This is a genomic window from Flavobacterium sp. UBA7663, from assembly GCF_002483315.1.
Lineage (GTDB): Bacteria > Bacteroidota > Bacteroidia > Flavobacteriales > Flavobacteriaceae > Flavobacterium.
On the sequence record NZ_DLHR01000006.1, the window covers coordinates 46,308 to 103,978 of the forward strand.

The window sequence follows — 57,671 nt, forward strand, 5'->3', positions numbered from 1 at the left end:
CGAATCTGCGGTTTAATTTTACTACTCTTTTCTATACTTCTTCGTTTCCTCAAAAACGTGTTCTAAAATTTTAGCATCTTCTTCTGTGAATTCTACATGACGGCGACTCATTACAATTTTAGCGGTTTCGAAAGCTTTTTTAGTGATGTAAGTTGTAAATCCTGAAGCGCCACCCCATGAGAAACTTGGTACAAAATTTCTTGGAAATCCAGAACCAAAAATATTAGTAGAAACTCCAACAACTGTTCCAGTATTGAACATCGTGTTGATGCCACATTTACTGTGATCGCCCATCATTAATCCGCAGAATTGCAAACCTGTGCGTGCAAAACCTTCTGTTTCGTAACTCCACAAGCGTACTTCTTCGTAATTGTTTTTTAGATTGGAATTATTCGAATCGGCACCAATGTTACACCATTCACCTAAAACGGAATTTCCTAAAAACCCATCGTGTCCTTTATTAGAATAGCCAAATAAAACCGAATTATTCACTTCGCCACCAATGCGACAATGTGGTCCAACAGTTGTTGCTCCGTACACTTTTGTTGCTAATTTCACTTGCGCTTCTTCACATAATGCAAATGGTCCACGAATAACAGAACCTTCCATGATTTCTGCATTTTTTCCGATGTAAATTGGACCGGTTGAAGCGTTTAACGTTACAAATTCTAACTTTGCTCCTTCTTCAATGAAAATGTTTTCAGGTGCGATTACGTTCACGCTTTTTGGAATAGGTTGAGAAAATCTATCTTCAGTAAGTAATTCAAAATCTTCACGAATGGCAGCATCATTTTTAGCAAAAATATCCCAAGTGTTCTCAATTCTTAAAACGTCACCTTCGTATTCTATTAATTCATATTCATCAAAATCGATATCTTCTTGCGTATCATGCGTATGAAAAGCAATGATTTCTTCTCCAAAAAGAATCGCTTCTTTAGGATTCAAATTTTGAACCATATCAATTAAAATCGGATTGGGTAAAAACGAAGCATTAATCATAATGTTTTCTTCCATTTCCACCATTGGATATTTCTCCATTAAATATTCCTCGGTAAGCGTTGTGGTAGTATATCCTAAATATTTTTCCCACTTTTCACGAATCGTTAAAATCCCGATACGAATATCAGCAACTGGACGAGTAAAAGTAAAAGGAAGTAACGCATTGCGAACGGTTCCGTCAAAAAGTATATAGTTCATATTTTATTATTTTGTTGAGACAAGTCATTGACTTGTCTGTACGATAGTTCTAATTAAATTATAAAATCAAAAATACAATTTATTCCATAAAAAAAGCCTCACAAAATGTGAAGCTTTCTTATTATTTTGAAAAAGCGAAAAATTATTTAGCTTTTTTAGCGTATTTGCTGTTGAATTTATCGATACGACCTGCAGTATCAATAAGTTTAGATTTACCTGTGTAAAAAGGGTGAGACGTTCTAGAAATCTCCATTTTGAAAACTGGATACTCAACACCTTCGTGAGTAATAGTTTCTTTAGTTTCTACTGTAGATTTAGTGATAAAAACATCTTCATTTGACATGTCTTTAAATGCAACTAATCTGTAATTTTCTGGGTGAATACCTTTTTTCATTTTGTAAATCTTTTTATTAAGCGATTATAACTTGTTTCGCGGCTCTACATTAAAAGAGGTGTAAACATTTTATAACCTTTTGGTTTATAAACTTTTTATTTCAGAGTGCAAAATTACATTTATTTTTTAATCTAACAATCTTTATGTAACTTTTTTTTATTTTTTATCACTCATATAGAACGATTAGAATTCTTATATTTGTAAATTAATTAAACCAAAACAAACTATGAACGAAATTATTAAAAAGAACGGAATTAAATTTGGAGTAATCAGTGGATTATTTAGCATTTTTTATTTTATGGCTTTGTATATTGTTGATTACAAGCTTTTCATCAATATTTGGTTGGGCATTGCAGTTTTATTAGCTTTCCTTGTTATTGGAATTTTTCAGTTATCCGAATTAAGAAAAAATTTAGGTGGATTTATGACATTTAAAGAAGGATTTACTGGATATTTTATTTCGGCTTTAATTGGAATATTAATTTCTACTGCATTTTCAATACTTTTATTTAATTTTATTGACACAGAAACAAGGGATTTAATTCATGAAGAACTTATAACTTTTCAAGTTGAAAATCTTCAAAAATGGAATGTTCCAGCGGGAGAAATTAAAAAAGTTGTTGAAGGCATGAAAGAAACACCCCAATTTTCTATTACAGGTCTTCTATATGGTATATTAAAATCATTATTAGGTTCAATAGTTTTTGGATTAATTTTAGCCGCTATCTTTAAAAAAGACAAACCTGTATTCTAAATAAATGAATTTATCTATAGTTATCCCATTATTAAACGAACAAGAATCGTTACCCGAATTACACAATTGGATTGTGAAAGTGATGCAAACGCATAACTATTCCTACGAAATCCTATTTATTGATGATGGTAGTACTGACGCTTCTTGGAATGTTATTTCACAGCTTTCTCATGAAAATCCGAATGTAAAAGGAATCCGTTTTCTTAGAAATTACGGAAAATCGCAAGCATTACACGCTGGTTTTGCCAAAGCACAAGGTGATGTAGTTATTACCATGGATGCCGATTTACAGGATAGTCCAGATGAAATTCCAGAATTATTCCGTTTAATTACTGAAGATAATTATGATTTGATTTCAGGTTGGAAGAAAAAACGTTACGACTCAGTTGTGGCGAAAAACATTCCATCTAAATTATTCAATTGGGCAGCTAGAAAAACATCAGGGGTTCATTTGAATGATTTTAACTGTGGATTAAAAGCTTACAAAAATATTGTCATCAAAAACATAGAAGTTTCAGGTGAAATGCACCGTTATATTCCAGTTTTAGCAAAAAATGCTGGATTTGGAAAAATTGGTGAAAAAGTCGTAATTCATCAAGCCAGAAAATACGGAAGTTCAAAATTTGGAATGAGTCGTTTTATCAATGGATTTTTGGATTTGATTACGATTTGGTTTCTTTCTACTTTCGGAAAACGACCAATGCACCTTTTCGGATTATTAGGATCTATTATGTTTGTGATTGGATTTTTATTTGCTTTCTATTTAGGAATCGATAAATTATTCATCAACACTTCAGGAAGATTAATCACCGAAAGACCGCAATTTTATTTGTCGTTAACCGCAATGTTAATTGGAACACAATTATTCTTAGCTGGATTTCTAGGCGAAATTATCCTAAGAACCAAAAACAACGAAGAACGTTATAAGATTTCAGAAGTATTATAGTTTTAAACTACTATCACAATTTGTGATACCATAAAAACAAATTAAAAAATCATTTTTAGATTTTAAAAATATCAAGATTAAAAATGCATATCGAACAAAGTATTTTAAACAAAGTAAACGAGTGGTTAACACCAACATTTGACGAAGCAACTCGAAACGCTATCGAAGAAATGATGACTTCAGCTCCAAAAGAGCTAGAAGAAAGTTTCTATAAAAATTTAGAGTTTGGAACAGGCGGAATGCGTGGTGTTATGGGTGTTGGAACCAATCGTATCAACAAATATACATTAGGCAAAAACACGCAAGGTTTATCCGATTATTTACATAAATCGTTTCCAAATGAGCAATTAAAAGTAGCCATTGCTTACGATTGCCGTCATAACAGTGATACATTAGCTAAAGTAGTAGCTGATGTGTTTTCTGCAAACGGAATTAAAGTGTATTTGTTTTCCGATATGCGTCCAACTCCTGAATTATCATTTGCTGTTCGTTATTTGAATTGTCATGCAGGAATTGTATTAACTGCTTCTCACAATCCACCAGAATACAATGGTTACAAAGTATATTGGCAAGATGGCGGACAATTGGTTCCACCTCAAGATGCCGAAATTATTAAGGTAATCGAAGATTTAAAATACAGCGAAATTAAGTTCGAGGCCAACAACGATTTAATTGAATATATAGATACAGAAGTGGACGAAGCTTTTGCGAAATCAACGGTTGAAAATGCAAGTTTTAACACACCAACTGAAGCTAAAGCGAATTTAAAAATCGTTTATACTTCGTTGCACGGAACTTCGATAAAAGCGATTCCAAATGTGTTGGCAAAAGCAGGTTACACTGATGTAAATATCGTTCCAGAACAAGCGGAACCTAATGGTGATTTCCCAACCGTAGTTTCTCCAAATCCAGAAGAACCTGAAGCGTTGTCAATGGCAATTGCTTTAGCTGAGAAAATAGGTGCTGATATAGTTGTGGGAACTGATCCAGATTCTGACCGTTTAGGTGTTGCTGTTCGTGATTTAGATGGAAAAATCAAATTATTGAATGGAAACCAAACAATGGTTATCATGACCGCTTTCTTGTTAGAACAATGGAAACGCGCCGATAAATTCAAAGGAAATGAGTTCATTGGTTCAACTATTGTTTCTACTCCAATGATGTTGGAATTAGCAGCAGCTTATGATGTAGAATGTAAAGTTGGTCTAACAGGTTTCAAATGGATTGCAAAATTCATTAAAGATTTCCCAAATCAAAAATTTGTTGGTGGCGGTGAAGAAAGTTTTGGTTATATGGTGGGCGATGCAGTTCGTGATAAAGACGCAGTTGCTGCTATTTTATTAGTGAGTGAAATTGCTGCTCAAGCAAAAGCTTCTGGAAGTTCATTATATCAAGAATTATTGAATTTATATATTGATTTCGGATTTTACAAAGAATCTTTAATTTCGATTACCAAAAAAGGAATTGAAGGCGCAAACGAAATCAAACAAATGATGATTGATTTACGCGAAAATCCGCCAAAGGAAATCAACGGACAGCGTGTAATTTGCATCGAAGATTATCAAGCTTCTAAAGGAAAAGATTTTATGAATAACGAAGAATTTGAAATCCATATTCCAAAATCAAACGTATTAATTTACTATTTAGAAGACGGAAGTAAAATCTGCGCTAGACCAAGTGGAACAGAACCTAAAATTAAATTCTATTTCAGCGTAAATGGAGTTTTAGATAGCATTGAAAACGCTGAATCAGTAGAAAAAGAATTAGATAACAAAATTGCAGGAATTATTTCGGCAATGAAATTAAACTAAATGGACGAAAATTTAAAGAAAATAATTCCGTTTGCAAAAAAATTCAAAAGCCATATTTTTTGGAATGTGTTTTTTAATGTTTTATACGCCTTATTCAGCACACTTTCGTTTGTAGCGCTTTTTCCATTAATGGAAGTTTTGTTTAAAATGAATGAAGCTGTTACAGAATTACCCAAATATAATGGAATTTGGGAATTGGGTTCATACGGAAAACAATATCTACAATTTTACATTACAAAATTATCTGCAGAAAACGGACCACAATATGCACTATTACTTACAGTTGCATTAGTAATTTCAACCTTTCTATTCAAAAACATTTTTAACTATTTTGCATCGCAACATTTAACAAAAGTAAAAAACGGAGTACTTCGTGATTTACGTGAAAAAATGTATGACAAAATCATTTCTTTACCTATTTCTTATTATTCTGAAAAAAGAAAAGGTGATGTTATGGCAAGAATGTTAGGTGATGTTAATGAAGTCCAAAATTCGTTTTTTATGGTTTTAGAACTTATTGTAAAAGAACCATTAACTATTGTTTTTGCCATTATCGCAATGATGAGAATAAGTATCGAATTAACTCTGTTTGTATTCATTTTTATTCCTATTTCAGGATTTATAATTTCAAAAATTGGTAAAAGTTTAAAATCGAAATCACAAAATGCTCAAAAAGAAAATGGCTTTTTAATTTCGATTGTAGAAGAAAGTTTAGGTGGATTAAAAGTGGTGAAAAGTTATAATTCAGAAGGCTATTTCAAAACTATATTCAATGATTCAATTGATAGATTACTTCGTTTGAATAATAGCATCGGGAAGAAAAACAATTTAGCATCTCCAATGAGCGAATTCATGGGAATTGTAACAATTGCAGTACTTTTGTGGTATGGTGGAAACTTAGTTTTAATAGACAAAACATTAAATGGCGCTTTATTTATTGTTTATCTTGGATTAGCTTACAACATCTTAACTCCTGCAAAAGCAATCTCTAAAGCATCTTACGCAGTAAAAAATGGTTTAGCGGCTGCCGAACGCGTATTCGAAATTTTAGAAGTTGAAAATACAATTACCAACAAACCAAATGCAATTGTAAAAGAATCTTTCAACGAAAAAATCAGTATTGAAAACATCAATTTTAGATATGCTGATGAAAATGTGTTGAAAAACTTCTCTTTGGAAATTCCGAAAGGAAAAACGGTGGCATTGGTTGGGCAATCAGGTTCTGGAAAAAGTACGATTGCGAATTTATTGACTCGTTTTTACGACGTACAAGAAGGAACCGTAAATATTGATGGCGTCGATATCAAAGACATGACATTAGAATCGCTTCGTGATTTAATGGGATTAGTTACTCAGGATTCGATTTTATTTAATGATACTATTAAAAACAATATTCGTTTAGGAAAAGAAGACGCTACAGATGAAGAAATTATTGCAGCTTTAAAAATAGCTAATGCATACGAATTCGTAAAAGATTTACCTAACGGAATTGAAACCAATATTGGTGATGCTGGCGGAAAACTTTCTGGCGGACAAAAACAACGTTTATCAATTGCGAGAGCCGTTTTGAAAAATCCACCGATTATGATTTTAGATGAAGCAACTTCTGCTTTAGATACCGAAAGTGAAAAATTTGTTCAAGTGGCATTAGAAAATATGATGCAAAATAGAACTTCGATAGTGATTGCGCACCGTTTATCAACCATTCAAAAAGCAGATAAAATTGTGGTAATGCACAAAGGTGAAATCGTGGAACAAGGAACGCATGACGAATTATTAGCTTTAAACGGAACGTATTCGAAGTTAGTGATGATGCAGAGTTTCGAGTAAAAGTTAGAAGTTGGGAGATGGAAGTTAGGAGTTTAGAAATGTGAATAAAACTAATTGCAGCTTTAAACAGATTTTTAAATTTTAAACATATAAGTCACATAAGTTTTTGAAGTTGAGTATCTTTATGAATTAAGTTCATTTAAGTCTTACACAAACTTGTCATTCCGACAGGAATCTCTTTCATTATTGAATTTTGAACTTGAATTTTGAATTTTGAACTTGAATAATTATGTACATAAATAGTTCCAATATTACGTTACCCGATGACAATGACACCATTGTTTGGAAGTATTTGGACTTGTCTAAATTTTTAGACATGTTGTTGTCGCGTCAGTTATTTATGTCGCGTTCTGATAAGTTTGAAGATCAGTATGAAGGCACATTTTCGGAACCCACTTTTGAGGAAATCAAGAAAATTGCTGCTAATAATCCAAAGTTTTTAGACAATTATAAATCGCATCGTGAAAAAGTAGTGATTAGCAGCTGGCACATTAACGAATACGAATCGTTTGCCATGTGGCAGATTTTTACTCAAAATACGGAAGGTTTAGCTATTCAAACTACTATTGGCAGACTAAAAGAAGCCTTACTTACTGAGAAAAAAACGGAGCAATACATTGGAGCCGTAAATTATATCGATTACAAAAAAGAGTTCATTCCGTTTGATGATACGTTTTTCCCGTTCTTGTTTAAACGTAAAAGTTTTCAATACGAAAGAGAAATTCGCATTATTTCTGACGTTACAAACAGCGGAATGAAAATCGACAACGGATTAAAAGTAGATGTAAACCTAAACCAACTAATTGAAAAAATCTACATTCACCCAAAAAGTGAAAACTGGTATAAAAATTTGGTAATTGAATTGGTTTCTAAACTAGGATTTGATTTCGAAATTGAAAAGTCTGATTTAGAAAGTGACATTTTGATTTAGAGTTGGAACGCTGATGACACTGATGCTTTGCAACGCAGATTGAACCGGATTCTTTACTACTTAATGATGTCGTCTATACGGGACTTTTTCTCTCTCATCACTTATTGGTTACCAAAATATCGTTCCTACGGAACTTTATCTAAACTCAAACTAACTTTGGAATTTAAAAATGCTGTTAGGTATGAAATACTGGTAAAAAAAGATAATCAATTGTAACTAAAATCTCGTAGTGCTGACATATACTAATTTGGAGTATAAACTTCAACTTTCCATTCGTTATCCAAAAGATTTACATAGTGATAATGTACTTTATCATTTTTGTCAAATGCGCCATTTTTGTTGATGTCTTCGATACATCTAAAGTATAAACGATTTTGAGCTTCGATGATATTCCAATCGATTAATTCTTGAAATTCTTCTGAAAGTTTTGTGAAATTTTCGCCACTTGCCGTACTCAAATACAATGATTTAATGTCGTTTTGATTGATTTTTCCGTCTTTATTGGTATCAGCATCAACCAAAGTATATGCAATAATTTGCTTCTTGGTTTTTGAAGCAATTCCGTCTAAAAAAGTAGCAGTTTGAATTTGAATTTTTTTATCTGTTAAAGGTTTTACATTAGTAGAATCAATGTGTTGAAAATTCAAATTATCAAAATATCCAGTAATTTCAAATCGGTTATAATTTGAAATTGCATAACTTACTTGGTTCGTTTTACTACTTCCGTATGCTCTACTATCGGTATCATAAACACGAATATCACCCACTGGATGAATCAAATATTTCGTTCCTTCCATCAAAATAGGCAAATCGGCAACTTTAAAAGACGTAGTATCTCTTGCGGTATTTTCTACCTTAGATTTTCCATCTTCGTAAATTACTTTTGGTGTTTCCTTCTCTTGCTTGCAACTGATAAGTGCGGTTAGCAAAACTATTGATGTGATAATTCGTTTCATGGAAAAGTATTTATAGTCAAATATACTAAAAAACATTGATTACAGCCTTGCAACCAATTTAATATTAAAAACTCGAGTGGTCATATAATTTGGAATTCCGTATTGCGATTTCGTATACACATCGCGCACCCAAGTATTCGTAATTGCATTTTGATTGTTGAATAAATTGAAAATTTCTAATCCCAATGAAAATTCATTAAACGGTTTTAACCAAACTTTACTTGATTTGATTTTTTCATCTTTAAACACAAAAGAGAATCCAACATCAGCTCTGCGGTAATCGTTCAAACGCAATTGATAGGCGTATGGATCAGCATAAGCAGGTGAACCACCCGGCAATCCTGTATTATAAACTAAATTCAGATATAATCTCAAATTTGGAATATTTGGCATATAATCTTGAAACAAAACGCCAAATTTTAATCGTTGATCGGTTGGGCGAGCAATAAAACCTTTTCCATCTTGATTTTCTTCGGTTTTTAAATAACCAAAAGTAAACCATGATTCTGTTCCTGGCACAAATTCTCCGTTTAAACGAGCATCAAACCCATAAGCGTAAGCTTCGGCATCGTTGTTAGCTCTGTAACGAATACGAACGTTATCAATTGTATACGTATTTACATCGGTAATATTTTTATAATACGCTTCAGAAACCAATTTAAACGGTCGCTTCCACATTTTAAAACTATAATCATTGCTCAAAACTACATGAACCGATTGCTGTGCTTTTACATTAGTTTGCACTACACCATCATAATCTCGTAATTCTCTATAAAACGGCGGTTGATGATATAATCCTCCTGATAATCGGAACAACATATCTTTATCCCAATTGGGCTTAAATGCAAACTGAACTCTTGGAGAAAACGTAATTTGGCTATCGCCTTTTGGTCTTCCATCAGCATCAACTTGCCATTGATGTGCACGAACTCCAGCATTTACCCAATAGTCGTGTTCGCCTATATTTCCTCTGTAATTCCATTGCGCATAACCAGATAATCTATTGATTCTGGTGAAATTTGTAGCTCTTACATTTTGATAAGGTGCTAATGGTCCAACATACGGATTATAAGGTTGGTCGTTTTGATAATCTAAAAGTGGGTTAGGTAATGAAAACCCAGCCGAATCTACAACTTCCCATTCTACAATTCTATCGCGAATATCTTCAAGCGTGAATTTTGCACCCCATTCAAATTGTGATTTTTCATTTAATTCGTGAAAACCTTTTACTTCAGCATTTACGATTAAAGCGTCTAAATCGTTACGAGCGTGATTTAATTGCGAACCAATTCCACGCGTAAAAACAACATCTCCAAAGGTTTCTGAACCAATATTAGCATCTACTTCGCCTAAACGATATTGAGCCAAAATATCATAATATTCTTGTTCTTGTGTGTGATATCCTGAAAGGATAAACTTCAATTTATTTTTTTCGTTGTATTGATAAACTGCTTTCCCAGCACCAAAAAACGTTAGGTATTTATCTTTTTCTTGACCTTCATAAAAAACCAAAAGCGCAATTGGTTCATCGATAGTTCCAAAATTGGTTTGACGTGTTAAAGGTTCGTAATTGTATCTATTTTGCGAAATATTACCTAAAAAACTAAAATTCCATTTGGTTGAAGCATTGAAATTCAACAAAGTTTGCACATCAAAAAATGTGGGTCTAAAATTAGTTTCAGTTTCCTGACTGTTTACTAAAAGACTGTTATCTCTGTATCGAACACCGGTGATATTAGTCCATTTTTGATTTTTAGAAATCCCTTCAACTGTTAAACTTCCGCCTAACAAACTTGCTTCTAAACTTGCTGCAAATTGTTTTGGATTTCGATACGTGATATCTAAAACAGAAGACAATTTATCTCCGTATTTCGACTGAAATCCTCCTGCTGAGAAATCCACATTTTGAACCAGATCAGTATTCGTGAAACTCAAACCTTCTTGTTGACCTGAACGAATTAAAAACGGACGATAGACTTCGATTTCGTTGACATATACTAAGTTTTCATCGTAATTTCCTCCACGTACTGCATACGAAGTACTCAATTCGTTATTGGAATAAACACCTGGAAGTGTTTTGATAATATTTTCGATTCCGGCATTGGCACCAGGAATTTTTCTAATGACTACAGGATCAATTGTGGTGACACCTTCGATACGTTTTTTACTATTTCCTGTTACAAAAACTTCTCCAAACTCTTCTACTTTTGAATTCATAACTGGATTTAGCTCAAAATCTTCATTTGGCTTAAGATTTAATTCTAAAGTAATTTTTTTCAATGAAACGTGTGAAAAAGTTATGGTTACTTTTGTGTTGGCTTCTACTTCCAGAAGGTAAAAACCATTTTCGTTAGAAACAGTTCCCTTGTCACCTACTTTTACCGTTACATTTTCAACAGGATTATTAAACTCGTCTAAAATAACACCTTTAACTCTGGCTTTTTGAGCCGAAACAGTCAAAGAAAACAAACCAATAATGAATACTAAAATTATATTTTTCAAAAGAATGGATTTTAATTATCTAAAAAAGTAAGATTCAAAGGTAGTAGAATTTTGTAAATTATCGGTAACAACAATCTTTAAATCGTTTCTTCCTTCAACGTAAATTTTATCATCTAAATTGTGTACCAACTTTTTTGTTTTATAATCGTATTCTAACAAAATCCATTTTCCGTTCAAATAACCGTTATAAGTATTTATATCAGATTGTAAATCGGTAACCGAAACACTTATTGTTTTTTGTGTTGACAACGTTTTACCTTCTACAAAATTTACGTTGTAAATTCTTGGTGGCGTTACATCTTGAGCCAGTTTATATTTTCCTAATGTTTTGGTTTTTATAGAAAATGTATTCCCTTTTCGATATGTTTTATTGTAATCTAACTTATAACCATCTAATGTTGCGATATAGGTTTTTGCCAATTGTTCTTCCGATAACCCTTGTACATCATTAAAAGTAATTGTAATGTTTTTGTGAACCGGAACACTATCATCATGCAACGTTAGGATATCGTTACTAACATCAAAATTCAAATAGAAATTAGAATAAAATGCATTTTCTGGAATTTGAACTGAAACATTATTTTTCTCAAAAATAGCTTCATTTTTAGCTTTTACGAAGTAAGGTGTTTTTTGGAAAGTTTTTTCAATTTTAGCCTCTTGATAAGCAAACTCTATTGGAATTACTAATTCTACTTTATTACCATGAAAGTCGAACAACTCTACTCGATACGTATAATTTGTTCCAGGTTGCACTTTTATAATTCCATCTTTTTTATTTCCAGCTACGATAGAAAGTGGATAATCTGATATTTGAAATAATTTTTGAACGCGTTGTCCCATCAAATGAAAACGTTCGTAATCGATAAAATTATTAATGTATCTCGATTCATCAAACGCAAAACCATCAAAACCATATTGGTACTGCAAAACTCCGTTTAAATACGCTTTTACTTTGTACAATCCGTTTTTATTGTAAGCATTGGTACAAAAATCGTAGGCATTAATTCCAAAAGCCACTTTTCCATCGGCCTTTACTTTTACTCCTAAATAACTTCCATCGGCTTGTTTAGAAAATGAAATATTAATAGGTTTTTGAGAATTATTAACTGTTGTAGAATCTAAAGGATAAGCTACAAGTCCTTGAATAACAGGTTTTCTCTCATCTTTAATTATTTTTTTGAATCCAAAATGCATCGGATTTAAAATTTCTTCCGATTTGGTGTTTCTAAATTCAAAATGTAAATGAGGACCACCACTTCCACCAGAATTTCCTGTAAAAGCAATTACGTCTCCTTTTTTTACTGGTAATTCTGTTGGGTACAAATACATTTCAACTTCATAGGATTGTTCTTTGTACTGTCTTGCTTTAATAAAAGATTCGATAGCACCATTGGCTTTTTGCAAATGTCCGTAAACCGATGTGTAGCCATTTGGATGTGTAACATAAATCGCTTTTCCGTATCCGAAGGTTGAAATTTTTATTCTAGAAACGTAACCATCACCCGCGGCATAAACGGGTAAGCCTTCAACACCTTTGGTTTTAAAATCTAAACCGGAATGAAAATGATTACTTCGTAATTCTCCAAAAGAACCCGATACATCAAGTGGTACATCTAAAGGAGATTGGAAGTAATCTTGAGGATAATCCTGACTAAAAATAAAGAGTGGGGCGAATAAAATGGCTAATACTAATCTCATAGTGCTTGTGTTTAGTGCTAAAATACTAAAATAATTTTATATAAAGTAAACAAAAACCATACCTATAATAATTATTTAATAATCAAATAGTTACAAATAATAAAAATTAATTCACAAAATTTAGTAAAAAGTATTGTTATTTTTGAATACTAATGCTAACTTTGTGAAATATTGAAATGAATTCTATCATTAATGAATGGATTATCTGAATTAATTGATTCTCTCGAAGTTAAATTTTTTAAGCTCAACCAGAAAGTGGCACAGCTTGAAATGAAAAACCAAGAGTTGCAAGACGAATTGTTGCTTTCTAAAAAAAATCAACAACAGCAATCAGGTGAAATTGAAACCCTGAAGAACCAATTAGATACTCTAAAAATGGTAAACTCATTACTAGGCAGTGAAGAAAATAAACGAGAAACAAAACTCAAAATAAATTCATTAATCAGAGAAATCGATTATTGTATAGCCCAACTTTCAGATTAGAAAGCTCATGAGTGAAAAACTGAAAATTAAAATATCAATAGCAGATCGTGTGTATCCCTTAACTGTGGAACCATCACAAGAAGAAGGACTAAGAAGTGCTTCAAAAAAAATAGATGCTATGATTAAACAGTTTGAACAAAGCTATGCTGTAAGAGACAAACAAGATGTTTTAGCCATGTGTGCTTTGCAATTTGCAGCACAAGTAGAGCAAAAACAAATTAGCAAATCTCAAGACAATGAAACCAACATAACCAGATTGCAAAATTTGGATAAAAAATTGAGCGAGTTACTCTCAAAATAAATACGTTCTTACATCATAAATACGATACTGCCTACATTAGTATATATTTGATAAACTCAACACTAACAAATTAAACGAGTGAATCTTTGCAACTATAACAGGCCCTTAAGTGGGAAGTTTGAACTGCAGGTTAGCTCAAATCTTGTATAACAGAGTTTATACAAACACCTAATGTAGGCTTTTTTTATATAATTTTTTAACACACATATGGACATACTAAGTATAATAATTGGAATTGTTGTTGGTCTTGCTGGAGGTTTTGGAATCGCTAAATTTTTAGAGAAAAGCAATGTTTCAAACCTTATTAAAAACGCAAAAAAAGAAGCAGGTTCAATTTTAAAAGACGCTAAAGCTGAAGCTGAAGCAACCAAAAAAGAGAAAATCCTACAAGCTAAAGAAAAGTTTTTAGAACTAAAAGCAGAACACGAACAAGTAATTTTAGCTAGAGATAAAAAAACAGCAGAAGCTGAAAAAAGAACAAGAGACAAAGAATCTCAAATTTCTAATGAATTAGCTAAAGCGAAAAAAGTAAATGATGAAGCTGAAGCTAAAATTGCTGAATATTCAACTAAAATTGAACTTTTAGACAAAAAACAACAAGAAATAGACAAACTTCACAAAAGTCAGGTAGAACAATTAGAAGTAATTTCTGGTTTATCGGCTGAAGAGGCTAAAGAACAATTGGTAGAAAGCTTAAAAGCAGAAGCCAAAACAAATGCAATGTCATTCATCCAAGACACGGTTGAAGAAGCAAAAATGACAGCGCATCAAGAAGCTAAGAAAATCATCATTAGCACTATTCAACGTGTAGGTACTGAAGAAGCAGTAGAAAACTGTGTATCGGTATTTAATATTGAATCTGATGATGTTAAAGGTAGAATCATTGGTCGCGAAGGTCGTAACATTAGAGCCTTAGAAGCTGCAACTGGAGTTGAAATCATTGTTGATGACACACCAGAAGCTATCATCTTATCTTGTTTTGATCCTGTAAGAAGAGAAATAGCTCGTTTAGCACTTCACAAATTAGTAACTGACGGACGTATTCACCCAGCTCGTATTGAAGAAGTGGTAGCTAAAACAGCTAAACAAATTGACGAAGAGATTATCGAAACTGGAAAACGTACGGTTATTGATTTAGGAATCCACGGATTACACCCTGAATTAATTAAAGTAGTAGGAAGAATGAAATACCGTTCATCATACGGACAAAACTTATTACAACACTCAAGAGAAGTTGCTAAGTTATGTGGTATCATGGCGGCTGAATTAGGATTAAACGTTAAATTAGCTAAAAGAGCTGGTTTATTACACGATATTGGAAAAGTACCTGATACAGAAAGTGAATTACCTCACGCAATCTTAGGTATGCAATGGGCTGAGAAATATGGCGAAAAAGAAGAAGTTTGTAACGCTATTGGAGCTCACCACGACGAAATCGAAATGAAATCATTGATTTCTCCAATTATCCAAGTTTGTGATGCTATTTCTGGAGCACGCCCTGGAGCAAGAAGACAAGTATTAGATTCTTATATCCAACGTTTAAAAGATTTAGAAGATATCGCTTTCGGATTCAACGGAGTGAAAAACGCTTATGCAATTCAGGCAGGTAGAGAATTACGTGTTATTGTAGAAAGTGAAAAAGTATCTGATGATGCTGCAGTAAACTTATCGTTCGATATTTCTCAAAAAATTCAAACTGAAATGACATATCCTGGTCAAGTGAAAATTACGGTTATTCGTGAAACTAGAGCAGTGAATATTGCAAAATAATATTTTAGTCGCAGTTGACAGATAAAAAAAAGATGTTTCAATTTTGAAACATCTTTTTTTTGCATGTTATAGTACTGTGACTGAAAACTGAGACTGTTAACTATTTACGTGGATGATAATTATTCAAAACTTCCGACAAGAATTTTCTATCCAAATGCATATACACTTCGGTAGTAGTAATCGATTCGTGACCGAGCATTAATTGTATAGAGCGTAAATCGGCACCATTTTCTAATAAATGAGTTGCAAAGGAATGTCTGAATGTATGTGGACTTATTGTTTTATTTAAGTTGATTTTTACCGCTAAATCTTTTATAATCGTAAAAACCATCGCACGCGTTAATTGCCTTCCTCTCCTATTTAGAAAAAGCGTATCCTCATGCCCTTTTTGCACCGGATAATGCACTCGTATCAGATTTAAATAAGAAGTAATATATTTAATTGTAGAGCTCCCTACAGGCACAAAACGTTGTTTATTTCCTTTTCCTGTAATTTTAATAAACCCTTCTTCAAAAAATAAATCTGAAATCTTTAAACCCACCAATTCCGAAACACGCAAACCACAACTGTATAACGTTTCCAGCATAGCTCTGTTGCGCTCGCCTTCTGGAGTAGATAAATCTATTGCCGAGATTAACGCATCAATTTCCTCAGTAGCTAAAGTATCAGGTAATTTTCTGCCAGTTTTTGGCACTTCTATTAATTCTAATGGAGTGTCTTTCCTATAATCTTCGAAAACTAAGTAATTAAAAAAACTCTTTAATCCAGAAATGACGCGTGATTGACTACGAGCATTGACTTTTGATGAAATTTCGTAAATGAATTGCTGAATAGTTTCTTCAGAAATTTGAATTGGAGAAACGGTAATCTCGTGCTGATGTAAGAACAACACTAATTTTTCGATATCAAACGTATAATTTTCAATGGTATTCTTTGAAAGACCACGTTCTAATCGCAGATAATTTTGATATTCTTTAATGTATGATTGCCAAGTGCTCATATTTCAAATGTAAGCAATTTAACACAATAAAAAAATCCCGAATAATCGGGATTAAAATAATTTTTATACTGAAACTACAATTTAAAAACTCCACCAATATTAAATGCACTATAAGCATTTTTAATTGTAAAATCACTATCCTTAGGAACTTCAGAAAGACCTGTCATTCCTTGAAAATCAATCAATATACTTATTTTTTCACTAACTTCAATCTTATATCCAATACCGTAAGCTAAACCAAATTGAAAAATATTCGCTAAATCTTTAATATCTTCACCATCACCTTTTGCAGACATTAAAAATCCAAAACTTGGCCCGAAATTTAAATTCCATTTTCTTGTAGAACCAAAATGCCAATTCGCATTTACCGGAACAGATAAATAATTCAACTTTTCCTCATAACTTGAACTAAGTTTTGACCCCATTGTTTGATAATGCAATCCCGAACGTAAACTCCATCTATCATTGAAAAAATAATCTGCACCCACACCAAATGTAACACTTGATATTGAAGAATTATTTAAATTTTCTTCACCATAGTAGTTAGCACTTGAATAACCAATTTGAGGAATTAACTCGATTGCACCTTTTTCTCTATTTTGTGCATTTGTAAATCCGAAAACCATTACTCCTAATGCAGCAAATACCATTTTTTTCATTATACTATTTTTAAAGTTTGTGCAAATGTAAGAAAACTTACTCATTAAAGAAATATATCCGACGAAATAAACAAAAAATAGATAAACAAAAAAATCCCGCCGAAGCGGGATTTTTGACTTATTTGTTTTACAAATTAGAATTTGTAGTTAACTCCGAAAGTAACTGCTCTCCAGTCTCCACCGAAAGAGAAATTGTTAGTTTTGTCAACTCCACTTCCACCACCGTTATCGTTAGAAGAGTAACCTAATACAGCTACACCAGCTTCGATAGAGAAGTTAGAAGATACGAAGTAGTTTAAACCAGCTCCTAAACCTAAACCTAATTCAGCTTCAGTATAATCAGTAGCTAATTTATCTTCCATAGAAGAATAATCTAAACCTAACTGAGCGAATAAAGAAAATTTAGACGCAGGAGTAAAATAGTAACGACCAAAAGCACCAACTGTGAAACCAGCATCATCTTGAGTATCACCACCAGCATTTTCAGCTTTGTCAGCTTTGTAACCTAATTTACCACCAATTGCGATGTTTTCAGTTAAGAAATAACCAACTTGTGGAGCGATTTCGAAAGAACTAGATTTCACATCACCTGTTTTTTCAGATCCTAATGTAAAAGCACCAGTTACAAAAACATCACCTTTAGCAAAACCTTCGTTTGCTTTTTCTTCTTGTGCGTTAGCAAAACCAAAAGCTAATAATGCTACAGCAGATAATAAAACTTTTTTCATGTTTAGTTTAAATTTAAAGTTAATAGGGCAAATTTATAGCATTTTTCTACACAAAATAACAAATTTTGTTATGTTATTAACAAATTTATTAACAAGTAAAACAAAAAATACTCATAATCAAGCACTTGAGAATTAAAAAAAAATAAAATTTAAAGTTTTTTTAATAAAAAAACCATCCTAAATAAAATTCAAAAAAAACATAAATAGCTGACAATCAATTAAATCCAAAAAACGTTAAAATATGCATTTCGTCGGTAATTATACTAAAAAGCGCTAGCAAGCGTTACTTAAGAAAACTATTCAATATGAAAAGAACAATTGCAACATTGATTTTACTGGTTCTAGGAACTGGTTTTTCACAGGCTCAAATGCTGAAATTTGGATTAAAAGGTGGTGTTAATTTTGCTAACTATACCGGTGGAGACATATCAGGTGTAGATTTTAAAACCATAACAAGTTATCATGTTGGTGCTGTTATGGAGTTAAAAGTGTTTGAAAACTTTGCCATTCAACCTGAGCTTCTTTATTCTACACAAGGTTCGGAATTAGAAGGTTTTGGCGAGCAAGTTAAAAATGAGTTGGGCTACTTATCATTGCCCGTGCTTGCAAAATTTTATTTAACTTCAAACAAACTAAGTTTAGAACTGGGCCCACAAGCCTCTGTATTAGTAAGTGAAAGAAACGAAGTAGATACAAATGACACCAATTCATTTGATTTTGGACTAGCTGGCGGATTGAGTTATAAAATAACTGATGGTTTATTTGTTTCTGGACGCTATGTTGCAGGTTTAACCGAAGCCAAACAAGATGCTGATGTAAAAAACTCGGTAATACAATTTTCAGTAGGTTATATGTTTTAATACGAAAGTTCATAATATTTTACTAAAACCATTCTCAAAAGGAATGGTTTTTTTATTTTTACAAAAACAATCCACATGAAAATTATCATTATAAACGGTCCAAATCTTAATTTATTAGGAAAAAGAGAACCCGAAGTATATGGAAATGAAACTTTTGAATCATATTTTGAAAAATTACAAATTCAGTTTCCAACGCTAACATTAGATTATTTTCAAAGTAATATTGAAGGAGAAATTATTTCTAAATTACAAGAAGTTGGTTTTTCCTATAATGGCATTGTTTTAAATGCAGGTGCTTACACGCATACATCTATAGGAATTGGCGATGCTGTTAAAGCCATTACTACACCTGTTGTTGAAGTTCATATTTCCAACACATTTTCTAGAGAATCTTTTCGTCATCAATCTTATATTTCCCCAAACGCAAAAGGAGTCATTATTGGTTTCGGATTACAGAGTTATGAATTAGCTTTAAAATCTTTTGTTTAATACAACCTTTCTTTAGAAATAAACGTCTATTAAAATAAACACCTCCATGAATAAAATTTTATTTGCTTTATTTTTCGCTTTTACAACTCTTTCTTTTTCTCAAATAAAAGGAACTATAAAAGATAAAGATGGAAATCCGCTTCCGTTTGTAAACATATATATAGAGAACACCTATATAGGCACCACTTCAAATGAATTAGGTAAATACGAATTGAACACGAATGAGAAAGGTAATGTACATTTGATATTTCAGTATTTGGGATTTAAAACTCAGAAACATATTCTTGCTATTTCTCAATTTCCTTACGAATTTGATGTCATATTAATGGAAGAAGATTTTCAGCTGAAAGAAGTTGTAGTTACAAATGGTGAAAATCCAGCCAATGAAATTATCCGAAACGCTATTAAAAGCAAAAAGAAGAATGCTGCTAAAACCGATAAGTTTGAAGCCGATTTTTATTCGAGAGGCGTTTTTAAAGCCAAAGACATTCCTAAAAAATTCATGGGTGTTGAAATTGGTGATTTAGAAGGCAACTTGGATTCTACCCGAAGTGGTATTATTTACCAATCGGAAACGGTTTCAAAAATTAAATTTCAAAAGCCAGATAATTTAAAGGAAGAAATTATTGCTTCTAAAATTGCTGGTGATGATAACGGATTTAGCTACAACACCGCACTAAATACCAATTATGATTTCTACGAAAATTATGTAGATTTCGGAATCAATATGGTTTCTCCTATTGCTGATAATGCTTTCAATTATTACAAATACAAATTGGAAAGCACCTTTTACGACGATAAAAACCAGTTAATCAACAAAATACAAGTAACACCAAAGCGTGACAAAGAACCTGTTTTTGAAGGTTACATTTATATAGTAGAAGATACTTGGGCAATTTACGGAATTGATTTAGACATTAAAGGGTATCGTATGCAACAGCCTATTTTAGAAACTATGAAACTGACACAAAATTTCAGTTACAATAGCGAAAATAAAATTTGGGCAAAAAACATTCAAACGTTAGATTTTAATGCCGGGATATTCGGAATGAAATTCGCTGGAAAATTTACCCATGTTTTTACCAATTATGTTTTTAAAGATGCTTTTGAAAAGAAAACCTTTGGAAAAGAAGTAGTAACGTTTGCAGAAAATGCTAATAAAAAAGAAGAAACGTATTGGAATGAATACAGACCTGTGCCATTAACAGATGAAGAAACTACCAATTACGTTAAAAAAGACAGCATACAAACCATAAGAAAATCGCAAGTATATTTAGATTCTATTGATGCCAAAGGAAACAAATTTAAATTCCATAAAATTATTACGGGTTATAGCTATAAAAACACGTATAAAAATTGGAATTTCAATTATCAAGGACTTACTAATATAGGCTCGATGAGTTTTAATACAGTACAAGGTTATAATTTGAATAGCGGATTCTCTTTTAGAAAATGGAATGAAGAAACAGGAAAATTTACTTCTATCTCTTCTACATTTAATTATGGATTTTCAGAAGATAGATTGCGTGTTAATGGAAGATATTACCACCGATTTAACAACCGCAATAACGCTTACATCAGTTTAAGTGGTGGAAGTGCTATTAGTCAGTTTAACCCAAATGAACCTATTAGTAATTTGGTAAATTCGGTAGCTACTTTATTCTTTAAAAACAATTACATGAAATTGTACAATAAAGAATTTGCAGAAATTAACTACGGAAAAGAAGTTACCAATGGTGTTTTTGCTTCAGGTAAATTGTTGTACGAAAACCGAAGAGCGTTATTCAACAACACCGATTATACTATTATTAAAAATGATGATTTGTATTTTTCGAATGATCCGTTACAGCCTGATAATTATACTTCGGTTCCGTTTGAAAAGCATCATATCATGAAAGCTAGTTTAGGAACGCGTATTCGTTTTGGTCAAAAATACATTTCGCGCCCAGATGGAAAAATCAACATTCAAAATGATGATTATCCAATATTGAGTCTTTACTATGAGAAAGCATTTGGTGCTTCGAACAGTAATTATCATTATGATTTAATCAGCGGAACAGTTGATTACAACAAAACCATAGGAAACAAAGGAGATTTTGGCTTACGCATTAAAACAGGGAAATTCTTTAATGCTGATAATATCTCATTCGTAGATTACAAACATTTCAATGGTAATCAAACACATATAAACTTGTTGAACAATTCCTTGAACTCATTTAATTTGCTTCCATACTATACACATTCTACGAATGATGCGTATTTGGAAACGCATATTGAGCACAATTTTAAAGGCTACATTATGAATAAGATTCCGTTGCTAAACAAACTACAATGGAATTTAATTGGAGGTTTTCATCAGTTGAACATTCCAAACATGAAACCGTATCAAGAATTTACTGTTGGATTTGATAATATTGGTTTTGGAAAATTTAGGTTCTTACGAGTTGATTATGTAAGAAGTTACCAAAACGGTTTTCAAGGCGATGGCGTGATGTTTGGGGTGAAATTCTAAAATAACAAGAAGCACTTCAATTAAAGGAGTGCTTTTTTATTTAAAAAACACATCATATCCAAAACGAAGTAACGCTAATCCTACCACAATTAAGAAGAAGATTCTAATAAATCCGTTTCCTTTTGAAATGGCTAATCTTGCTCCTAACCACGAACCGGTAACATTGCAAATTGCCATAGGAATAGCAATTGTCCAAATGATTTTTCCTTTTAAGACGAATAAAGTAATGGAACCAATGTTGGTAGCCAAGTTAACTAATTTCGCATAAATATTAGCTTTTAAAAAATCGAAACCTAATATTGCGATAAAAGCCATAATTAACAAACTTCCCGTTCCAGGTCCGATGAAGCCATCGTAAAAACCTAAAAAAACAGCAATTATAATTCCGTAGAGGTAAGTTTGCTTTTGGGTAAGTTTATCGATTTGAAATTGTCCGAAATCTTTCTTGAAATAAGTATAAAGCAAGAGCAAAATCAAAACCACAAAAAGTAAGGGTTTCATGAAATCGTTTTGCATTACGTTGAGTAAACTCGAACCTAAATAAGCAAATGTAAAAGAAACAATTGCTAATACTATAAATAACTTCCAATTCACTTTTGCCGATTTCAAATAGTGATAGGTTGCCATACTTGTTCCACTGAAACCTGGAATTTTCAATGTTCCTATAATAGACGCAACGGGTACATTAGGTAATAAAATTAAAGCTGCTGGTGTTTGAATTAGTCCACCACCACCTACAATAGCATCGATAAAACCAGCTACGAAGGAAGCTATGCAGAGAAAAATGATGATGTAGGTTTCCATTTTTTAGTAGTCAGTCACAGTTTTCAGTCACAATAAAACTGCTTACTGTGACTGAAAACTGAGAACTGAATTTATACTCTTACGATATTAGCTCCAATAGCACGAAGTCTTTCGTCTATGCGCTCGTAACCTCTGTCGATTTGTTCGATATTTTGAATGGTTGACGTTCCTTTTGCAGTTAAAGCGGCAATTAATAATGAAATCCCGGCTCTAATATCGGGTGAACTCATTGTAGTTGCTTTTAATTGCGATTGGAAATTATGCCCCATAACCACCGCTCTGTGTGGATCACACAACATAATTTTTGCTCCCATATCAATTAATTTATCCACGAAGAACAAACGGCTTTCAAACATTTTTTGGTGAATTAAAACATCGCCTTTTGCTTGTGTACAAACTACCAAAACGATACTTAACAAGTCAGGTGTAAATCCTGGCCATGGCGCATCAGAAACCGTTAAGATAGAACCGTCGATATCGGTTTTAATTTCGTATCCATCTTTATGAGCTGGAATGTAAATATCTTCTCCTCTTCTTTCTAAAGTAATTCCTAATTTTCTAAACACGTTTGGAATTTGTCCTAAATTATCCCAACTCACATTTTTAATCGTAATTTCACTTCTTGTCATAGCAGCAAGACCAATCCAAGAACCAATTTCTACCATGTCTGGTAAAATTCTGTGCTCACATCCGCCTAACGTTTCAACTCCTTCAATCGTTAATAAGTTAGACCCTACTCCAGAAATTTTAGCTCCCATAGAGTTTAACATTTTACACAATTGTTGTAAGTAAGGTTCACAAGCAGCATTATAAATAGTTGTTGTTCCTTCAGCTAAAACCGCTGCCATTACAATATTGGCAGTACCCGTTACAGAAGCTTCGTCTAATAACATGTAAGAACCTTGTAATCTTCCATCGATTTCCACTCCATAGAAATGGTCTTCTCTTTCGTATCTGAATTTAGCTCCTAGGTTAATAAAACCCTCAAAATGTGTATCTAAACGACGACGTCCAATTTTATCACCTCCTGGCTTTGGAATGTATCCACAACCAAAACGCGCTAATAAAGGTCCAACAATCATAATAGAACCTCTCAAACTTCCACCTTCTTTTTTGAATGCTTCGGTTTTTAAGTAGTTTACATTTACCTCATCGGCTTGAAACGTGTAATCACCAGGTCCATTTTTTTGAATTTTAACGCCTAAATTACCTAAAAGTGTAATCAATTTGTTAACATCAATGATATCTGGAATATTTGTTACTCTTACTTTTTCAGAAGTTAGCAAAACAGGACATAAAACTTGTAGTGCTTCATTTTTTGCACCTTGAGGTGTAATTTCTCCTTTTAACGCTTTTCCTCCTTCGATTTTAAATGTTCCCATGCAACTGCCTATTTTTTAAATGTATTTTTATTTTGATTGTTCTTGTTCAAATGCCCTTTTGGGTTGTTATTTTTCTTGATAATCCCAACTTTACTTGGACCAAATTGTGTTTTATTCGAAACTTTCTTATTCACTTTCATTAAATCGTGTGTATTTGAAAGTTCTTCATTGGATTTAGAAAGATTTAATTTTCCTCCAGAAAGTTCTAATAAATGTTCGAAAATCACTTCATCGGTTACCGTGTCTTTGTTCCAACTCAAGTAACATTTTTTCATGTGATTAGCGATTACTAGGACTAAAGCATTTTTCAATTCGCTTTCTTCCCAGCTGTTTGCTACATCAATCATGTATTTGATGTTATTTCCGTAAAAACGATATTTTGGGAAATTTTGAGGATATTTTAAACGATCTGGTTTCTGAGTTAAAATATCTTTTGATGGAATTGGATAAGGCGAATCTACATCCAATTTAAAATCGGACATAATAAACAACTGATCCCAAAGTTTATGTTGAAAATCTAAAACATCTCTTAAATGCGGATTCAAAGATCCCATTACCGAAATAATGTATCGAGCCGCTTTGTTTCGTTCTTCACGATCTTCTATTTCGGTGGCTTGGTCAATCAATTTCTGCAAATGTCTTCCATATTCTGGAATAATCAAATGCGGACGTTCTGAATTATATTCTAAATAACTTACTTCTTCTTGCATGTTTTTTTTATAATGAAATGATGCCTTCGATATCTGAGACTTCAATGTATTTATCTATCACATTTTGAGGACTTGCCATAGTTACACTAATAGAAACACTGGTAAATTTCCCTGTTTTAGATTGTTGTGTAGTAATAACCGCGCCCATATCATTAAATGCCGCTTCTACCTTAGCAATACTATGCACATCTGAAGGCATAATAAACTTATACAAATACTCTGAAGGCCAAAGTGTTGAATTGGTTAACTCTTCTTTTAATCTTGCGTAAAAATCTTCTGTTTTCTTATCCATCATCATTTCGTATTGGAAAAGCAAATATACTTTTTTATGTTCAGAATTATATTGTAGTAAGTTATAAATTTTTAAGTTGATTAGATTTTTAAAAAAACTTACTTTTGCGCCTTAGTATTTCCAATATGAATAAAGAAATTGTGGTTTTAATTGGTGGACCAAGCTCTGGAAAAACCACCTTAATAGAGGCTTTAAAAGAAAAAGGACACACTTGTTATCCTGAAGTTTCGCGTGAAGTTATACGTGAAGCACAAGAACAAGGAATAGAACAATTGTTCTTAGAAAAACCACTTTTATTCAGTGAATTACTATTGGAAGGCAGAAAAAGACAATTCAAAGAAGCTTTAAATGAAGAAGCGAACATTATTTTTTTAGACAGAGGTATTCCAGATGTTTTAGCGTACATGCATTACATTGGGGATTCATATCCTGCGTTTTTTGATAAAGCATGTCAAGACCACAAATATTCAGCAATTTTTGTTTTACCACCATGGAAAGAAATTTATGTAAGTGATGCCGAGCGTTATGAAAATTACGAACAAGCGGTTTTAATTCACGAACATTTGATGGAAACCTACAAAAAATATGGTTATTCGATTACAGAAGTTCCAAAAGACACTGTAGAAAATCGTGTGGATTTTATTATGAAACATCTTGTTAAATAATTTTTTTTGTAACTTAGTGTTTCTAAAAGCCAATTCACATGTCTGAAGCCTTACAAATTCTTCAAAAATATTGGAAACACGATAGCTTTAGAGAACCTCAAGAAGAAATCATTCAATCGGTTTTAAGTGGTAATGATACGTTTGCCCTTTTACCTACTGGAGGAGGAAAATCGGTATGTTTTCAGATTCCGGCTATTCAATTAAACGGAATTTGTTTAGTGATTTCTCCTTTGATTGCTTTAATGAAAGACCAAGTGCAAAATTTACAAAGCAAAAACATTAAGGCAATTGCTTTAACTGGTGGCATTTCTCAAGATGATGTTATAGATATTTTAGACAATTGCCAATTCGGAAATTACAAATTCTTATACCTTTCTCCCGAACGCTTACAACATGACTGGATAGTTGAGCGCTTAAAACAATTACTCATAAACCTTATTGCTATTGACGAAGCGCATTGTGTGAGCCAATGGGGACATGATTTTAGACCGGCGTATTTGAAAATTTCGGCTTTAAAAGAACACTTCCCTACTACTCCGTTTTTAGCGCTTACGGCTACGGCCAATAAAAGAGTTCAAGAAGACATTTGTAGGAATTTAGCTTTGGTTAACCCGAAAGTATTTATAAAGTCATTTACTAGAGAAAATTTAGCTTATCATGTGATTAAAACCGAAGATAAGCTTTTCAAAATACAGCAGATTTTAACTAAAAATCCGCAATCTTCTATTATTTATGTTCGTAATCGTAAATCGTGTATTGAAACTTCACAACAGTTGAATCAATTGGGATTTACTTCAACAATTTACCACGGTGGATTGCCTGCAAAAGAGAAAGAGAAAAACATGCAATCGTGGTTGGAGAATAAATCTCAAGTCATTGTTGCAACGAATGCTTTTGGAATGGGAATTGACAAACCCGATGTAAAAACGGTTATTCACATTCAACTACCTGAAAACCTTGAAAATTATTATCAAGAAGCGGGAAGAGCAGGAAGAAATGGTGAAAAAGCATTCGGAATTATCTTAACTAATGCTACTGATATTGGTTATACCAAAACCCAATTTATTGATATTTTACCCGATAAAAAATTTATTAGAGATGTTTATGTTAAACTAAACAATTACTTTCAAATTGCTTACGGAGAAGGATATAATGAAAGTTTTGCTTTCAATTTGAACCAATTTTGTGCGCATTATCAATTTCCTATAATTGCAACTTTTAATAGCTTACAATTTTTAGATCGACAAGGAATTCTGACGTTCCAAAGCGAATCTACAGAAAGAATAAGCTTACAGTTTATCATTCCGAGCAAAGAAGTGATTCGTTACATTAGTTTACATCCACACGATGAACCTGTTATTACTACGATTTTAAGAACCTATTCTGGAATTTTTGAGGTAGAAACCACAATTAATCCGCATTTAGTAGCCAAAAAAGCAAACACTACAGATGTACATGTGGAAGAAGTAATTGATAAATTAGCAGCAAGTCAATGTATAATTTTACATGCAAAAAATAACGATAGTAGCATCACTTTCAATGAAGTAAGAGAAGACGATTTGACAATTAACCGTGTTGCGAAATTTTTAGAACATCAAAATAAATTAAAACAAGACCAATTTCAAAATGTCGTTTATTACATTTCTGATGAAGCTACTTGTAAAAACAAAATGCTTCTGGCCTATTTTGATGAAATCACCAAAGAAGATTGTGGCATTTGTTCGTACTGTACGTCTAAAAAAAAAGCTAATCCTGTTGAAATAACAAAATCCGTTATTCAATTATTAGAAAAAAGTCCTTTAACCTCGAGAGAAATTGAAAACCAACTTCACATTTCTTCAGAAGCCACTATCTTTGCGATTCAATTATTATTAGAAAATAATCGAATCAAAATCAATTCAAACAATCAATATTACCTTATATAATGGAAAAACTTAGAATTGTATTCATGGGAACGCCCGATTTTGCCGTTGGGATTCTGGATACTATTTACAAAAACAACTATAATGTTGTAGGCGTTATCACTGCTCCTGACAAACCAGCAGGTCGTGGACAAAAAGTAAGCATGAGTGCGGTTAAAGAGTATGCACTAGAAAAAAACTTACGTTTGTTACAACCAACCAATTTAAAATCGGAAGAATTTTTAGCCGAATTAAAAAGTTTAGATGCCAATTTACAAGTCGTTGTTGCTTTTAGAATGTTGCCTGAAGTAGTTTGGAAAATGCCAAAATTAGGAACATTTAATCTTCATGCTTCTTTATTACCAGAATACCGTGGTGCTGCACCTATTAATTGGGCAATTATCAATGGAGAAACCAAGACAGGAGTTACTTCATTCTTTATTGACGATAAAATTGATACAGGCGCGATGATTTTAAGTAAAGAAACGGAAATCGGTGCAAGCGAAACTGCTGGTGAGTTACACGACCGCTTGATGCACTTAGGAAGTGATACTGTTTTAGAAACACTTCAATTAATTGAATCAGGAAAAGCGACTACTACATTACAAGAAAACAATCCTGATGTTAAAACGGCTTACAAATTAAATAAAGACAATTGCAAAATTGATTGGTCGCAATCAGGACAAACCATTTTTAATTTAATTAGAGGTTTATCTCCTTATCCTGCGGCTTGGACTTATATTAAAGATGGCGAGCAAGAATGGAATGTTAAAATCTATTCGGCAAGTTTTGAAGAAAAAGCACATTCGGAAAGTATTGGAAAGATTACTACTACTAAAAAAGAGATTTTTATTGTTACAAAAGATGGTATTTTAAAAATCGAAAGTTTACAATTTCCTGGAAAGAAAAGAATGTTAGCTCACGAATTATTAAATGGAATTTCGTTTTCAGAAAATGCAATAGTGCTTTAAGCCTTGAAAACACTATATTTAAAGGTGAAAATTAAAAAAACAAACAATGTTATTAACATTTAATCTATTTTATTAACATTTTAGTCGAAAAATAGCGCGAATACTTGCGTAGTTCAACAATACCGCTAAATTTGTGATAAATAATTAAGTTTAACCAATTATAAATAACTTTAATCATGAACAAATCAGAATTAATCGATGCAATGGCAGCTTCTGCTGGTATTACAAAAGCAGCTGCTAAATTAGCTTTAGAATCATTTTTAAGCAATGTTGAAGGAACTTTAAACAAAGGTGGAAGAGTATCTTTAGTAGGTTTCGGTTCTTGGTCAGTATCTAAAAGAGCTGCAAGAGATGGTAGAAACCCTCAAACTGGTAAAACTATCAAAATTGCTGCTAAAAACGTAGTAAAATTCAAAGCTGGTGCAGAATTAGAAGGTGCAGTAAACAAAAAATAATTTTGTTACATAAAATAAGAGAGTCCCGATGCAAATCGGGACTCTTTTTTTGCAATTCATCGAGAATATTTTGAATTTGTAATTTTTTTTTGATAACTTTAATTAATTAACTACAGAAATATGATATCAACTTTACCAAAAAAAGGTCATCTGCTAATTGCGGAACCTTCGATTTTAGGCGATGTTTCTTTCAATCGCTCTGTGGTCTTATTAGCCGAGCATAACAATGAAGGCTCAATTGGTTTTATCTTAAACAAGCCCTTGAACTACACTATCAATGACTTGCTTCCCGAAATTGAAGCTTCTTTTAAAATATATAATGGTGGTCCTGTTGAACAGGACAATTTATATTTCATCCACAATATTCCAGATATTATTCCAAATAGCGTTGAAATTTCAAATGGAATTTATTGGGGTGGCGACTTTGAAACCACCAAACAATTGATAAACGAAGGAAGAATTACGAAAAACCACATTCGTTTTTTCCTTGGCTATAGTGGTTGGAGTGTGAACCAACTAGAAATGGAGATGCAAGAAAACTCTTGGATTGTAACTGAAAACACCTTGAAAAATAAACTACTTTCAAAAGCTAGCACTTTATTCTGGAAAGAAAAGATAATTGAGCAAGGTGGCGAATACGTGTTATTTTCAAACGCACCAGAAAACCCAATGCTTAACTAAGTCGGATTTTAGCATTCAATCTTTTAAGTACATCTGAAGTAAATTCAGTAGTGTATTCTTTTTTACGATATTTAGTTATAGGTTGAATTCCCGAAATTACATTAGTTAAAAATAACTCATCCGCTTTTTGCAAATCAAAGGGAGAAATTGAAGCTTCTTTAACTTCGATTCCTTCTATTTTTTTCAAAATTTCAAGTACTTGTTTGCGCATAATTCCGTTTAAACAACCATCAGAAACTGGAGGAGTTAGCACTACATTACCCGTTTTCATAAACAAGTTGCTTTGTAAAGCTTCCACCACATTCTTTTCGTCATTTAAAACTAAGCAGTTATCATAACCATTTTCGTCTGCAAAAATACTTCCAGTAATTTGAAGCATTTTATTATTGGTTTTTAAAGTGGAAAGCAATTGTTTTGAAACATAGAAATCTTTATATAATTCGACTTCATAAGTTTCTTTACCGATAACATATAAGTCAGAATTTAATGAAGAAGCAGTTACTATAAATTGCACGTTTCTATTTTTTGGCAAATAAAAACCATCCGAATCTCTGTAAACAGAAAAGCGAACACGATATGAATTAGAATCTAAAAATGTAGCAATTAGATTTAAAATTTGCGATTCAAAATATTCCATGGTAAAATTCATAGGAATTTCCATGCGGCAAATACGCATTGAAGCCATCAATCTAAAATAATGATCTTCCAGAAAAAGCACTTTATTATCCAGCACTTTAATGGTTTCAAAAACACTATCTCCAAATAAAAAACCTCTGTTAGAATCAATAAGAATTGCGCTATTTTCCTGAATATTCCCGTTACAATTTACCATAAAAAATCCCGATTTTTAAATCGGGACAAATATAACTTATATAATTGATTTTTTAAACGGAACCTAATACATGTTTTAGGTCAGAAATTTGATTTTCCCACAATAATTTAGATTCATCTAATTCATCTTCGTGAGCAAAATCAGAAATTACGATAGAAACGTCTTTAGTAATTTCATCTTCCATAATTTTTAATTCAAAAAAGTAATCGGTTTCAGTATTATCTTCTTCTAACCATCTGAACTTAATACGCTCACCTGTTTTCTTAGAGGCTAATTTTGCTTTCTCTTCCGAGTCATTCCAAATAAAAGTAAAAAACTCACCTCTTGAATTTACGTTATCGGCAAACCATTCCGACAAACCAGATGGTGTAGAAATGTATTGATATAGCAACTGTGGCGAAGATTGAATGGGGAATTCTAATTCATATTTTACTTTTGCACTCATTATTGTAATATTTAAGTTGGAAATATATATAGAATTAATTGAATATACAAAAAAACATTTTATTTATTTTTTTACAAAATTATATTTGCAAAGAATATAAATAGTTTTATATTTGCACCCGCATTCAACAAGGATGTCACACCGACCTTTGGCGAGGTAGCTCAGTTGGTTAGAGCGCAGGATTCATAACCCTGAGGTCACGGGTTCAACTCCCGTCCTCGCTACAAGTTTTTTAAAAATCAAAAAGTTAGATTTTACGCAGGATTAGAGCAATTTAATCCTGCTTTTTTTATGTCTAATTTTTTACGATATTTGCAAAGTGAACACGTTTTTGAACACGATTTTGAACACGTTTTGAAAGAAAAAAAGAAATATTCGGAACCAAAAATCTATGATGCTGATGGTGATTTATCAAAGCGTTGGTATGTTTATTTTTCTTTTCGTAAAAAGGCTGATGGTCCTCTTGAAAGGTTTCCAAACAATATTTACGCTCCTCAACACTTAGAAAAGAGAGAACGATTGTTGTGGTTGAAAACTATGCAACGAAATTTATCACTTCTTTTAAAAGATGGATTTAATCCATACAATCCAGAAAACAAATTTAACTTTGAAGAAGAATCTGAAAGTAAATCTATAAAAGAAGCTTTTACATTTGCCTTAAATATCAAAAAAAGTACTTTAGCTGAAACTTCATATAAAGGTTTAGAAGGAAGAATTCTTCGTTTTGAAAAATGGCTAAACGAAAATGGTTTTAAAAATAGATTGATTACTTCTGTCAATAAAAAAGTAATTACTACCTATCTAAATGAAATTTTAATTGCTACCTCAGCAAAAAATAGAAATAATACTCGTACCGATATTAGCACAATTCTTACCGTTTTAGCAGATAATGAAATCATTCCGGAAAATTTTATTCATAAAATTCCTGTTTTAAAAAGTAATCCTGAAAAGAATAAATCATATACCAGTTCTGAGGAAACTAAAATATTTGATTATTTAGATCAAAATAATAAGCTTCTTTCCTTATATGTTAAATTCATTTCTTACAACTTTTTAAGACCTGTAGAAGTAAATCGTATTACAATTGGAGATATCGATTTAAATGATAAAATTTTAAAAATTAAAACCAAAACAGGATTCAAATTAAAAAGAATCCCACAAGTTTTAATTGATGAACTGCCTAATATTACAGAATATCCAAAAGATGCTTATTTATTTGGAAGAAAAGATTTTGGACAATACTGGGAAGCAACGGAAACCAGTCGAAGAAATGACTTCTCTGATTATTTTTTAGAAGTTAAAAAGAAATTCAAATTAGGTAAAGATTACGGATTGTACAGTTTTAGACATACCTTCATAACTAAGCTCTACAACACCTTTATCAAAGAAATGACACCAGAAGAAGCTGAATCTAATATCATGGCTATAACGGGACATACAAGCAAAACTGCGTTAAGAAAATACTTAAGGGAAATTAATGCTTATATTCCTGAGGATTATTCGAGGTATTTGTAAAGTTAAAATGTTTTTTTGATATGATTTTAAATATTAGATAAGCTAAATTTTATTGAAAAATTTCAGTAAAAAATATTCAAACACCTCCATTTTTAATCACCACAGGTCACAGGTTTGAATCCTGAATGGACTTAATACTATACAAGGAAAGTTTGCGGCACGCTAAAATTAATGAGAAAAAAAAAAGGTGTCTAAAAAGTAAAATTAAAGGCGTATCATTTTTAGCAGCTACTAAAATTGTTGCTACATTTGCTAGGATTGCTATGATACTTTCTAAGTTGACTTTAAAAAACACTAAAAAAATGTAATCAATTTTAATTTTTTTTCTTCGGGCTGATAATGAAGTGTAGCTTGACATTTAACCCTTTCTTTAGAATGTTGAACCTCTAATTCTATAATAATGTTAAATTTTATGACGTTATGTTCTTTTAACTCTGACATTTCATAAATATAGTTATCCTTTATTTTTTCTTTTATTAATTTTTCAAAATCTTTAATTGAATAGTTTTCAAATTGTGCTTTTTTAAGTTTACCTATTTTTTCTGTTAGGAGATAATCAAACTTTGAAACTTCAATTTCAATATTTAGATTTGATAAATCACTTACTATTGGAGTTATTGAATTTATTGCAATTTGGGTGTCTAAACTGTATCCATTTATGTCCTCTCGTTCAATTTTATATGACAAAAACAAATCGTAATATAGATTAGGAATACTCTTTATTGCAAAATTATTTTTATCAAATGGCAATCCTTGTGTATTTTCATTGGTCTCCCAATCCTCATCTTCATAAGGAAGAATGACTTCTTTTTCATCTATAATACATATTTTACATAGAATAAATGATAAAATTGTTTTTAAATCTGATTGATGGCTTGTATCAATATATCCAATATATGGATTATATTTACTAAGCTCATCGTTGAACTTTTTGAATAGTGTATTTGAAATATTATTAACATATACAATATAATAATTATTGAGCCTAAATACATCTTCAAGTTTTATTGTTTTAATTTCCCTAAGAAACTTCATCTTTAAGAAACTATTTTCTAAAAATAAATCGCCCGATAAAATACTATGCTTTGTTTTTTTGTCAAATATTGGGATTACTTTTTCAAAAACTTCATAACCATACCATGTGGAATTTATTTTTGAAATATCAAAAACAAGAGCGATTTCTTTTTTATTAATATTAGGAGTCAATACATTCCTTAAATTTTTATATTCTATTCTCTTTTTTGAGTGTAAATTTTCAATAAAATGATTAAAGGCCTCCTGAATAACATCATACATTTGTCTATCAGAAAGTTTAAAATATTCTTTTGTAACTTCTAAATATGAGTTTTCTCTGGATTCAATTGTATAGATTTTATTATTCATTCATCTTACTGTATATCTTTTTCATCATCATTTCTTTTACTAAATCACCAAAAGATTTGTCTTCAAGTATTTTCTCGAAGATTTCTTGATTTTGATCCATTCGTTCAATAAGTTTTGTTACAAATAAGTCTTCAAAAGCATATTTAAAAGTATCTATTTTGTTAACTTTTGCTTGAACTTGTAATGTTTCATCTAACAATAACTCAGCTTCTATCTGGTCGAAAAATAATTTATCAGCTTCTTCAAATTCAGTTCCGAAACGGTCATTAAGAATTGTTATAATTTCCGACAATAAAGCTTCCTCTTCTTTTTCTCTTTTTAAACCTGCTTCTGTTGTTCCGCTTAATTCTCCGTCTTCTCCTTTGATTAAATCAATTGAGCCTTCTTTTATTTTTTGAAGTCTATAATACTCTAACGCAATTTCATCTCCTAGTTCTAAACTTTCTGTTAAATCTCTTTTGGGCAAACGGATTTGTAATAGTTTCGCATAAGCATAAAATTTCTCAAAATCTTGGTCTGTAAATGGCATAATCTGTGAAAGAAAAGCGTAAAGATTTGTCCAAGAACGTATTCCTTTTTTGAATTCATCTTTCTTATCTTCTTCTTTTATTTCTTTAAACCTTTCTATTGCTGGATCGGTAAAACTGTATAAATATTTTTGCTCTTTTGCATTATTTATTTTTGTTATAGGGTTGAAATAAACATTCGCAAATGCGTTTACTTCATTTTCCCAATACACTAAAAATTGGTCTAATCTCGTTTTTAAATCATATAAATGGTTTACATCTGTTTCCTCTGTAACTGATGTTATCTCATAGTATGGCTGAAACGAATCTAAAATTGCTTGTCTTTCATTAGCAAAATCTAATACAAATGTATCTTCTTTTCCCGGACAGATTCTGTTTAGTCTTGATAATGTTTGTACTGCTTTTACTCCAGAAAGTTTTTTATCTACATACATGGTATGCAGTAACGGTTGGTCAAAACCAGTTTGGTATTTATCTGCTACAATGAGGATTTTATAATCGTCTTTATCAAAAACTTCCGGCAATTCTCTTTCTCCAAAACCAGTTAATTCTGGTTCTGAAACACCGTCCGGAAAATTATTATCTATGACTTTACCTGAAAACGCTACTAATACTTTAATTTCATTTTCATACCCTTTTTCTTTTATATAATTATCGAATTCTTCAAAATATCTTTTAGCATGTAATCTTGAGCCACATACTAACATTGCTTTTGCTTTTCCTCCGATTTTCTTTGCTACTACTTGGCGAAAATGCTCAATTATTACTTCAGTTTTTTGAGCTAAATTATAAGGATGTAATGAAACATACTTCCCAATTGCTTTAGATGCTTTTTTACGATTTAGTTTTGGATCGTCTTCTATTGCTTTTGTTAACTTAAAGTATAATTCATAAGTAGTGTAATTGTTTAGTACATCTAAAATAAACCCTTCTTCGATGGCTTGACGCATTGCATATAAATGGAATGGTACTGGTTTACCATTTGCATCTTTATGTCCAAAGACTTGAAGTGTTTTGTATTTTGGTGTTGCTGTAAAAGCAAAAAATGAAATGTTTGTTTGTTTCCCTCTTGATAAAGCCGATTTTTCTACTTGTTCTCTAATGTAATCATCTGATGTGAAGTCATCTTCCTCTTCTTTTTCAGCGTCTTCAAATGATTTTAATGCCAATACTTCTTTTAACTTTTTACTTGCTTCGCCTCCTTGTGAACTGTGTGCTTCATCAATAATTACCGCATATTTTCTATCTGGCAATTCATTTACTTTGTCGATTATATAAGGGAATTTTTGCAATGTTGTAATGATGATATTCGTGCCATAACCAATTGCACTGGCAAGTTGAGAGCTGTCTTTATCAATTTTTTGTACCACTCCTGTTTTGTGTTCAAACTGGTAAATGGTATTTTGTAATTGTTGGTCTAAAACTTTTCTATCGGTAACTACAATAACACTATCAAATATTCTTTCATCAGTATCGTTATGCAAACTTGACAATCGATAAGCCAACCATGCTATGGAATTACTTTTACCTGAACCGGCTGAATGTTGAATTAGATAATTTTTACCTGCTCCGTTTACTATTGCATCCGCTCCAATTTTTCTAACTGCGTCTAATTGATGGAAACGTGGAAAAATAAGTTTTTCTTTTTTGAATATTTTTCCTTCCATTTCAATTTCTTCAGTTTGAAGATGCACAAAACTTTGAATGATTTCCAACCAACTGTCTTTTGCTAAAATATCTTCCCATAAATACTGTGTTTTATATCCTTCTTTGTTTGGAGGATTTCCTTTGCCTCTATTGTAGCCTTTGTTGAATGGTAGCCAAAAGGTCTTGATACCATCCAATTTTGAAGTCATAAAAACCTCATCTTGGTCAACGGCAAAATGTACTAAAGTTCTTTTTTTGAAAGCAAATAATAGTTCTCTATTGTCTCTAGTTGTACTGTATTGTTTTAAGGCATTCTTTACATTTTGACCTGTGAATTGATTTTTTAATTCTAAAGTTGCTATTGGTATTCCATTTAGTGAAATTACCAAATCAACAGAATTAGTATTCTGTTTACTGAAATAAACTTGACGATGGATTTTTAACTCGTTTTTTGCATATAATGCTAAAGCATCTGGATTTAAACCTGATACTGGTTTGAAAAATGCCATTTGAAAACGAACACCATAATCCGTAAAACCATTTCGTAGTACATCTAAACTACCTCTTAGATCGAGTTCTTTATAAAGTCGTTGTAAAACTCTGTTTTCAACATCTTTTTCGTGAATAGCTTTGATTTTCTCCCATTTACTTGGTTGCGAACTTTGTAAAAAATCAATAATATCTCTTCTAAAGAAACCTAAATCTATAGTATATTCACTGGTATTCCCTAATGTATATCCGCCTTTTTCGATAAGCGAGTGCACAATAGCAGTTTCGAATGTGTTTTCGGTTGTGATGCTCATAATTATTTAAATTATTGTTGCGTAATCATTGTTTTGCTGTCAGTGAATTGATAATAGATTGTATTGGATTCACTTTTCATATTAAATATTTTTGTTTTTTTATCTTTCAAATCTTGTAAATTTTCAATATAAGCATCCTGGATGTATTTGTGTAAATAACCTATATTAAAATCAATACCATGTAAATTGTGAATTAGTTTATTTTTTTCACTTATAACTAGAACTTTATTTTTGTGTTCTCCACTAACTAAGAAATTATACTCTTTCTTATTTTTATTTTTAAAAGTCAAACCATTAAAATCTTCTTGTAAAACAATTTTATCAATATAGGCGTTAATATGTCTCAATTTTTTTTCGCTTGTATCATCTAGGTTTATGTTGTTAAATTGAACTTCGAAGTAATTTTCTATTTTTCGTAATTTATAAAAATAATCTAGCAAGAAATCAGCATCAAATGAACCTTTATCAAAAACTATTTTATCTCTATATGAGTAAAATAATTTATTCTCTTTAAACAATTTAAATTTTTTGTTTGATGTAATTCTGGATAAAATATTATAAAAATTCAGACCGTTTTTTACTGATTTTATGAATTTGCTTGGCTTTATTTCAATGTTAAATTTATGATTGGTTGTATTAGACGCAAAATCTATTGTGATTAAAATATCAAAATCATTTGCTTTGATTTTTATCTTGGCTTGATTTTCATTTGGGTTTGCAATAAATATTTCTAAATAGTAATTATCTAATTCAAATGCATCTTCAAAAACAATGTTAAAAAAACCAAAAATTGAAGGAACTTTTTTAATATAAAGACTTGTTATATTCTCTTGATTATTAATCCTAATTCCATTAAAAAAGTGGTTGTATTCTTTTAACAGATCACCACTTAAACTTATATCTTCAAAGTCTTTTCCTCTTAATGAATCTATTATTTTTTTTGTACTATCGCTTTCAGATTCAATTTTAAATTTTACTTCGCTCTTCCCAATACCATCTAGAGAAGATATTCTATCTATAATATATAAATCCTTTGATTTACTTAAACTAATATTAATGTTGTTAATTTTAGCAAAATCAAATGCAGTATCTGCATTACCAATCCCTTTTTTTAATCCAGTGAGATAATTAAATTTTAAATCCTCATTAATTTCTTTGAATAAGTCTTCTGCTTTAGCTTGAATATATTCAATTCCTTTTTGTTGAAAAAATTTTAATTTAGCTGGTTGAATACTTGGTGCCACAAAAAACATTTCCTTACGGTGGTCACCTAATTCATCTAGAATTTTACCAATAGTAGTCAATACATTACTATCTTCTAAAGCATATCCAATAAAAATAATATGGTTTTCAACTAACTTAGTTTTAATAGCATTCCAGAAAATTGATCTTTCACTATCTTTGATAAAATAATTATTGTAATCAGAATTTGTTAGGATGATATTTGAAGTATCTGATAAATCGCCATGAATTTTAAATAAACATTGTTTTTTTTGATTGGCAGTTGCACAGTCAGCACTTTTACGAATTACTTCTATGTTCTTATTAGTTGTTTCAAAAAGTGTATCATAATTGGTAGTTATGATAGTTTTTATTTGAGGAATTTTTGCTAAAAGTTGGTGTGTTTCAGTTGAAATAGGCTCTCTCTGAAATTCATTTTTAAGATTTTCAATTAAATAATTTTTATTTCCACCTTTAAGATAATATATATCCTCAGCTAATTTTGGCAAATTGGTTGTAAAATCTACTTGTTCTTGTAGATCACTAGTCAAATTGTTAAATAAAATTTCTGCTAATTTTGCACCAGAAGGGTAACCTGCATACAAAGACATTCCAGCACCTACAAATAAGGCAGCTTCTTCTTTTCTAATTATCTCAAAAATTCTTTGTTTACTCATTCTTTTAAATAATAAATTGTTTCAATATTATTTTGACTTTCTAAAAATTGCCTGTATGCCACTTCTTTGAATATCAATTTAAGTTTGTGTTTTTCTTTTTCAGAAATTACGTTTTTTAATCGTCCAAAATCTGGATAACATTCAAAAATGAAATCTGTATCTGCACCATAAATTTCTTCACTAATGATACTTAAATTCTCTGGTATGTCTAACTCAAGTAATTCTAGCGTATCAGGATTGAAATAGCGTACCAATGGTTTATTTATTTCATTATATTCTCTTCCTTGAAAGCAAGGTTTTCCTTTACTTGATTCCCAGTAAATTCCAAAAAATTCTGACCTATTGGATTTGTAAATTTTAGCTATTTGTAAACTTCCATCTACTGTTCTAATGCTTTTATCTAGTGACATATCTCGCAATACTTTTAATGGCTCCATATCGAGCTTACTATCAAAAGTATCATCATCCAAAAAGATTTTTTTTATTCTTTCTTTTGCCTCTGTTTCTATTTCTTCTTCTGGGTCTCCAAGAAATGTATAAAATTTAGTTTTGGTATCATCATTTGTTAACTCATCAAATAAAAAGCCTTCTATTTCCTCTGAATAATACAATTTCCAAACTCTAAAACTACCTTTTGTCCAATCCCAACCACCAAATAAAAATTTTACACCGCTTCGTAATTCATGAATATTTTCTCCAGCAATTTCAGAAATAATTCTCTTCAATAAGTCTGAAAATAACTCCGATATGTATAATAATACATCCTCTAATTTTGATGATGGTGATTCAAGAAATTTATCTAAATGTATTGATGACGTTAAATTTAAGACTAATGGATACGCTCTGTTTGTTGTACCTGCAAAACACAACAAACAATCTTTACGAGGTAATTCAAATAACTTGATGCCTTGTTTCCATTTTTCCCCACCTGTTAAACAACTATCTGTTGCAAAAACTAATTCTTCAGTTTCGTTTGCTTGTCTTATGTATGCTGTACAAAGAGTCATATTCTTTAGTCTATTACTTTTACTTTCCCTGTTACTACTTCGCTTATTAAAGCAGAGCGGTATTCAATTAGTAAATCGATTAATTTTTTTGTTTTCTTTATTTTAGAATCTATTCTATCACTTTCTTTATGAATATGGTCTATAATTACTTTTTGTTCTTCCACTTTGGGAATAGTTATGTCTAAATATGCATATTTGTCTGCTCCGATATTCTGAATTGTAGCTTGATTAAAAATGCTATTCTTCCATTGCTTATAATTACTTGTTTTAGTAAAAAGATATAAATAATCAGATAAAATCAATTCTGGATTTGGAGACACTTTAATTAAATAACCTGCAAAACAAGCAATTCCATTATAGTTTTTAAATTGAAAAGTTTTACCAACAGTTGCTCCACTTCTTGCAAATAAAATATCACCTTCTTTTAAAAAATATTCATTTGCTTTTTCAGGTGGCAATGATTTAAAAGTATCTTTTTTTAATTTACCATTTTTTCCAAAATCTGTAATTCTTATATATCTTGGATGTTCACGATTTTCTTCATCAGCAGATTCGTTCGCACCATATTTTAGCTTATCCGAAAGAACATATTTTAGTTTTTTAGTAACCCAATTTTTTGGTATTTCTCCAATCCATTCTATACCAGAATCACACATTTCAGCATTAGAGTCAATTCCTTTGGTTATAAGTTGGCTAATTATAGTTGTTTTTTCTTCCTCTAACAATTGAATTAATTGTTTTTTATCCTCAATAAGCTGGTCAATTTCTTGTGTTTTTTTGTCGAGATAATTGGCGATTGCGATTTGTTCTTCGAGAGCATTTGTTACCGAAAAAGGTATTTGATTTAATACTTCTTGGGACATGCTTGGAACAGCGGAACCATATTTATATAATTCAAAATTTATTGTGGTACATAAATAATAAAAATATCTTGGATTGGTTGAAGGAAAAATCTCTGTATAATAAGCCGTATCAACTGACCAAAATGGTGCTTCCATATATTGCGGTTTATCAATAGTTCCTTTTCTTCCGAGAATTACTGAAGGCCCTTGGTGAAGATAACTATCAGTATAACCAAACGTTCCGCCAGTTCCAATAATGGGAAATTGACCATTCGCATCCCATACCTTTTTATGGTCTTGACCATTGCAAATTTTGGCAAGTCTTTTTAAAACTTTAATTTCCCAATGCTCTGGAATATCTCCAATCCATTCTATATTAGAGGGTTTGTATTTTGGGTATTTTTTACTCATTTAAAATAGTTGGTTTTGGAAGGTTTTTAAATTTATCTTGACTGTTTTCTTTTTCAAGAATATTCTCTTTTATATATTCTACTAATCCTTTCAAAATTGAATCTTTTTTGTTGTAGTCAGTTTGTTCTTCTAAAAGTGAAATGCAATCTTCAATAACAAAGGGAATAAATTTTAGTTTTCTTATCGCAATTGCATAGAAGAATTCATTTAAGGCCTCTGCATGGTCGTCATTGATATGAATAATCATATCACCTAATATTGATTTCATCTGTAGACTAGCATCATCTGACAAACTGTAATCTAATTCTTCTGATTTTGAAGCTCTTAATAAACAAGTTTGAATAATTCCATCATTAAATCTTATAAAATTACCTGGATCTAAAATATTTCTAACGTACTCACTTTGATGAAAAACTTCTTTGTTTCTTAGTTCATTTAGTATGCTTGAAATAATGAAATAAACTTCAGATTGTTTTGCTCTTGCTATAAAATTTGTATGAGAAACTCCTGTATTGAATGGTGCAAATGCAAAACCATTTCTGATTTTTAATGTTTTGCCATTTAATGTTGGAAAAAATAAATTATCACTTAGACCTTTTTGTTTTCCACACTCAGCTAATTCATTTACTCTAAAATCGCAATATTTTGAAAACTCCTTTAAATGATTATTTGTTTCAACAAAGTCAAGAAACTCTAGCATTTTGTTATACTCATGATGCCAAGTAGTTTTAAGTGATTCATTTGAACAAAAAATCGTTTCAACATTGAAAATTTTATGCGTATCGACACCAAATTCACCTAGTCCTAAATTAGATTGCAGAAAATCAAATTGTTCTTTTTTATTAGTCCTATTAATAAAATTAAAAAATATACGTTGATATGTTTTCTCATAATCTCTTAATGCTCTACTTAGATATAATAAATTTCTTCCTGAAACAATACTAGAACTGACAACTGCAATTGTCCCTTTTTGATTTTTATTAATATTTTTGATTTCTTTAGAATCAATACCGATAATGTTCTTTTTATCAAACGGTATTTGATGTTCTGATAATACTTTTTGAATTACTGAAGCTAGTTCCTTGGAACCTTCATCTGGTAATGTAATAATATATTTTAGTGATGCAGGAATATTTTGCAGTATATGTTTTTCAAGTTTAAGGAAAATGTTTTTGTATGGATGATTATCTTCTGTTCGATTATCCCACTCTTTTAGGATAGATGGTACATCAATATAAATATCATATTTTTTATCTTTATATCCGTTTTCTTTATGATAACATCTAATAATTGAATCACTTTCTTTATTAGCTTTTTTATAGAATTCAGAAAAATTTCGAATAAATATAGGAAGGTCTGTTTTCTTGAGAAGAACACTATTAACAATTGGTTTCTCTAATAAAAAAACATCTCCTTCAACCTTTAAAGCTTTAGATCCTTTTTCACAAAATCCACAACTTTCACCTTTTTTATTATTGAAGCTTTTAATAGGATCAATTCCAAGAGGATTATTTTCATTTTTAGTAAGGTCACATATTAAATGACTTTTGTAATGATTTTTAATTGTTAGTCCAAATAATATTGCAATATCATTTAAATCTATATTTTTAGATTTATTTTCTTCAACCATTCTATCAAGAATACTTCCTGAAGTAGATGATGAAATTAAAAAAACAGAATTTCTTTTTGCTTTAAATTTCTGTTTTTCAAACATTTTATATGAACCAAAACTCTCTACAAAAACTGATTCTTTAAAATCATCATTTAATTCCTTTAATAAATTAATATAAGCATAAGCTAATGAATTAATTGAAGAGGTGTCTGAATAAATTGATTCAATTTTTTCTTTTTTGAAATGTAAAACTAGAGCTGACGCAATAAAATTAATTTCACTTCCAGATAATAGTACATTTCCTGTTCTAAGAAATCTATCACTATGTTTGCCTGAAGGGAAAACAAAATGATTTGAGGGTTGGGAAACAATTAAACCACCATTTTTTGTAAAGATTTTTGTTAACCCTATATTGTATAAAAATTTAATTTCATCGATAGAGTCAATTTTATTTACAATATTTTCTAAGTCACCTTTTTTATTAATTGAAACTATATTCAGAGAATTACCATTTATATTGTGGTCAAATTTTGGTATATAATCGTAAAGTTCAGAATCACTTTTAAATATTTCGTTTACTTCCTTCTTATTAAATTCAAAGCAAATGATATATAATTTATTAGGAAGTGTATTTTCATGAAAATAATCTCTTAACTGAATTTTTAAATCAGAAAAATTAGCTAAGATATTTTTATACGAAAAAAAAATAACTTGATGATTTTGAATCTCTTGTGTTTTTGTGTTTACCTTTTTAAAGTAATTATAGATATAACATTGTTTCATGTTGAAATTTAATTTAAAGGAATTGCTAATGTTACAAGACTGCCCTCTGATGTAGGCATTTTTGTATAGTTTTCATTAGATAATGATTGCCAATCAAAAAGCTCAATTTCACTTGGATTATCAAATTTTTTATATTTTGATTTAATAAGATTTTTATACACTGAAACATTTCCAGTTCTTATTTTTAAAAAACCTCTTTTTTTATCCAAAAGATTTAGAACTTCATCTAACCCAAAACCTTTATTTACTCCTTCATTCGATTTAACAGAAGATTGACCTTTAAACAAACAGTTTTTAATTGTATCAACGTTTTTTTCTATTGCTCTATCATCACTCCATTCTTTACCTAAGAATCTTTTAATTAAACCTGGCCCACTATCAAAAACGGAAATCTCTAGAAAAAATGAAAACTCATCATCATCTAAGGCATCTATATAGTACTCTTTTAAACCCTCGTGTTTTGTATTTGAAATAAAATTATTCTTTGAACTTCTGTGAATTTTCATGAATAAACCTCTTGTATTAGGCAATAATTTTATTTGCCCTAAATAATCTGTTGTAGCATGTTCATCGGTATTTTTAAGTAATTCCCATACAATAGTATTTATATCATCAAAAGAGTCACTAATATTTCTTTTTAGTCTCTGTTTATAATTTTTATTTATTTGTGATAATATGTGATAAATTGAATTTTCTATACCTGAAGGAGTGTTGAAAAATTCATTATCATGAGAATAAAACCAATGACTTAAACCTTTTTCTTTTGGAAAATGATCATACGAAGGAACTAAAATTGATTCATTTGGTAAATTGATTGTTAGTGAGTCTATGTACTGATGCATTTTACCTGTAAAATCTTTAAAACTAAGTTTAATATTTACATTATTTTTATTAACGATATCAAAATTTCTCCAAATAGTGGAAAGTATCACATATCCGTAATAATCAGTTGCGAAATCTTCTAATTTCTTCAAGTCATTTTCATTAATTGGCAAAATTATTTTCCCATTATTATTTCTTACCCAAGTAAAAAAAGCTAAAAAAAAGCTCGGTAATATTCCAAAACCCGTATAATCAATTGAAATTGGTAATTGGAGATCAATAGTCTTATTTGCATTAATATCTTTTAGAATTTCTTCTATATCATCAAGGCTTAAAGATTTTTTAATTTTAATTGATTTGCTCATCATTAGTTAGTTAAAATAGTTTTTTCAGCCTCAACAGTTTTTTCCTCTAATGCCATAATATTGGCTTTGATTTCAGCTAATGGTCGTAATGGTTTGAACTCGTAGAAATATTTTGTGAAGTTGATTTCGTAACCTGTTTTCGTTTTGCTTTCATCAATCCAAGCTTTTGGTAAATGAGGTTTTACTTCAGCTTTAAAATATTCTTTAATTGTTTGTTGTACTAATTTACCTTCGCTATTCTTTTTCAAAAATGGAATGTTCTCGTAATCTCTAATAGTTGAATCGGGCTTTGGATTGCCAGAACGATCTGTTACTATTTTTCCATTTTCAACTAATGGTTGTTCTACTGTAATTCTCCAATAACCAAAAAACTCGTTCGGATAGATTTTACTGAATTCGTTTTCTTCAAAATTACCATACAATTGGGTTATGAAACCGATTCCTTTAGTTGTACCATTTTCTGGAATTTCTTTACGTTTATTACCTAGACTTTTATCTTTTTTATTCCAGAATCGATTGAATTCTAACTTTCCATCTTTTAGCAACTCTTCGTCTTTTACTCCAGTAGCATTGATTAATTGAATTTTACCTTTTCTGGTTTTGCTTTTATGATTCGTTACAATCCAAATATAGGTTGAGATACCTGTGTTATAGAATAATTGGTCAGGTAAAGCTATTACAGCTTCAAGCCAGTCGTTTTCTATTATCCATCGGCGAATATTGCTTTCTCCACTTTCAGCAGCACCAGTAAATAAAGGTGAGCCATTAAAGACAACTGCTATTCTTGTACCGTCGGGTTTCATTTTAGACATCATGTGTTGCAAGAACAATAATGAACCGTCATTGATACGCGGTAAACCTGCACCAAAACGACCAGACATTCCTTTTTTATCGGCTTCGGCTTTAATAATTTTTTCGGCTTTTTTCCAATCAACACCAAAAGGCGGATTGGATAGCATATAATCGAATTTGTCGAATTCTAAACCATCAACAGTAAATGTATTTCCGAATTTAATATTGGAAGGATTTTGCCCTTTAATCAACATATCCGATTTACAAATTGCATAAGATTCTGGGTTGATTTCTTGACCAAAAACTTTGAGTTCTGCTTTTGGGTTTAAATCATTTAGATAGGTTTCTGCAATAGAAAGCATGCCACCAGTTCCACAAGCTGGATCATATAGCGTTTTTACTATCCCTTCTTGTGTTAATATGCTTTTATCTTCATTAAATAATAGATTTACCATTAGTTTGATTACTTCACGAGGTGTAAAGTGTTCTCCTGCTGTTTCGTTGGATTGCTCTGCAAATTTTCGGATTAGTTCTTCAAAAACATATCCCATTTCCATAGAATCCATATCAGATAAATCTATTTCTTGGAATTTTTTTAGTACACGAAATAAAATGTCCGCTTTTGGGTCATCCATTCTATCAATTTGATCATCAAAAGTGAAATACTCAATTATTTCTCTTGCACTGGTTGAAAACCCACTAATGTAGTTTCTTAAATTGACCGCAACATTGTTTGAATCAGCAATTAGCTTGTCAAAATTGAATTGACTCTTGTTGTGAAAATTAAAACCTGCTACTTTGTTTAAGGCAATATCTTTTGCACTTTCTTTAAGCGAATCTACTTTCGGTAAATAAGCCAGCACTTTATCTTTTGTTGGTTCTAAAACACAATCTAATCTTCGTATTACAGTAAGTGGCAATATTACTTTTCCGTAATCGGATTGTTTATAATCACCACGGAGTAAATCTGCAACTTTCCATATTAAGTCTGCTTTATCTTTGAAATTTTTCATTTATATATTTAATTAAAACTTTACACTATCTGTAAAAAAGTTTTTATTGATTCAAATTTTACTAATTATTCTATCATTGGTATATTGATAAGCTAAATCATTATCATATTCTACTTCAGGTCTTAAGATGGTAAAAATGTCATTTCTAAATTCATCGTCTTGCATTTTTTCTTCCATATTAGCGAGAAACATTTTACTAGTTGGATTAACTCCATCAGAGAAATTGATATATTCTTTATAGCATTGAATTAACTTATCTGTGTTAATTTCAAGATTTTTTAGTGCTATATCTAAATCGAATAAATCTCTTCCTTTTCTTCTTTGGTATAATGCTCTTAGTTTAGTTCCTAATAATTCTTCTACCTGATAAGTGTTAATCGTACATTTTCCTGAAAACCAACCATTATTTACTTCAAATGGCACTTGTTGTAATCCTAATACTGTAAAATGTTCTCTGCAATTGATTTCGATTTTTAATCGCATTTGGATTATAGGTGGTATTTCTGTTTCAAATTTATAGGTTGCTGTATTGTTATGAATACTGGATTCAATTTTTCTTTTTGTACCTAAAAATGGCGCCAACACTTCTCTTATTCTTACTAAAATAGGTTTTATTGGTCCGGATTTTATTTGCACTAAATCTATATCTTCTGAATATCTTGCTTGGGGCTTTAGAAATAGTTTGTGTAATGCAGTTCCACCTCGAAAAGCAAGATTTTCATTTAGAAAAGGGTCGGCAAATATTTCTACAATTGCTCTCTCAATAATTAGGTCTTGCTCTACTTGTCCGTTTTCTGGCCAAGGAGCGAACTCGCGCCACTCTTCTATGTATCTTTTTGGAATCATAAATCACTTTCGATATTAATATTATTTATAATTCGCCATTTGGTATTAGTATTCCCTTTTTTATTCTTACCTGGCATTAATGGTATGTTTGCCCCTTTTTTATCTGCTATAGTTGCATAAATTGCTTGACTTAGTTTGTCATTTTTAAGCTCGTATTCTAACAAATATCCTAATCGTTGTACCGTTGCTGTTTGAGAATAGTTTTTAGCCGTTTTAGCCAATATATTTGGTTTAATAACTTCTACTAATTCTTTTAATATAGTTATAACGCGATTCATTCCTAATTTATCTACATAATAGAGTAAATCTAAAGCTGTTAATTCTGGAGAAGAAACATTTATATATCCTGCTTCTGTTTTTATTTGATTAATATCTTCTGTGTTCCATTCATTTTTTACTAAAAAATTTATTTTTAGTTTTTTGTTTTTTATATCTCTTAATGCTGGCTTTTCTGTTATTACAAATGTTTCCATAGACTGTTGATGTGATGCACCATGAATTGCAGCTGCTGAAATTAATCCTAAATAGTATTTTCTATTTAGTGATTGCATCATGTCATCTAAATACATATTACTTGGAATTATACCATATCTTGAATATTCGACTGGAAGTATTGTATAAAAGCCTTTACGTATTTGAACTATTTTATTTTTTACTTTTAGTCGGTATAGATTTTGAAGAATTGCTTTATCTGTTACATCTAATTTACCTTTGAGTTCTTCCAATGTAAACGCATATCTACCTTTAGCTCTAACGCTATCTATATATTCTTCTAAATAATTATATGTTTGACCTCCTGTTTTCACTTGTATATTATATTTGCTATTTACTACACAATGTGTAGTGTTACGCAAATATAATATATTATAAACTATCTAGTTTATTTATCATTAAAAAAATAAACTAAATAGTTTATTCTGTCTTTGATATCAGATACATTATTTTAAAAAGTATATCAAAACTTTTAGAAATAGATATAAATAGAAACTAAAAAAACCTTGAAAAATTAATTCTTCAAGGTTTTCAATTTTTGAATATAATCACCAATTAAATTCAAATAAATTTCTCTAATATTTACTTCATCAAACTCTAAATGAGGATATTCTTCTTGATTTTCAGTGGGGTCTTTGGAATCAATTAGTTCCTTTAAGTTTTTAATGTGAAAGGATATTGTGTTTTTAGTTTCCCAATTTTCATATATTTCTGACCAATTTTCTTCTAAAGCCTTATAAATGAAGTTTATGATTTCAGATTTATAATTTGAAATAACAAATCCATAAAAAGTAATTTCATCCAATGATAATTTATTATTGGCTTGAAGAAATTCATTATGCAAATCTTCAACAAAATTTTCATCTACTTTTAAATCCGGTCTATAGTTTATAAACCAATTTAGCACATCTTTATTTTCTCTTTCCATATAAGTATTTTTAAGAATTTAGTTTTTGGAAACTTCCTAATTTATCAATTATGTCATAATATTCAAATTTGGTAATGATTTTAGAATCAGAAAATTTATATTCAAAAATAGACACAAATTGTAAAGAGAAAAATAAGAGTATATTTTTACTTATTTTAGCTTCCTCTTTGTAATTCAACAAATCAGCTAAAATTTTATTTTGCGTTGATATTGTGTTTTTCTCATCTGGTGACAATTTATTTGAAAACAAATTACCGATAGTCAAAGTGCTAATGTAAACATCGTTATTAAAAAGTATATTAAATACATTTTCTCTCTCTTTAGTAGATAATTCTTTTAAATAAAAATAAATTCTTTTTGTAAAGAAGTTTTCCTCTATTTCAGTTGGATTATCTGTTTTAAAAGCTTCAACAAAATTATTTGATAATACTTCATGATCAGAATTAAAGTCTGGTGAGTCATGTTTATCAAATAATAATAAATTAAATAAAGGCAGGAGTACTTGGTGCTCAAGTGTTGCTGATGATTTGTTTTCTTTCATTGGTGCTAAAAAAATGCGTGAGACAATAATCAACAGCCAAAGAGGTACTCGGATACCCAAAAACCAGAAGACCACGCCCACGCAAGTATCATGCACAGGCGTAAGTCTATTAATTTTGGTTTTTTAAGAAGATTCCGAGTTTTCTTTGGCCAAATTAATAGCTTACGCGATTAATATTATTTTAATTGTTGTAAAATTAAATTTTTATTTCCAAATAAAATTATTGTTTTATTAAAATTAAAGTTTATTTTCTAAGGGTGTCTTTTTAACTTTCTAAGTAAATATTCAGTAGCCTCTGCATCAGAAATAAGCGGTTTCTTTTTAGAATTATTTTTATTAGATAAAGTAGGAGACTGCACACCCAGCATTTTATACAAGCGAGCTACTTCCGTTTCTGGAAGGGCTTGTATTACGCTATATGCAGTCTCAGCTTTCATTGATTATCTTTTAAATTTAAATCTTCGTTGATTTTTTATTTCTTCGTTAGTTGGTCGATTTTTTTTGATATTTTTATTTGATTCTCTGTTATGATTTCGTGGGACTTCGCTAACAAGTTTTTCATCTCCAACTGCTTTTGTTTTAGTTGCTCTAATTCCAACATTATCTTCTGGAATAATAGAATGGTTTCTGTTTTGTTCATCTTTTATTATTTTAGTCTTGATATTATTCCACGAAAAGTTTTTATGTATTTTACTTCCTTTGTAAAAAGTCCCTTTGTATTCAAATGATATTCCTGAAATAAATCCTGTTGTTAAACTTTGATTGATTTTGACATTAACTCCTTTTAACCTAAGTTTTTCAGTAAAGTCTTTCATCAACAAATTTTGATTTAGAATTTCTATTAAAATATTTTGTAATTCTAAACGTTCTGGAACATCTCCTGTTCGCAAACATTTTTCTATTTCACCTTTAGAAAGTACATTTGATTCTTGTTTTCGGATTAATTCTGATAAATTGTATTTCTCCTCTAACTTTCTAATCAATGCTTCACTTCTTTTATAATCTTGTGAATCGCTTACAACATTACCAGAAAAATTAACTCGATTTGCCACTATATGAATATGCGAATGTTCTACATCAAAATGTTTGTAGACTATGTATTGATTTTCATTAAATCCCATACCTTCCAAATAATCTATTGCTAGGTTTGCGAATTTCTCATCAGATAATTTATTTGCGTCTTCATAGGGTAAGTTCAAACTCACATGATAAACCGCTTTTGAAAGATTCGGTTTTTGCTGTCTTACTATATTGAATTCTTTAGTTTGTTTAATCACAGATTCAGATGAAAGATTGGTATCTAAAACAATAGCTTCTCCTTTATCTACTTTGTTTTGATTATATTTCAAAACAAAAAAAAATCTTTTCCCTTGACTTGCTTACCAACCATCTAGTTCAATATTTGATTTTTAATTTCGTTTAACTGTTTGTGTAAATTCAATAATTCACTTTCCAATCCTTTTAAATTAGGATTTCCTTGATTTGCTTTTTTCGACATTTGATTAATATTATTTCCTATTCGAGAAAGTTCAATAAGCAAATCTCTTTGTAAACCTGGCATAGTAAATTTTGGTAATTGTTTTTGTAAAGCTCTTCGTCTAACAAACTCGACTACATTTAAACCATATGTTTTAGCAATTTCCTCTAATTGAACTTGCTCATTTAAAGTAACTCTTAGATTGATTTGTAACAACTTAATTTCATCTAACTTCTTTTTTGGTCGTGCCATACTTTCTCTTTTTAATTTGAAAAATTATTGGGTCAAATTCAAAATAAAAACCCACTTAAACTCGTTCAACAGGACAAATTTAAATGGGTAAAAAATGACAAATACGGTTAACCGTATTCAAAAAAACATTACGGCTAAAAGTAAATATTAAATGATATTTTGTTAAACGTTGTCTCCAACTTATTTTAACAATTAATCCTCTTAACTTATTCAGGGTAAAAATACAATAATGTATTTTTGTATTTATATATATAAATATATTTGTATATAAATACATATATACTTTTGTATTATTATACTTTTGTATTATTATACTTTTGTATTATTATACTTTTGTATTATTATACTTTTGTATTATTACACTTTTGTATTACTATATTTTTTTACTAAATTCTTTTATAATTAAATATTTCCTAGTTACCATCACTTTTAATAAATTATAAGTTGTCATGAAGCAAGCCATGTTTTTGATAGCAAAAACCTCCCTTTGGTCGAATGGCTTGGCAGGGTTGCACCCCACACCCTGCTTTGAATTTTATTTGATAGAGAACTAAAAAAATTAAGTTAGTTAAATTATTTAAAATAGATTTTTAAAGAAAAACTTTAATAGATACCCATGTAAATATTAAAAAGGCACTGAATTTTATCTAAAATACTTTAAAAATTTATTGAGATTTAGACTATAATTCGTTAATAATTTGGTTAGAAAAAATCAACAATTTTGTAAATCTTCAAACGTATTTGAAAGTGATTTTATAGCCTCTTCTTTTTCAAAAAAATGAAAAGGAGTTTCTAAAAGTTTTTTTAGAGCCTCTCTATATTGTCTTTTACTTTGATTTGATTCAAAATTTTCATAATACAGACATGGGTTTTTAGGATGTACTTTTTCAGGTGTATCTAAATCTTTTTTGTTCTTGTTTGTAACTTCAAATCGAATAGATGCTTTTCTTTCATATTTAGTTAAATCTTCAAAATCATAATTATTTTTATCAAAGAAATCCTCTTCTAAAAGTACAATTAAAGCAATTCTTCGTGATGTAAAATATTTATATTTAATTAGAATATTGATGTAAAGTTCTTTGTTTTTATCAACCCATTCATGCAATTTTTTCAATTGCTCTACAGTAAATAATTCACCTTCAACATAAATTTGTTCAATACTTATATCTGTTCGTTTTAATACGTCAAAAACTAACTTAAGATTTGTTTTTATCATGGTTTTCTACCTTTATTGATTTTTAATTTTTGATCTAGTGATAATAATTCATTAAGAGCTTGTTTTAAATTTTGTTCTCTTTTGAATAAATAGAACAACTTTTGACATGAAATACTTCCCAATAAGGAATAATTTTGCATATTTAAATCTTGTTTTTCTATTCTGCTTTTGACGTAAAACCCCAATAGAACAGCTTCATAATTTTCAATAGGTTCTTTGATATTAACCATTTTGTCATACAAGTTGTCCCAAAATTTTGCTGAATTTTGATTACTTTGATTTCCTTTGATCTTTTTATTTGATAGAGAAGAATCTAAAATATTTGAATAGGATTTAAAAAAGTATTTCCCATATTCCCATTGTCTTATATTCATTTGATCTATTAAAGCTTCCTCAACAAACTCATTCAAGTTTTTATCACTTCCAACTATTTCTAGCCTAAATGATTGTCTTTTAAGTTCATTAAACCATTCAAATTTACAGTCTTCTAAATTTTCTAATAACAATCTGCCAAAGTCTTTTGAAATGTTAAAATAGTAATTTTGTTCACTTAAAAATTTTAATCTATCCTCCTTACTTTGCTTTTCTAATTCAGTTAAGTGAAGTTGGTATGCAAAAATTAGTGATAAAATTGATTTGAGTTCGTTATCGGTAAATAAAACTTTATCATTTTCATTATAATTAGCTTGATATTTTCTACCAATATCTTGAAAATTGATATGTACAAATTCATTAGTCTTTAAAACATTATAAACCATGATTTTTAATTTTGTTAAATTATTCTCTGCAATTATACATAATTAAGATATAATCTTAAAAAATATTTAATAAAATGGTTAAAAAAATAATTATTTTATAAAGTTATTCTATAATTTGAATAGCGATATAGATATTTTAGATATTTTTAATTAAAAAGGATAGGCTAATTTTGAATTACAAAATATATTTGCTTTTACATAGAATATTTAATAATGAATTATCTAAGCTTAATAATTTTTTAAATATCGGTTTAACTTGCTTTAAATAATTAATTTTTAAAACAAAAAATAGAATATCTGAAGAAATTGTAGTAACGTGTATCAAGATAAATCTTCACAACAAAAATGAAATAGTCTAAATGGTTTGGTCTCAAGAATCCTATTGCAATAAACAAGTAAATATTTTTTATTGGTAGCTATTATATTAAGCTTGCCTTTTTTTGTTTATTCAATTCTTTCATTCTCATCATCAAGTTATATTCATCAATTTTATCCAGATGATTATTTTGTTCTAAATACTTTATATAATAATATTTAATTAATTTGTAATATTCGTCTTTTAGATTAGATTTTTCACAATGTTCTATCACTTGTTTTAGTAAATCCATTTTTCTATGAATCGAAATATCATCAATTATTTTTTTGTCTTCTAAAAAAACTATAAAATCGTTCTTATTGCATATAACAAATCTTGACGCAGTTTTACAAGTTTGATCATTTATTAAATTGACATGAAAATCTGAAATTTTGTAACGATAAATATAATTTACTTTTTTAGTGTTATCATGAGATAATTTTAGAAAATATTTTTTTGTTAATGGTATTGTGAATTCTGCTGAAATAAGAAATGGATTGTTCGCCTCTGTGTTAAGAAAATCTTGAAAATGGATTGGATTATCATTTGTAAAAAAATTTCCTTGAGTTTCACACTTAAAAACTTCCATAGCTGTAAACTCATGTATTTCTCCAAATTTTGCAGTTAAATCTATATGATTTTCTTTGAAAATTTTATTTATTTTCAATTCAATTTTTTCTTTAATTTCATCAATATTAAAATTTTCCGTTTTATACGTTTCATCAAGATAACTGAATTCTAATTTATTTTCATTTATTGAATTTAAATACATTGTATTTATAATTTCAATATGAGCATTGATAAGTTTTTTAAAATTATTAGGATTACGATGATAGAGATGCAATATACTGATTAGTATTTCAGCTCTCTCTAAATTACTAATATAAGTTCTTGAATCGTCTAACAGAATTTTTATTGATTTTTCATACAGAGGTTCAATAAAATCTGAATAAATCTTTTCAACAATCAATGGATTATTTGACTTATTATTTGAAGGATCAAGAGTATATAAATTTGTTACAGATAGAATATTTTCTGTATTAACTTTAAAAAACTTTTCTTCTTTTTTATCATACACTTCAACTATATACTCATTTTTATTTTTAACCGCAAATCGCTTTAAATATACTTTAGGGACAAAATGTTGCTTCATAATAAAATATAATATTCTTGATCAATTGTTTTGAATTCAATAAAATTTATTCTAAAAAAGATTAATAGCACAGATATTATTTGTAAACATTATGGAATTCTTAATACATCGTTTGTTATCGAATTATATATTATCTTCATAATATCCTCGTTTATTATTTGTTGTAAACCCAAATCTATTATTTTCCCTTTAACTAGTTCGCCCCAATTTTTCTTATTCAGATGAATGTACAATTCTTTTAATTCCTCCAATTCGTTATATATTATTTCTTGCCCAAAACCTAATTTTTCTAACTTTCCCATAAGATCATCAATCTTTGAGTTAATAATTTCTTTATCATCACAAATTGATTCATAATTTGGTTTTGACTGCTTTAGTTTATTTTCAACGTATATTTTACCATTAACAGTTAATTGAGCATCGGCTTGACGAGCAATATTATTGCTTATAATATATCCGAAATTTTCAAGAAGCTTAACATATTCAAATTCTTCACGTTGTTTTTTTAAAATAATTCCATTACCCTCTAATATCGGTAATATTGGATATATATTATTATCATACAATTCATAAAGTTTATCAAGGATTAATTCCAAAATATCTTCTGATGTATATTTTTCTCTTATTGACAAATCAATTTGATTTGGTTTGATAATTAAATCTGATACACTAAGAAGTTTTGTTATATATTGAATATATAACAAATCATTTTTTAAATCTTGTTTTTGTTCTCGAGCAAAATTATCAAAAGATGTTTGATTTCCATGTAAATTATATTTATTCGAATTAGCAATTCTGAAGCTCTGCACATAAGAATTTGTACTATCAAGTGAGGAAATCAAAAAATTAACAACTTTATCTCTCCACTCTTTATATTCTGTTACAAAATTATTAGTTTCCTCAATACTTCTCGTAGATATTTTACTTAGTTCTTCCCCTTTATTTCCAAATGAATTCATTTGATTTTTAAAAATTTCCCATTCAATTTTAAGTTCACTCATTTTATCCAATTTTTACTTTTCTATTTTCACTTTTGTCTTTTAACGCATTTGCAACAAATTGAGATAGAATTGCAGCACTTGCACCAATACATGTTGAAAACAAAACTATTTCTGTCGTTGTCATACAAAATTTGTAATTTTATTTTCTCATACTGTTAAGATTAGGAACTTCTGAAAATCCATTAAATCCAACTTTAATCACTCTTTCAAAGAAGAATTTACTTAATGCACTTTCTGGACAATCTTTAATTCGATTGTATTTTTGTAAAACCCAATTATTAATTTTTGCTCTTTCCCCAAAACTTTGAGCATTTCCAATTATTGTATTTGAAGCATGCTTACTTGTAACTCCCTTTTCTGCTTGAAATCTTAAAGCATTATTAGTTGCTTTATATAAGATGCCATAAATTTGAGCAACAGAATAATCATTAATTAAATCATTTAATACAGTTTTAGTTCTATCGCCAATTTCGTAGTCAATCCCTAAAATATTTTCAACACTATATATAAAATATTCAATTGATTCATATAGTGCTATTTTCTTCCACAATTGAATTGCTTCGTCATAATTTGATTGTTCTAAATCTAAAGGATTTATAATTAATTCTATTAATGAGACTTTACTAAATCCATCACTTTTCACATTCAGTTCCCATTTAACTTTGTAAGGATAATATCTGAAACTCCCATTTTCATAATCCACAATCTCAATAAATTCTGAGTCTGTACTCGGATGTATAACAATAGCATTAATTTCCTTTAATCGATCAATCACTTCTGTTAAAAATTCATAAGTAGGAGTTAATGGATTAATAAAATGTTCGATTGGTCTAATATAATTATAATCTTCTGAGATACCTTCTCTCAATAATGCTCCTAAATATATTTTATCAATAAAGGTTAATTCATTTAAATCAATTTTATCTTCTTCTAAATGGTTTAACCAAATATCCATGAACTCCTGCTTATTTTGCCGTTCATTATCTTGTTTATGCCACTCTATAGCTTTACAATTTTTACATAAACAAAATGCGTCATCTTCATGTCCGCAATTTGGACAATATTCAGGAGTAGCTTTCCAATACAAATAATCTCGAGAAACTCTTTTACGAATAAATTCTAAATTGCAATAAATACATTTTTTTTCTAAAATTTCAGGAGGAAAATTCCTTACCAATTCATTCGGTCTTAAATTTAAATTATACTCAGCAATGAGATCAGAAACTTTTTCTTTTTCATAATATCTTATGATAAGTTCTTGAATTTTCTCTTCTGATAAATGAGAAAGTTTTTCGCTCATTATATTAATTATTTTAAATTTTCATATTAGATTACCTAACACTTATAAATATACAAACTTGCTGTTAATATTTACAAATGTTTTATCTTTTACTTTTAGTAATTAGAAATTAAACATAAAAAAGATGAGCAATTGCTCATCTTTTTATAATTGTTTTATGTTAATAGATTTTGAACTATTGATTTCAAAAAAACTAATATTTCAAACAATTCCACTGATCATTATCAATTTACATTACCAACCGTTTGTACTGTATCACTTCCTATTTCTATGAACTCAATAAAACTTCCCACTTTCATTTGATTTGTACCTCCAGGTGCTGCAGAAAACGCTAATTGAGGAGTTAAAACACCTCCTGTAGTACATCGCAACACCCCTTCAAATTCAATTGTGGTTGTTACTGCAGTACTAGCTGCATTTAAAACTTTATTTGCAACACCGCTAACTTGTACAGAAGATGAAGTAGAGATGCCATTTAATGCAGATGAAAAAATTTGAACAACGTATTCCATCGAAGTTATATTCAATCCAGTAGTTGCAACCCAACCCATAGCTGTAGTATGACTAATTGAACCATTTGTTATTAAAAACTTTCCTTTAAAAAAATAAGTTTTATTTGCAGTTAAAGTATATGCGTCACTAGAAGGAGGAAACGCATTTTGTGAAGTATTTGAATTAGACAAAGTAAAATTTGAAGATAAAACACCAATCAATTTTACTGGTCCAGAAACAGATAAATCACCACTACCAACAATAGATTGTCCATTAATAGTTTTAACATTAGTTCCGCTTACTAAAACATTTTGCTTATTGTTTAAATCATTCTCTAATCCGGTTACCTGATTTTTAGATATGGTACCCGTTATTGATGAAGCAGTTCCACTAACATTAGTAACTACAATATTTCCATTTGAATCCGGAGTGATATTGTTCACTTTTTTTACTGGTGCAAAAGTTTCAATACTTTTCTTAA

Annotated in this window: 53 protein-coding genes and 1 tRNA gene (1 of these 54 only partly in view); 18 read left to right on the plus strand and 36 right to left on the minus strand. The window is 30.0% G+C overall.

Translation table 11 applies throughout. From position 1 onward, the window contains the following. Positions 1-21 precede the first annotated feature (21 nt). Together B2741_RS00870 and B2741_RS00875 are read right to left on the minus strand one after the other, a co-directional pair. Positions 22-1,197 (minus strand): GlmU family protein, encoded by a 1,176-nt coding sequence (locus tag B2741_RS00870; RefSeq protein WP_291134546.1) that lies wholly within the window; start codon positions 1,195-1,197, stop codon positions 22-24. Positions 1,198-1,339: 142 nt separating this feature from the next. Continuing rightward, the gene (locus B2741_RS00875) at positions 1,340-1,591 is read right to left on the minus strand and encodes a type B 50S ribosomal protein L31 (protein WP_026724762.1); all 252 of its coding nucleotides are present in this window, start codon (positions 1,589-1,591) and stop codon (positions 1,340-1,342) included. Positions 1,592-1,817: 226 nt separating this feature from the next. Here B2741_RS00875 and B2741_RS00880 point away from each other — a divergent pair, with 226 nt between their 5' ends. The 5 genes from B2741_RS00880 to B2741_RS00900 all read left to right on the plus strand — a co-directional run bounded on the left by B2741_RS00880 (position 1,818) and on the right by B2741_RS00900 (position 7,863). Beyond that, complete coding sequence (locus B2741_RS00880) at positions 1,818-2,345, plus strand: DUF4199 domain-containing protein (protein ID WP_291134548.1); 528 nt, start codon at positions 1,818-1,820, stop codon at positions 2,343-2,345. Between the two features lie 4 nt (positions 2,346-2,349). Beyond that, positions 2,350-3,291 carry a glycosyltransferase family 2 protein gene (locus B2741_RS00885; RefSeq protein ID WP_291134550.1) on the plus strand — a complete coding sequence of 314 codons (942 nt, stop codon included), beginning with the start codon at positions 2,350-2,352 and terminating at the stop codon, positions 3,289-3,291. An 83-nt stretch (positions 3,292-3,374) separates the two neighbouring features. After that, positions 3,375-5,102, plus strand: coding sequence for a phospho-sugar mutase (locus B2741_RS00890; protein ID WP_291134552.1), 1,728 nt, complete (start codon positions 3,375-3,377; stop codon positions 5,100-5,102). Then, positions 5,103-6,932, plus strand: coding sequence for an ABC transporter ATP-binding protein (locus B2741_RS00895; RefSeq protein WP_291134554.1), 1,830 nt, complete (start codon positions 5,103-5,105; stop codon positions 6,930-6,932). 229 nt (positions 6,933-7,161) lie between these two features. Further along, positions 7,162-7,863: a hypothetical protein gene (locus B2741_RS00900; RefSeq protein ID WP_291134557.1), complete on the plus strand. Its 702-nt coding sequence runs from the start codon at positions 7,162-7,164 to the stop codon at positions 7,861-7,863. 242 nt (positions 7,864-8,105) lie between these two features. Here B2741_RS00900 and B2741_RS00905 read toward each other — a convergent pair whose 3' ends face one another. Genes B2741_RS00905 through B2741_RS00915 form a run of 3 tightly spaced genes read right to left on the minus strand, consistent with a single transcriptional unit; the run spans position 8,106 to position 13,019 of the window. Beyond that, positions 8,106-8,819 (minus strand): hypothetical protein, encoded by a 714-nt coding sequence (locus B2741_RS00905; RefSeq protein ID WP_291134559.1) that lies wholly within the window; start codon positions 8,817-8,819, stop codon positions 8,106-8,108. 39 nt (positions 8,820-8,858) lie between these two features. Continuing rightward, positions 8,859-11,327, minus strand: a complete 2,469-nt coding sequence (locus B2741_RS00910) for a carboxypeptidase-like regulatory domain-containing protein (RefSeq protein WP_414655294.1) — start codon at positions 11,325-11,327, stop codon at positions 8,859-8,861. A 9-nt stretch (positions 11,328-11,336) separates the two neighbouring features. Further along, positions 11,337-13,019, minus strand: coding sequence for a M23 family metallopeptidase (locus B2741_RS00915; protein WP_291134563.1), 1,683 nt, complete (start codon positions 13,017-13,019; stop codon positions 11,337-11,339). A gap of 192 nt (positions 13,020-13,211) precedes the next feature. Between B2741_RS00915 and B2741_RS00920 the strand changes: the two genes are divergently transcribed. The 3 genes from B2741_RS00920 to rny all read left to right on the plus strand — a co-directional run bounded on the left by B2741_RS00920 (position 13,212) and on the right by rny (position 15,573). Next, a complete protein-coding gene (locus B2741_RS00920) occupies positions 13,212-13,502 on the plus strand; it encodes a hypothetical protein (protein WP_291134565.1) in 291 nt (96 codons plus the stop codon). A 7-nt stretch (positions 13,503-13,509) separates the two neighbouring features. After that, a complete protein-coding gene (locus B2741_RS00925) occupies positions 13,510-13,803 on the plus strand; it encodes a cell division protein ZapA (RefSeq protein ID WP_133610814.1) in 294 nt (97 codons plus the stop codon). 207 nt (positions 13,804-14,010) lie between these two features. Continuing rightward, the gene (gene rny / locus B2741_RS00930) at positions 14,011-15,573 is read left to right on the plus strand and encodes a ribonuclease Y (RefSeq protein WP_291134568.1); all 1,563 of its coding nucleotides are present in this window, start codon (positions 14,011-14,013) and stop codon (positions 15,571-15,573) included. Positions 15,574-15,673: 100 nt separating this feature from the next. Here rny and xerD read toward each other — a convergent pair whose 3' ends face one another. The 3 genes from xerD to B2741_RS00945 form a co-directional block, all read right to left on the minus strand. After that, positions 15,674-16,573, minus strand: a complete 900-nt coding sequence (gene xerD / locus B2741_RS00935) for a site-specific tyrosine recombinase XerD (RefSeq protein ID WP_291134570.1) — start codon at positions 16,571-16,573, stop codon at positions 15,674-15,676. 74 nt (positions 16,574-16,647) lie between these two features. Continuing rightward, positions 16,648-17,232 carry a porin family protein gene (locus B2741_RS00940; protein WP_291134572.1) on the minus strand — a complete coding sequence of 195 codons (585 nt, stop codon included), beginning with the start codon at positions 17,230-17,232 and terminating at the stop codon, positions 16,648-16,650. Between the two features lie 134 nt (positions 17,233-17,366). After that, complete coding sequence (locus B2741_RS00945) at positions 17,367-17,960, minus strand: outer membrane beta-barrel protein (protein WP_291134574.1); 594 nt, start codon at positions 17,958-17,960, stop codon at positions 17,367-17,369. Positions 17,961-18,265: 305 nt separating this feature from the next. Here B2741_RS00945 and B2741_RS00950 point away from each other — a divergent pair, with 305 nt between their 5' ends. From B2741_RS00950 to B2741_RS00960, 3 genes are all read left to right on the plus strand, one after another. After that, positions 18,266-18,820 (plus strand): porin family protein, encoded by a 555-nt coding sequence (locus tag B2741_RS00950; protein ID WP_291134576.1) that lies wholly within the window; start codon positions 18,266-18,268, stop codon positions 18,818-18,820. A 75-nt stretch (positions 18,821-18,895) separates the two neighbouring features. After that, positions 18,896-19,309, plus strand: coding sequence for a type II 3-dehydroquinate dehydratase (gene aroQ / locus B2741_RS00955; RefSeq protein WP_291134578.1), 414 nt, complete (start codon positions 18,896-18,898; stop codon positions 19,307-19,309). Positions 19,310-19,355: 46 nt separating this feature from the next. Beyond that, positions 19,356-21,821, plus strand: coding sequence for a DUF5686 and carboxypeptidase regulatory-like domain-containing protein (locus tag B2741_RS00960; RefSeq protein WP_291134580.1), 2,466 nt, complete (start codon positions 19,356-19,358; stop codon positions 21,819-21,821). Between the two features lie 36 nt (positions 21,822-21,857). Here B2741_RS00960 and B2741_RS00965 read toward each other — a convergent pair whose 3' ends face one another. The 4 genes from B2741_RS00965 to B2741_RS00980 form a co-directional block, all read right to left on the minus strand. Next, the gene (locus B2741_RS00965; protein ID WP_291134582.1) at positions 21,858-22,625 is read right to left on the minus strand and encodes a sulfite exporter TauE/SafE family protein; all 768 of its coding nucleotides are present in this window, start codon (positions 22,623-22,625) and stop codon (positions 21,858-21,860) included. A 71-nt stretch (positions 22,626-22,696) separates the two neighbouring features. After that, on the minus strand, positions 22,697-24,007 hold the full coding sequence (gene murA, locus B2741_RS00970) for a UDP-N-acetylglucosamine 1-carboxyvinyltransferase (RefSeq protein ID WP_291134584.1): 1,311 nt from the start codon (positions 24,005-24,007) through the stop codon (positions 22,697-22,699). An 8-nt stretch (positions 24,008-24,015) separates the two neighbouring features. Further along, positions 24,016-24,717, minus strand: a complete 702-nt coding sequence (locus B2741_RS00975) for a DUF4290 domain-containing protein (RefSeq protein ID WP_291134586.1) — start codon at positions 24,715-24,717, stop codon at positions 24,016-24,018. Positions 24,718-24,724: 7 nt separating this feature from the next. Beyond that, positions 24,725-25,009: a DUF493 family protein gene (locus B2741_RS00980; protein ID WP_133610909.1), complete on the minus strand. Its 285-nt coding sequence runs from the start codon at positions 25,007-25,009 to the stop codon at positions 24,725-24,727. A 125-nt stretch (positions 25,010-25,134) separates the two neighbouring features. Here B2741_RS00980 and B2741_RS00985 point away from each other — a divergent pair, with 125 nt between their 5' ends. From B2741_RS00985 to B2741_RS01005, 5 genes are all read left to right on the plus strand, one after another. Then, positions 25,135-25,674, plus strand: coding sequence for an ATP-binding protein (locus tag B2741_RS00985; protein ID WP_291134588.1), 540 nt, complete (start codon positions 25,135-25,137; stop codon positions 25,672-25,674). 38 nt (positions 25,675-25,712) lie between these two features. Next, entirely contained in the window at positions 25,713-27,599 is a 1,887-nt protein-coding gene (locus B2741_RS00990) for a RecQ family ATP-dependent DNA helicase (RefSeq protein WP_291134591.1), read from the plus strand. Beyond that, on the plus strand, positions 27,599-28,546 hold the full coding sequence (gene fmt, locus B2741_RS00995) for a methionyl-tRNA formyltransferase (protein ID WP_291134593.1): 948 nt from the start codon (positions 27,599-27,601) through the stop codon (positions 28,544-28,546). The genes B2741_RS00990 and fmt overlap by 1 nt, the downstream gene beginning before the upstream one ends. 176 nt (positions 28,547-28,722) lie before the next feature. After that, positions 28,723-29,001: an HU family DNA-binding protein gene (locus tag B2741_RS01000; protein ID WP_111567791.1), complete on the plus strand. Its 279-nt coding sequence runs from the start codon at positions 28,723-28,725 to the stop codon at positions 28,999-29,001. Between the two features lie 120 nt (positions 29,002-29,121). Continuing rightward, entirely contained in the window at positions 29,122-29,682 is a 561-nt protein-coding gene (locus tag B2741_RS01005; RefSeq protein ID WP_291134595.1) for a YqgE/AlgH family protein, read from the plus strand. Here B2741_RS01005 and B2741_RS01010 read toward each other — a convergent pair. Both B2741_RS01010 and B2741_RS01015 read right to left on the minus strand, forming a co-directional pair. After that, positions 29,675-30,514: an aminotransferase class IV gene (locus tag B2741_RS01010; protein ID WP_291134597.1), complete on the minus strand. Its 840-nt coding sequence runs from the start codon at positions 30,512-30,514 to the stop codon at positions 29,675-29,677. The genes B2741_RS01005 and B2741_RS01010 overlap by 8 nt on opposite strands. A 52-nt stretch (positions 30,515-30,566) precedes the next feature. Beyond that, positions 30,567-30,959, minus strand: coding sequence for an START-like domain-containing protein (locus tag B2741_RS01015; protein ID WP_153199761.1), 393 nt, complete (start codon positions 30,957-30,959; stop codon positions 30,567-30,569). Positions 30,960-31,109: 150 nt separating this feature from the next. Here B2741_RS01015 and B2741_RS01020 point away from each other — a divergent pair. Together B2741_RS01020 and B2741_RS01025 are read left to right on the plus strand one after the other, a co-directional pair. Further along, positions 31,110-31,183: transfer RNA gene (locus tag B2741_RS01020), tRNA-Met, on the plus strand. A 67-nt stretch (positions 31,184-31,250) separates the two neighbouring features. Next, positions 31,251-32,474, plus strand: a complete 1,224-nt coding sequence (locus tag B2741_RS01025) for a tyrosine-type recombinase/integrase (protein WP_291134600.1) — start codon at positions 31,251-31,253, stop codon at positions 32,472-32,474. Between the two features lie 294 nt (positions 32,475-32,768). On the opposite strand, the gene B2741_RS01030 is transcribed toward B2741_RS01025, so the two are convergent. The 22 genes from B2741_RS01030 to B2741_RS01135 form a co-directional block, all read right to left on the minus strand. After that, positions 32,769-33,857, minus strand: coding sequence for a hypothetical protein (locus B2741_RS01030; protein ID WP_291134602.1), 1,089 nt, complete (start codon positions 33,855-33,857; stop codon positions 32,769-32,771). Beyond that, positions 33,850-36,834, minus strand: coding sequence for a type I restriction endonuclease subunit R (locus B2741_RS01035; protein WP_291134604.1), 2,985 nt, complete (start codon positions 36,832-36,834; stop codon positions 33,850-33,852). Before B2741_RS01035 ends, B2741_RS01030 begins: the two co-directional genes overlap by 8 nt. Positions 36,835-36,845: 11 nt before the next feature. Continuing rightward, positions 36,846-38,732 (minus strand): SIR2 family protein, encoded by a 1,887-nt coding sequence (locus tag B2741_RS01040; RefSeq protein ID WP_291134606.1) that lies wholly within the window; start codon positions 38,730-38,732, stop codon positions 36,846-36,848. Continuing rightward, a complete protein-coding gene (locus B2741_RS01045) occupies positions 38,729-39,739 on the minus strand; it encodes a hypothetical protein (protein ID WP_291134608.1) in 1,011 nt (336 codons plus the stop codon). The genes B2741_RS01040 and B2741_RS01045 overlap by 4 nt, the downstream gene beginning before the upstream one ends. 5 nt (positions 39,740-39,744) lie before the next feature. Continuing rightward, on the minus strand, positions 39,745-40,992 hold the full coding sequence (locus tag B2741_RS01050) for a restriction endonuclease subunit S (RefSeq protein WP_291134610.1): 1,248 nt from the start codon (positions 40,990-40,992) through the stop codon (positions 39,745-39,747). After that, complete coding sequence (locus B2741_RS01055) at positions 40,985-43,387, minus strand: hypothetical protein (RefSeq protein ID WP_291134612.1); 2,403 nt, start codon at positions 43,385-43,387, stop codon at positions 40,985-40,987. Before B2741_RS01055 ends, B2741_RS01050 begins: the two co-directional genes overlap by 8 nt. Positions 43,388-43,395: 8 nt before the next feature. After that, positions 43,396-44,574, minus strand: coding sequence for a hypothetical protein (locus B2741_RS01060; protein ID WP_291134614.1), 1,179 nt, complete (start codon positions 44,572-44,574; stop codon positions 43,396-43,398). Positions 44,575-44,576: 2 nt separating this feature from the next. Further along, positions 44,577-46,379 carry a type I restriction-modification system subunit M gene (locus B2741_RS01065; RefSeq protein ID WP_291134616.1) on the minus strand — a complete coding sequence of 601 codons (1,803 nt, stop codon included), beginning with the start codon at positions 46,377-46,379 and terminating at the stop codon, positions 44,577-44,579. 51 nt (positions 46,380-46,430) lie between these two features. After that, the gene (locus tag B2741_RS01070) at positions 46,431-47,225 is read right to left on the minus strand and encodes a nucleotidyl transferase AbiEii/AbiGii toxin family protein (protein ID WP_291134618.1); all 795 of its coding nucleotides are present in this window, start codon (positions 47,223-47,225) and stop codon (positions 46,431-46,433) included. Further along, positions 47,222-48,079: a type IV toxin-antitoxin system AbiEi family antitoxin domain-containing protein gene (locus B2741_RS01075; RefSeq protein WP_291134620.1), complete on the minus strand. Its 858-nt coding sequence runs from the start codon at positions 48,077-48,079 to the stop codon at positions 47,222-47,224. The genes B2741_RS01070 and B2741_RS01075 overlap by 4 nt, the downstream gene beginning before the upstream one ends. A gap of 152 nt (positions 48,080-48,231) precedes the next feature. Further along, a complete protein-coding gene (locus B2741_RS01080; protein WP_291134622.1) occupies positions 48,232-48,645 on the minus strand; it encodes a hypothetical protein in 414 nt (137 codons plus the stop codon). 10 nt (positions 48,646-48,655) lie between these two features. Then, entirely contained in the window at positions 48,656-49,186 is a 531-nt protein-coding gene (locus B2741_RS01085; RefSeq protein ID WP_291134628.1) for a hypothetical protein, read from the minus strand. Positions 49,187-49,437: 251 nt separating this feature from the next. Continuing rightward, entirely contained in the window at positions 49,438-49,623 is a 186-nt protein-coding gene (locus B2741_RS01090) for a hypothetical protein (RefSeq protein WP_291134630.1), read from the minus strand. A 3-nt stretch (positions 49,624-49,626) separates the two neighbouring features. Continuing rightward, on the minus strand, positions 49,627-50,535 hold the full coding sequence (locus tag B2741_RS01095) for a relaxase/mobilization nuclease domain-containing protein (RefSeq protein WP_291134632.1): 909 nt from the start codon (positions 50,533-50,535) through the stop codon (positions 49,627-49,629). A gap of 41 nt (positions 50,536-50,576) precedes the next feature. Beyond that, the gene (locus tag B2741_RS01100; protein WP_291134634.1) at positions 50,577-50,915 is read right to left on the minus strand and encodes a plasmid mobilization protein; all 339 of its coding nucleotides are present in this window, start codon (positions 50,913-50,915) and stop codon (positions 50,577-50,579) included. 712 nt (positions 50,916-51,627) lie between these two features. Further along, positions 51,628-52,131, minus strand: a complete 504-nt coding sequence (locus tag B2741_RS01105) for a hypothetical protein (protein WP_291134636.1) — start codon at positions 52,129-52,131, stop codon at positions 51,628-51,630. Then, a complete protein-coding gene (locus tag B2741_RS01110) occupies positions 52,128-52,889 on the minus strand; it encodes a hypothetical protein (RefSeq protein ID WP_291134638.1) in 762 nt (253 codons plus the stop codon). The genes B2741_RS01105 and B2741_RS01110 overlap by 4 nt, the downstream gene beginning before the upstream one ends. 419 nt (positions 52,890-53,308) lie before the next feature. Further along, a complete protein-coding gene (locus B2741_RS01115; protein ID WP_291134640.1) occupies positions 53,309-54,397 on the minus strand; it encodes a DUF4238 domain-containing protein in 1,089 nt (362 codons plus the stop codon). An 89-nt stretch (positions 54,398-54,486) separates the two neighbouring features. After that, positions 54,487-55,398, minus strand: a complete 912-nt coding sequence (locus tag B2741_RS01120; RefSeq protein ID WP_291134642.1) for a hypothetical protein — start codon at positions 55,396-55,398, stop codon at positions 54,487-54,489. 1 nt (position 55,399) lies between these two features. Continuing rightward, on the minus strand, positions 55,400-55,522 hold the full coding sequence (locus B2741_RS01125) for a hypothetical protein (RefSeq protein WP_291134645.1): 123 nt from the start codon (positions 55,520-55,522) through the stop codon (positions 55,400-55,402). A 15-nt stretch (positions 55,523-55,537) separates the two neighbouring features. Beyond that, positions 55,538-56,698, minus strand: coding sequence for a hypothetical protein (locus B2741_RS01130; RefSeq protein ID WP_291134647.1), 1,161 nt, complete (start codon positions 56,696-56,698; stop codon positions 55,538-55,540). Between the two features lie 224 nt (positions 56,699-56,922). Beyond that, positions 56,923-57,671: the 3' portion of a hypothetical protein gene (locus B2741_RS01135; RefSeq protein WP_291134649.1), read on the minus strand. The gene runs 175 nt beyond the window's last position; the window shows 749 of its 924 coding nt (coding positions 176-924); its start codon lies off the right edge, out of view; it ends in the stop codon at positions 56,923-56,925.

Bases quoted from the DNA above. Each gene is read 5' to 3' on its own strand.
- B2741_RS00965 (WP_291134582.1), bottom strand. From the start codon at position 22,625: ATGGAAACCTACATCATCATTTTTCTCTGCATAGCTTCCTTCGTAGCT.
- B2741_RS00945 (WP_291134574.1), bottom strand. From the start codon at position 17,960: ATGAAAAAAGTTTTATTATCTGCTGTAGCATTATTAGCTTTTGGTTTT.
- B2741_RS00985 (WP_291134588.1), top strand. From the start codon at position 25,135: ATGAATAAAGAAATTGTGGTTTTAATTGGTGGACCAAGCTCTGGAAAA.
- B2741_RS01055 (WP_291134612.1), bottom strand. From the start codon at position 43,387: ATGAAACAATGTTATATCTATAATTACTTTAAAAAGGTAAACACAAAA.
- B2741_RS01000 (WP_111567791.1), top strand. From the start codon at position 28,723: ATGAACAAATCAGAATTAATCGATGCAATGGCAGCTTCTGCTGGTATT.
- B2741_RS01015 (WP_153199761.1), bottom strand. From the start codon at position 30,959: ATGAGTGCAAAAGTAAAATATGAATTAGAATTCCCCATTCAATCTTCG.
- B2741_RS01025 (WP_291134600.1), top strand. From the start codon at position 31,251: ATGTCTAATTTTTTACGATATTTGCAAAGTGAACACGTTTTTGAACAC.
- B2741_RS01120 (WP_291134642.1), bottom strand. From the start codon at position 55,398: ATGAGTGAACTTAAAATTGAATGGGAAATTTTTAAAAATCAAATGAAT.
- B2741_RS01040 (WP_291134606.1), bottom strand. From the start codon at position 38,732: ATGAGTAAACAAAGAATTTTTGAGATAATTAGAAAAGAAGAAGCTGCC.
- B2741_RS00975 (WP_291134586.1), bottom strand. From the start codon at position 24,717: ATGCAAGAAGAAGTAAGTTATTTAGAATATAATTCAGAACGTCCGCAT.
- B2741_RS01045 (WP_291134608.1), bottom strand. From the start codon at position 39,739: ATGACTCTTTGTACAGCATACATAAGACAAGCAAACGAAACTGAAGAA.
- B2741_RS00915 (WP_291134563.1), bottom strand. From the start codon at position 13,019: ATGAGATTAGTATTAGCCATTTTATTCGCCCCACTCTTTATTTTTAGT.
- B2741_RS01130 (WP_291134647.1), bottom strand. From the start codon at position 56,698: ATGAGCGAAAAACTTTCTCATTTATCAGAAGAGAAAATTCAAGAACTT.
- B2741_RS01080 (WP_291134622.1), bottom strand. From the start codon at position 48,645: ATGGAAAGAGAAAATAAAGATGTGCTAAATTGGTTTATAAACTATAGA.
- B2741_RS00900 (WP_291134557.1), top strand. From the start codon at position 7,162: ATGTACATAAATAGTTCCAATATTACGTTACCCGATGACAATGACACC.
- B2741_RS00990 (WP_291134591.1), top strand. From the start codon at position 25,713: ATGTCTGAAGCCTTACAAATTCTTCAAAAATATTGGAAACACGATAGC.
- B2741_RS00885 (WP_291134550.1), top strand. From the start codon at position 2,350: ATGAATTTATCTATAGTTATCCCATTATTAAACGAACAAGAATCGTTA.
- B2741_RS01065 (WP_291134616.1), bottom strand. From the start codon at position 46,379: ATGAAAAATTTCAAAGATAAAGCAGACTTAATATGGAAAGTTGCAGAT.
- B2741_RS01030 (WP_291134602.1), bottom strand. From the start codon at position 33,857: ATGAATAATAAAATCTATACAATTGAATCCAGAGAAAACTCATATTTA.
- B2741_RS00925 (WP_133610814.1), top strand. From the start codon at position 13,510: ATGAGTGAAAAACTGAAAATTAAAATATCAATAGCAGATCGTGTGTAT.
- B2741_RS00890 (WP_291134552.1), top strand. From the start codon at position 3,375: ATGCATATCGAACAAAGTATTTTAAACAAAGTAAACGAGTGGTTAACA.
- aroQ (WP_291134578.1), top strand. From the start codon at position 18,896: ATGAAAATTATCATTATAAACGGTCCAAATCTTAATTTATTAGGAAAA.
- B2741_RS00960 (WP_291134580.1), top strand. From the start codon at position 19,356: ATGAATAAAATTTTATTTGCTTTATTTTTCGCTTTTACAACTCTTTCT.
- B2741_RS00895 (WP_291134554.1), top strand. From the start codon at position 5,103: ATGGACGAAAATTTAAAGAAAATAATTCCGTTTGCAAAAAAATTCAAA.
- murA (WP_291134584.1), bottom strand. From the start codon at position 24,007: ATGGGAACATTTAAAATCGAAGGAGGAAAAGCGTTAAAAGGAGAAATT.
- B2741_RS01105 (WP_291134636.1), bottom strand. From the start codon at position 52,131: ATGATAAAAACAAATCTTAAGTTAGTTTTTGACGTATTAAAACGAACA.
- B2741_RS01005 (WP_291134595.1), top strand. From the start codon at position 29,122: ATGATATCAACTTTACCAAAAAAAGGTCATCTGCTAATTGCGGAACCT.
- B2741_RS00920 (WP_291134565.1), top strand. From the start codon at position 13,212: ATGAATGGATTATCTGAATTAATTGATTCTCTCGAAGTTAAATTTTTT.
- B2741_RS01110 (WP_291134638.1), bottom strand. From the start codon at position 52,889: ATGGTTTATAATGTTTTAAAGACTAATGAATTTGTACATATCAATTTT.
- B2741_RS00870 (WP_291134546.1), bottom strand. From the start codon at position 1,197: ATGAACTATATACTTTTTGACGGAACCGTTCGCAATGCGTTACTTCCT.
- B2741_RS01060 (WP_291134614.1), bottom strand. From the start codon at position 44,574: ATGAGCAAATCAATTAAAATTAAAAAATCTTTAAGCCTTGATGATATA.
- B2741_RS01050 (WP_291134610.1), bottom strand. From the start codon at position 40,992: ATGAGTAAAAAATACCCAAAATACAAACCCTCTAATATAGAATGGATT.
- fmt (WP_291134593.1), top strand. From the start codon at position 27,599: ATGGAAAAACTTAGAATTGTATTCATGGGAACGCCCGATTTTGCCGTT.
- B2741_RS00905 (WP_291134559.1), bottom strand. From the start codon at position 8,819: ATGAAACGAATTATCACATCAATAGTTTTGCTAACCGCACTTATCAGT.
- B2741_RS00980 (WP_133610909.1), bottom strand. From the start codon at position 25,009: ATGGATAAGAAAACAGAAGATTTTTACGCAAGATTAAAAGAAGAGTTA.
- B2741_RS01010 (WP_291134597.1), bottom strand. From the start codon at position 30,514: ATGGTAAATTGTAACGGGAATATTCAGGAAAATAGCGCAATTCTTATT.
- B2741_RS01085 (WP_291134628.1), bottom strand. From the start codon at position 49,186: ATGAAAGAAAACAAATCATCAGCAACACTTGAGCACCAAGTACTCCTG.
- B2741_RS01090 (WP_291134630.1), bottom strand. From the start codon at position 49,623: ATGAAAGCTGAGACTGCATATAGCGTAATACAAGCCCTTCCAGAAACG.
- xerD (WP_291134570.1), bottom strand. From the start codon at position 16,573: ATGAGCACTTGGCAATCATACATTAAAGAATATCAAAATTATCTGCGA.
- B2741_RS01035 (WP_291134604.1), bottom strand. From the start codon at position 36,834: ATGAGCATCACAACCGAAAACACATTCGAAACTGCTATTGTGCACTCG.
- rny (WP_291134568.1), top strand. From the start codon at position 14,011: ATGGACATACTAAGTATAATAATTGGAATTGTTGTTGGTCTTGCTGGA.
- B2741_RS00940 (WP_291134572.1), bottom strand. From the start codon at position 17,232: ATGAAAAAAATGGTATTTGCTGCATTAGGAGTAATGGTTTTCGGATTT.
- B2741_RS00875 (WP_026724762.1), bottom strand. From the start codon at position 1,591: ATGAAAAAAGGTATTCACCCAGAAAATTACAGATTAGTTGCATTTAAA.
- B2741_RS00880 (WP_291134548.1), top strand. From the start codon at position 1,818: ATGAACGAAATTATTAAAAAGAACGGAATTAAATTTGGAGTAATCAGT.
- B2741_RS01115 (WP_291134640.1), bottom strand. From the start codon at position 54,397: ATGAAGCAACATTTTGTCCCTAAAGTATATTTAAAGCGATTTGCGGTT.
- B2741_RS01100 (WP_291134634.1), bottom strand. From the start codon at position 50,915: ATGGCACGACCAAAAAAGAAGTTAGATGAAATTAAGTTGTTACAAATC.
- B2741_RS01125 (WP_291134645.1), bottom strand. From the start codon at position 55,522: ATGACAACGACAGAAATAGTTTTGTTTTCAACATGTATTGGTGCAAGT.
- B2741_RS01070 (WP_291134618.1), bottom strand. From the start codon at position 47,225: ATGATTCCAAAAAGATACATAGAAGAGTGGCGCGAGTTCGCTCCTTGG.
- B2741_RS00950 (WP_291134576.1), top strand. From the start codon at position 18,266: ATGAAAAGAACAATTGCAACATTGATTTTACTGGTTCTAGGAACTGGT.